The following is a 55108-nucleotide window of genomic DNA, read 5'->3' as shown; positions in this document are numbered from 1 at the left end:
TCGTGACCGGCGTCGTCAGCTGGATCGCCGGCGCCCTCATCGGCGGCGGCGAAGAGGCGCGGGGCTAACTTCTTCAAAAGCTCGACGAGGTGATGCGAGCCCAAGAAGATTCAACACCTTAGTTCGGCCGGTCTGCGCTCGCTTCCTGACGCCCGCGGAAAAGCATTTCTGTCGTCGCTCGGGCCCTTTGTTCGATAAGTCGCTGACGGTCGGGATCGGGGTGGGGCTCCTGCGTGGTCGCCCAGCGTGCTCCGGCCGGCGCCGCCAAATCACGGCATACGCTCAGCGCAAGGCCCCGCTGGTAGGCGTTTGCATTACGCTTTCGGCGATCGGCTTCCCCAGTGACACTGGCCGTTTCGACGGGCGTGAACGTATTTGACTTCCATTGCGCCGGCGGGACCGGCACGGGGCGACCGTTTTCGATGATCCGAATGGAGCTGGGCTCTTCCCAGATCGTGTAGGCCGCAAATGGCTCGATCGTGTCCGCGTGCCGCACAAGACCACAAATAACCCGTCCGCCGTTTCGAACGTCACGAGCAGTGTGCTCGAGGATGACTGCGGAAGGTCGCTTTTCGAAGACTGTCTGAAGGATGGCCTCGTCCGATGGTCGGGGCGGACGAGCGGTCTCCGTAGCCGAAGCCTGGCCAGCCATGATCACGATAGACATCGCCGCCAGAAACATAGGCTTATCCCACCTTCACCCGCGTCGCCGCCTCGGGCAGATCCTCGCCGAAGGCGCGCTGGTAGAACTCAGCGATGGTCGGGCGTTCCAGCTCGTCGCACTTGTTCAGGAAGGTCAGGCGGAAGCTGAGGCCCAGGTCATCGTTGAAGATCTGGGCGTTCTGGGCCCAAGTGATGACGGTGCGGGGCGACATGACGGTCGAGATGTCGCCGTTCATGAAGGCGTTGCGCGTCATGTCGGCGACACGGACCATGGCGGCGATGCGGCGGCGGCCCTCGGCGTCCTTCCACTCGGGCACCTTGGCGGCGACGATTTCGGCTTCCACGTCGTGATCCAGATAGTTCAGCGTGGTGACGATGTTCCAGCGGTCCAGCTGGGCTTGGTTGATCTGTTGCGCGCCGTGATACAGGCCCGTGGTGTCGCCCAGGCCGATGGTGTTGGTCGTGGCGAACAGGCGGAAATAGCGGTTCGGGCGGATGACGCGGTTCTGGTCCAGCAGGGTCAGGCGGCCTTGGGCCTCCAGCACGCGCTGGATCACGAACATCACGTCGGGCCGGCCGGCGTCGTATTCGTCGAAGACCAGGGCGATGGGGCGTTGCAGCGACCAGGGCAGGATGCCTTCGCGGAACTCGGTGATCTGCTTGCCGTCCTTCAGGACGATGGCGTCCTTGCCGATCAGGTCGATCCGGCTGACGTGGCTGTCCAGGTTCACGCGAACCAGCGGCCAGTTCAGGCGGGCGGCGACCTGTTCGATGTGGGTCGACTTGCCGGTGCCGTGATAGCCCTGGACCATGACGCGACGGTCGAAGGCGAAGCCGGCGCAGATGGTGATCGTCGTTTGGGGATCGAAGCGATAGGCCTCGTCGATCTCGGGCACATGGCTGTCGCGCTCGTCGAAGGCGGGCACGGTCATGTCGCTGTCCACGCCGAAGGCTTCGCGCAGGGTCACGCGACGATGCGGTTCGAGCGTCAGCAGGGGATCGGGGGAGGCGTAGAGCGGGGAGGTCATGGACCTCATCTAGAGGCGCCGCGCGCGCGGCTCAACACGCGCGCGGCCCTTGGCGTCGGTTATTTCGCGCTCAGCCGAACATCGACGTTGTTGCGGGTGGCGTTGGAGTAGGGGCAGACTTGGTGCGCCTTCTCGATCAGGTCGTCGATGACGGCCTGGTCCAGGCCGTAGTCGGTCACGGTCAGGTCGACATCCAGGTTGAAGCCATCACCCTTGGTGTTCTTGCCGAAGCCGACGCCGGCGGTGACCTTGGTGTCGGGGCTGACGGGCGTGCCGGCCTTGCCGCTGACCAGACGCAGGGCGCCGAGGTAGCAGGCGGCGTATCCGGTCGCGAAGAGCTGCTCCGGGTTGGTGCCGTCGCCGCCCTTGCCGCCCATCTCGGTCGGCGTCGACAGTTTGACGTCGATCTTGCCGTCGTCGGTGGCCGAACGGCCGTCTTCGCGGCCTCCGCCCGATGCCGTCGATTGAGCGCGATACAGAACTTCCATGGCAGGCTCCTTGGGTTGGGATGCTTGAGATGGGAGCTTAACGGCGGACGGGAAGGGGGCGTTGCATCGCGGCTCTAGCCATCGGCGGGCGACGCGGGCTAAAGCACCTGCTGGGGCGCGTCGTCGGAGTACGCAGTGAAGATTGCCGAACGCTGGTTCGTGTGGGCGGGCATGGTTCTGCTGGGCGGCATCGCCCTGGCGGGGTTGGTCGTCGCCGTCTATGCGGCGTGGCTGTTCCACGACCTGCCCGATGCGTCGGAGCTGGCGGACTATCGCCCGCCGACCGCGACGCGCGTCTATGCTGGCGACGGCACCCTGATCGGCGAGTTTTCGGATGAGCGCCGCATTTATGTCTCCTACGACCAGATTCCCCAGCCGGTGATCCACGCCTTCCTGGCAGCCGAAGATCGCAACTTCTTCCAGCATGGCGGCATCGACGTGGGCGGCATCGGCCGCGCGTCGCTGAAGAACGTCTTCAACCTGGCGTCGGGACGTCGATTGGAAGGCGGTTCGACCATCACCCAGCAGGTGGCCAAGAATGTCCTGCTGACCAACGAATCCAGCCTGAACCGCAAGCTGAAGGAAGCCATCCTGGCCAATCGCCTGGAGGCGACCCTGTCCAAGGAGCAGATCCTCGAGCTGTATCTGAACGAAATCTTCCTGGGCTATCGCTCGTTCGGCATCGCTTCGGCGGCCTACAACTATTTCGGCAAGTCGCTGGCGCAGCTGACGCCCGACGAAGCCGCCTTCCTGGCGTCCCTGCCCAAGGGGCCGAACAACTATCACCCGAAGCGTCACCCCGGCGCAGCCAAAGGCCGTCGTGACTGGGTGCTGGGCGAGATGGAGCAGAGCGGCTGGCTGACGCCTGAACAACTGGTCGAGGCCCGCGCCAAGCCTCTGGTCACGCGCGATGCGCCGCAACGGTCGGATTACAAGGACGCCGACTTCTTTGTCGAGGAGGCGCGCCGCCAGGCCGCCGCCAACCCCCAGTTCGGCGAGCAGTTGCGCGCCGGCGGCTTCTATATGCGCACGACCCTGGACCCGACGCTGCAGACGGCGGCGCGTCGGGCCCTGATGCAGGGGCTCGAAAACTACGACCGTCGTCACGGCTGGCGCGGCGGCTGGGGTACGACCGACTTCGCCGACGGCTGGCAGGCGGTCGCGCTGAAGGAACAGGCGCCGCCCGAGCGCCGCAGCTGGCAGGCCGCCGCCATCGAAAGCGTCAGCGGCAACACGGTGCGCATCCGCACCGCCCGCGACGACAAGTCCGGCACGCTGCTGGCGTCGGACGCCGCCTGGGCCAACGCCAATCGTCAGCTGAAACGCGGCGAACTGATCTTCGTGGAGCCGCAGGGCGGCCAGTTCGCCCTGAAGCAGGTGCCGCGCGTCAACGGCGCGCTCGTCGCCATTGAGCCGCAGTCCGGCCGCGTGCTGGCGATGGTCGGCGGCTACTCCTACGCGCTGTCCAGCTTCAACCGGGCGACCCAGGCGCGCCGCCAACCGGGTTCGGCCTTCAAACCGTTCGTCTATGCGACGGCGCTGGAGGGCGACTTCACCCCGGCCTCGATCGTGCTGGATGCGCCGATCAGCTTCGCCGGAGGGCCGAACGGCCAGCGCTGGACGCCCGAGAACTACAGCCGCCAATACTATGGCCCTCAGACGCTGCGGCGCGGGCTGGAGCTGTCGCGCAACGTGATGACGGTGCGGTTGGCCCAGTCGGTCGGGATGAAGAAGATCGTCGATCAGTCGGCCAAGATGGGTCTGCCGGGCATGACGCCGAACCTGTCGGTGTCGCTGGGCGCCGGCGAGGTCACGCCGCTGGAGATCACGGCCGCCTATTCCGCCTTCGCCAACGGCGGGCGGCGGGTGACGCCCTATCTGATCGACTATGTGCAGGACCGCGACGGCGAGACCATCTTCCGCGCCGACAACCGCAGCTGCCGCGAATGTGGACGGGGCTTCTCCGGCCAGGAGTCGCCGCGCCTGCAGCAGCGCGGAACCCAGGTCATCGACCCCATCACCGCCTACCAAATGAGCTCCATGCTGGAAGGCGTGGTTCAGCGCGGCACCGCCGCCAGCGCTCGCGGCCTGGGTCCGTGGGTCGCGGGCAAGACCGGCACAACCAACGAATATCGCTCGGCCTGGTTCGTGGGCTTCACCACCGACATCGTGGTCGGCGTCTTCATCGGCTTTGACGACAACCGCTCTTTGGGATCCGGAGAAGCCGGCGCCTCGGCCGCCGTGCCGGTCTTCACGGAGTTCATGCAGACGGCGTTGAAGGAAAGGCCGGCTCGCCCGTTCGTGCGGCCCAAGAACGCCATCTTCCGCACCGTCAACGGCATTGAGGAGGCCTTCCGTCCCGGCACCGAGCGCCAGGCCCCGCCGCCGCGCCCGACCGGCCCGGCCCAGCCCGTCGGACCGCAGAACTACTATGAGGTGATCCGCCGCGAGCAGGAGGCCGCCAGCGGCGCGCCCGCCTCGTCGCCGGCGCCCACCGCGCCGCCGCCCCCCAAGAAGGCGCCGGCCGAGGACTTGAGCGGATTGTACTGAGGCTCTAGGTAGGCCTTTCGAACGGCGCGTCCTCGTGGCGCGCCGTTTTCCATTAATCCTGCCCTATTGCGCGACCTGCGGGCCGCGCTGCTTGAGGGCGTTGTGTCGCGGAGATTGCGATGAGACCGGATGTCGAGGCCATGAAGGCCGACATCGAGCAGAGCGTCGCTCTGCTCAGGAGGCGTCTTTGACTGGGATGTCGCTCTAAGAAAGCTCGATGAGCTGAATGCGCGCGTCGAAGATCCGACGCTGTGGGACAAGCCCGACGAGGCTCAGGCCGTAAGCCGCGAACGCTCGCAGCTGGAAGGCAAGATCAACACCGTCAAGGCGATGGAGCAGGACCTCGAGGACGGGGTGATGCTGGCCGAGATGGCGGACGAGGAAGGCGACGAGGGCGCACTGGAAGACGCTCGCGCGTCGCTGCGCGGCATCAAGGAACGCGCCGCCCGCGCCGAGCTGGAAGCCCTGCTGTCCGGCGAGGCTGACGGTAACGACGCCTATCTGGAAGTGAACTCCGGCGCCGGCGGCACCGAGTCGAACGACTGGGCCGGAATGCTGCTGCGCATGTACTCCCGCTGGGCCAAGGCGCACGGCTACGAGGTCACGATCGAGGCGCACGAAGAGGGCGAGCAGGCGGGGGTCAAGTCGGCCACCATCCTGATCGAAGGGCCCAACGCCTATGGCTGGCTGAAGTCGGAATCGGGCGTGCACCGCCTGGTCCGCATTAGCCCCTATGATGCGGCGGCCAAGCGCCACACCAGCTTCGCCTCCATCGGGGTCTCGCCGGTCGTGGACGACGCGATCGAGATCGACATTAACCCCTCGGACGTGCGCACCGATACCTATCGCGCCTCAGGCGCTGGCGGTCAGCACATCAACAAGACCGACTCGGCCGTGCGCCTGACGCATACCCCGACCAACACCGTCGTGGCCTGCCAGGCCGGTCGGTCGCAGCACCAGAACCGCGAGATGGCGTGGAAGATGCTCCGCGCGCGCCTATACGAGCTGGAACTGCAGAAGCGGGAGGCGGCGGCTCAGGCGCTGGCCGACGCCAAGACCGATATCGGGTGGGGCCACCAGATCCGCTCCTATGTCCTGCAACCCTATCAGATGGTGAAGGACCTGCGGACCGAAGTTGAGACCTCGGACACGCAAGGGGTGCTGGATGGCGACCTGGACGCCTTCATGGGCGCGGCCCTGGCCCAGCGGGTCGGCGAGACCCGAGGATCGAGCGTGGATTGACGGAAAAGGGCGGCTCCGAAGAGCCGCCCTTTTGGTCTTGGGCTTCCGGCCTTGCGGCCGTTCGCTTCGAGGCGGTCAGGCGGCGGTCTTGTCCGCCTTGTCGGCCTTCGGCGAGGGAGCTTCCAGCATGGCGGCGCCGGGGGTGTCGCGCTTGGCCTGGTTGCAGCGGCCTTGGAACCAGGCGCCCTGGTCGATGGCGAGTTGCTCTTGCGTGATGTCGCCCTCGACGCGGGCGGTGGCGTGAAGCTTGACCTGTTTGGCGACGATGGCGCCCGAGACGCGGCCCCGCACGTCAAGGACGTCGGCATGGACCGTGCCCTCGACCGAGCCGCCTTCGCCGATCACGACGCGCGAGACGCGGACGTCGCCCTTCAGCGAACCGTCGACCTGAAGCTCGCCGGCGCCGGAGATGTTGCCTTCGTATTTCACGCCGGCCGACAGGGTCGACAGATTGCTGGACCGGGCTGCCGGACGGGCCGGTTCGGGCGCGCGCGGCGCAGGCGTCGTTGCCGGCAGGGACGGCGTGCTCGCGGCCGTCGGCGTGGGCGTGGTCGGTTCGGGCGCCGGGGGAATGCCCAGGCCGTTCGATCCGCTGTCGTAGGATTTGCTCTTGGTGAACATGGTGCGCTCCGCATCTGCCAGCCAAGGCCGGCCAAGCCCCTATTAGCCCCGACGCCCACTAGGCCGTGGAGGAGTGGCCAAGGTCAAGCATCGCTTCCGAACGATGCTCGCCGATCACAGGGCCCTGGCGGCCTCCAACACGGCGGCGGCGTGGTCGGCGACCTTCACATTGCGCCAGGCCTTGGCGACGCGGCCCTCGGCGTCGATCAGGAAGGTGGCCCGCTCGATGCCCATATATTCGCGGCCGTAGAGCTTCTTCTGCACCCAGACGCCCCAGGCCTCGCAGGCGGCGCCGTCCTCGTCGGAGGCCAGGGTGACGGCGAGATCGTATTTGGCCTTGAACCTGTCGTGCTTCTTCACCGTGTCCCTGGACACGCCGATGACCGGAACGCCCAGCGCGGCGAAGTCGGGCGCCAGGACGGTGAAGTCCTGCGCCTCGCGCGTGCAGCCGGTCGTGTCATCCTTGGGATAGAAATAGACGACTGCGGGCTTGCCCTTGAGGGCGGCGAGGGTGATGCGGCCGCCGCCGTCCGTGGGCAGGTCGAGGGTGGGCGCGGGTTGGCCTTCGGTTGCGGACATCAAACAGGCCTCACCAGAACGATCTTTTTCTTGCCGGCCGCCAGTTTGATGACGCCGTCCTTGAGGTCGGCTTCGGTCAGCAGTTGGGCGCCATCGGACACCGCGGCGTCGTTCAAACGCAGGCCGCCGCCTTGGGCCAGGCGGCGGGCCTCGCCATTGGAGGCCGTCAGGCCGGCCTTAGTCACGACAGCGGCGATCATGGCGCCGTAAACCTCGGCCGACGGCAGTTCGACGGTCGGCAGGTCGGCGGACAACTGGCCTTTTTCGAAGTTGCTTTCGGCGGCGGCGCGCGCCTTTGCAGCCTCGTCCGCGCCATGCAGCAGGGTGGTCGCCGCATCGGCGAGGGCCTTTTTGGCGTCGTTGATCGCCGCGCCTTCCAGCGCTTCGTATTGCGCGATCTGTTCCAGGCTCAGGTCGGTGAACAGGCGCATGAAGCGGCCGACGTCGGCGTCCTCGGCGTTACGCCAGAACTGCCAGTAGTCGTAGGGGCTGAGTTGTTCGGCGTTCAGCCAGACGGCGCCCTGAGCGGTCTTGCCCATCTTGCCGCCCGACGCCGTGGTCAGCAGCGGCGTGGTCAGGCCGAAGGCGGCCTTCTGATCCACGCGGCGCACCAGATCCACGCCCGAAGTGATGTTGCCCCACTGGTCCGAACCGCCCATTTGCAGGGTGACCTTATGGCTGCGGTTGAGCTCCAGGAAGTCCACCGACTGCATCAGCATGTAGTTGAACTCAAGGAAGGTCATGGGCTGCTCGCGCTCCAGGCGCAGCTTTACCGAGTCGAAGCTCAGCATCCGGTTGACGGTGAAGTGGGTGCCGAAATCCCTCAGGAACTGGATGTAGCCGTAGCCGGACAGCCAGTCGTCATTGTTGACCATGACCGCATCGGTCGGTCCGTCGCCAAACGTCAGGAACTTGGCGAAGACCGTCTTGATGGTGTCGATGTTCGACTGGATCGTCTCTTCGGTCAGTTGCGGACGCGACGCATCCTTGCCGGTGGGGTCGCCGACCTTGGTCGTGCCGCCGCCCATCAGGACGATGGGCTTGCCGCCCGCCTGCTGAAGCCGGCGCAGCATCATGATCTGGATCAGGCTGCCGACGTGCAGAGACGGCGCAGTGGCGTCGAAGCCGATATAGCCCGGCACCACGCCCGCGGCGGCCGCCTCGTCCAGTTCGACGGGGTGGGTGATCTGATGGATGTAGCCGCGCGCCTGAAGCGTGCGCAGGAAGTCGGATTTAAAGGCGTGTTCGGTCATGGTGAGGCTGGGTTAGCAGGGATGACAGGGGTCGTCTTCCCCTAGTCGAGGCGGCGTCGGTTGTTCAGACGGTGCGGATGAAAAACACCGTCTAAAGTGTCTAATTCGTCTAATCTCGGTCGGCGCGAAATTGCACGGCAAGGCGAAAACGCGTGCAAAATGCAAGACGGTGCAATTTCAGGCGAAGCGGCTTTGGGCATGGCGCGCCCATTTTAGCGCCGTTTCAGGCCGCGATGGGTACGACGACGCTGCTGCGCCTCATGCCGCTGTAAATGCAGCCGATGTTGCGTGCAGGTGCGATGGCTGACGATTTGCCGCCAAGCTGTCCGCCTTCAGGGAATCACCCGGTTGAGGACCAGCGCAAAGAGAGCGACGACTACGGTCCATGTCAGGAACACGGAAGACGGCTCGGACGATGTGCCGCTGACGACCAAGCACGGCGTGAGCAGACCCACAAAGAGGTGGAGGCGATCGTTTAAAAATTTGCGCTTCTCAGGGAAGATCATCTGCGGACCGTAGGGGGAGCGCTTAGGCATGCTGCAATGCTTTCACACCGGTCAGAAGCAAGCAAGGGTTGATGAGGCGTCGGGCAAGTCGGTCGGGCGATGGTTTTCGACGCTGTTTGCAAAGCGAAACGCATTTGCACAATCGGGCCCAGGTGGAGGAAGTCGGAGGCCAGCTTTTGATCTAATGCGTGGGCTTGCGAAGCAGCTTTCGCTCGACCAGCCACCAGGTAACGTTTGCCAGAGACGCCCCGATGGCGCCGCAAAGCGCCACCGTCAGTATGTGCGGCAAAGGCGGGGGCGCGGCCTCGCTCAAGAGCAACAGCGCAAAGGTGTAGGCCAATGTCAGCGCAAAAAGGGCGAGAAACCTCATCTCCAGATTGTAGATGCGTTGGCTCGGTCGATGCAATCGACGAGTTGGCCGGCCTGCGATACGAAGGCGCCATGCGCCTGCCCCTGATCCCGCACCCGACATCCAGCCCTGCGGGACTGACTCTGGAGGTCGAGGCGCGGCGCGCCGGGCCGGTGCTGAGCCTGGAGTATGTGCTGGCCGGACCGGTGGAGGGGGTGTGGCGGCCGGAGGCGGCGGCGCGGGTGCGGACGGACGGGCTGTGGCAGGAGACCTGTTTCGAGGCCTTCGTGCGGACGGCGGGCGGCTATGTCGAATACAATCTGTCGCCGTCGGGGGCGTGGGCGGCCTATCGGTTCGACGGCTATCGCGAGGGGATGCGGGAGCTGGAGATGCCCGCGCCCTTCATCGTGACGCGGTCGGCGCCCGGACAACTCGTGCTGACGGCGGACGTGACCTCGCCGGAGGATGCGGTTGGGGCGGCGGGGTTGGCGGCGGTGATCCGGGGCGTGGACGGGGCGATCGGCTATTGGGCGCTGGCGCATCCTTCGGATAAGCCGGACTTTCATCATCCCGACTCGTTCGCGCTGGACCTGACATGAACTTCGGCCTCGACCGCCTTTTGTCCGACGACGCCCTGAGGGCGCAGCTGAAGGGGCGACGCGTGGCCTTGCTGGCGCATCCGGCGTCGGTGACGAAGGATCTGACCCATGCGGTGGACGCCCTGGCCGCCTGTCCCGAGATCCGGCTGACCGCCGCCTTTGGCCCGCAACACGGGATGAAAGGCGATCTGCAGGACAATATGATGGAGAGCCCGGATTATCGCGATCCGGTGCACGGCTTTCCCGTCTTCAGCCTGTACGGCGAGGTGCGGCGCCCGCGCGATGAATGGATGGCCGAGTTCGACGTGCTGCTGGTCGATCTGCAGGACCTGGGCTGCCGCATCTACACCTATGTGACGACGCTTCTGTACGTGCTGGAGGCGGCGGCGAAACACGGCAAGTCGGTCTGGGTGCTGGACCGGCCCAATCCGGCGGGACGGCCGGTCGAGGGGATCACGCTGAAGCCCGGCTGGGAAAGCTTCGTCGGGGCCGGGCCGATGCCGATGCGGCACGGGATGACGATGGGCGAATTGGGCCTGTGGTTCATCGACCAGTTCAAGCTGGATGTGGATTATCGGGTGGTGGAGATGCAGGGCTGGGCGCCCGAGGCGGGGCCGGGCTTCGGCTGGCCGCTGCTGGAAAGGTCATGGGTCAATCCCAGCCCGAATGCGCCGAACCTGTCGATGGCGCGCGCCTATGCGGGCACGGTGATGCTGGAAGGGGCGACCCTGTCAGAGGGGCGGGGGACGACACGGCCGCTGGAGCTGTTCGGGGCGCCGGATATCGACGCGCGGGCGGTGATCGCGGAAATGCACACGCTGGCGCCGGACTGGCTGGGCGGCTGCATCTTGCGCGACATGTGGTTCGAGCCGACCTTCCACAAGCACTTCGGAAAGCTGTGCAGCGGGGTGCAGATCCACGTCGATCATCCCGGCTACGACCATGCGGCCTTCAAACCGTGGCGGGTTCAGGCCCTGGGCTTCAAGGCGATCCGTCGGCTGTATCCCGACTACGATCTGTGGCGGGATTTTCCGTATGAATATGCGTTCGGGAAACTGCCCATCGACGTGATCAACGGCGGGCCGGGCCTGCGGGAATGGGTGGACGACGCGGCGGCGACGCCAGGCGATCTGGATGCGGCGACGCAGCCGGACGAGGCGGCTTGGGAAGAGGCGCAACGGCCGTTCCTGCTTTACTGACAACCATAACCAAAATCTATTGCGCATCTGCAAATAAGTGATTGGGCTTATTTGGTGCGGTGCGGTAGGGAGAGCGCCTCCCAACCACCTTGCATTGGATTTTGCGCATGGCCCTCATCAACACGACCATCAAACCTTTTACGGCCGAAGCCTATAAGGGCGGCAAATTCCTGACGGTCACGGACGCCGACGTCGCGGGCAAGTGGGCGATCTTCTTCTTCTATCCGGCCGACTTTACCTTCGTGTGCCCGACCGAACTGGAAGACTTGGCTGACCACTACGCCGAGTTCCAGAAGCTGGGCGTCGAGATCTATTCGGTGTCGACCGACACCCACTTCTCGCACAAGGCCTGGCACGACTCGTCGCCGGCGATCGGCAAGATCGAATACACGATGCTGGGCGATCCGTCGGGCCTGGTGACCAACAACTTCGACGCCATGCGTCCGGGCGTGGGCCTGGCCGACCGCGCGACCTTCCTGGTCGATCCGGACGGCGTCATCCAGTTCACCGAGACGACCTCGGAAGGCATCGGCCGCAACGCCGCTGAACTGCTGCGCAAGGTCAAGGCCGCCCAGTATGTGCGCTCGCACCCGGGTGAAGTCTGCCCGGCCAAGTGGGAAGAAGGCGAAGCCACCCTGGCCCCGTCGCTCGACCTCGTCGGCAAGATCTAAGACTGACTACGCCTATCGGGTCCGGCCTTCGGGTCGGACCCACCCGGCCGCCTCCCAAATGCGGGACGCGGACCTTATCGCGCAGGCCTCGCCGGGATCGGCTCGAAGGCGGCGCGTTACCCTGAAATTCGAGGAGCATCCGATGCTAGACGCCAATCTGAAATCCCAGCTCGAAGCCTACCTCAAGAACATCGTCCATCCCGTCGAACTGGTCGCCTCGCTGGGCGCGGGGCCCAAGTCGATCGAGCTGAAGACCCTGCTTGAGGAGATCGTCTCGGTCTCGCACGGCAAGGTCGAGATGGGCCGCGACTATGACGACGAGCGCCAGCCCAGCTTCCTGATCCGTCGCAAGGGCACGGACATCGGCGTGCGGTTCGCGGGCATTCCGCTGGGCCACGAGTTCACCTCGCTGGTGCTGGCCCTGCTGCACGTCGGCGGCCATCCCTCCAAGGCGGCGCAGGAGGTGATCCAGCAGGTCAGGGACCTGGACGGCGACTATGTGTTCGAGACTTATTTCTCGCTGTCGTGCCAGAACTGCCCGGACGTGGTGCAGGCGCTGAACCTGATGAGCGTGATCAATCCGCGCATCAAACACGTCGCCATTGAGGGCGGCCTGTTCAAGGACGAGGTCGAGGAACGCAAGATCATGGCCGTGCCGACGGTCTTCCTGAACGGCGAGCTGTTCGGTCAGGGCCGGATGGAGCTGGAGCAGATCGTCGCCAAGCTGGATTCCGGCGCGGAAGCCCGCGCGGCCGAGCGTCTGAAGTCCAAGGATCCGTTCGAGGTTCTGGTGGTCGGCGGCGGGCCGGCCGGGGCGGCGGCCGCCATCTATACGGCGCGCAAGGGCATTCGTACGGGCGTCGTCGCCGAACGCTTCGGCGGACAGGTGCTGGACACGATGGCGATCGAGAACTTCGTCTCGGTCCCTTACACCGAAGGACCCAAGCTGGCGGCCCATCTCGAGCAACACGTCCGCGAGTATGAAGTGGACCTGATGAACCTGCAGAAGGCGGCCAAGCTGATCCCGGCCAAGGTTCCAGGCGGCCTGCACGAGGTGGTGCTGGAAAATGGCGCATCACTGAAATCGCGCACCATCATCCTGTCGACCGGCGCGCGCTGGCGCCAGATGAACGTCCCGGGCGAAGACCAGTACAAGAACAAGGGCGTGGCCTATTGCCCGCATTGCGACGGGCCGCTGTTCAAGGGCAAGCGGGTGGCGGTGATCGGCGGCGGCAACTCCGGCGTTGAGGCGGCGATCGACCTGGCGGGCATCGTGGCCCATGTGACCCTGATCGAACACGACAGCGAGCTGCGGGCCGATGCGGTGCTGCAGCGCAAGCTGGCGACCCTGCCGAACGTGCGGATCGTGACCTCGGCCCTGACGACTCAAGTGCATGGCGACGGCGAGAAGGTGACGGGCCTGTCCTACAAGGACCGCAACTCCGACGCCCATCACGACGTCGATCTGGAAGGCATCTTCGTGCAGATCGGTCTGGTCCCGAACACCGAGTGGCTGCACGACGCGGTGGGCCTGACCCCGCGCGGCGAGATCGAGGTGGATCACCGCGGCGAGACCTCGCAGCCGGGCGTCTTTGCGGCGGGCGACGCGACGACCGTGCCCTACAAGCAGATCGTCATCGCCATGGGCGAGGGGTCAAAGGCGGGTCTGTCGGCATTCGACTACATGATCCGTACCGAACCGGCGAAAGAGGCGGTGGCCGAACCGGCGTGATCGCTTAACGGTGAGGGCAACCGGGCCAGCAGCAGGGGCGGCGTTTGCCGTCGGTCAAGCTCGCCCGGCCCCAATCCAGCCGTTTGCGCCGGGTTTCCGACTTCTTGGCGGTCTCGATCCAGCAGATCCATTCGTTGCGGGCCAGGGGCGTGATGTCGCGCCAGGTCGCCAAGGCGTCCGGCGCGGCGACCAACGACGCGCGCAGGTCGTCCGGCAAGTCATGAACCACGCCGCCGGGGATGTCGGTCGCATCTGCCATGCCCATTTGTCGCAGCGACAGGTCTGATCCGCAACGGCGCGTTAGAACCGCCGTGCGAGACCGACACCGAACTCCACGTCCGGGCTGTCGTCGTTCAGGCCGAAGTTAAGACCGAAATCCAGCTGGGCGTCGGGCAGGGACGGCGGCGACCAGACGGCGGTCAGGTCGAAGGTGGACGGCGTGGTCGGCGCGACGGGATCATCGTCGCGGCTGATCCAGACCTCGGCGCCCAGGTCCCATTGGCCAAAGCCGCGCCCTACGCCTGCGACCATCGTATAGGCGCCGTGGCGGCCGTCGCCATCCGCATCCGAAACCCAGTCCACCTCGGGCGACAGGCTCAGGCTCCAGTCGTCGTTCAGCGGGATGGAGACCGGCAGGATGACGCCGCCCTCGAACCCGTCGGCGCGAATGCCGCGCGCACCCGTCGGCGCGGTGATGAAGCCGGAAATCGCGAGGGACAGGCCCGAGCCGTCAGGGTTCTTCAGCGAGTGCCGCAGGCCGATACTGAGATCGCCGACGCCTTCGTTCACATCACGATCGCCGGTCGCGCGGTCGAGAATGCGTTCGTGGTTCCACGTCGTGAGTCCGAGTTGAAGCTCAGTCAGGCCGGTCAGGCCATAGCGCACGAACAGGTCACCGGCGTCCCAGGTGTCAGTCCGTGTGGCGTCGTCCGTCTGACGCGCGCCGTCGAACAGGCCGAGTTCGACCTGCCAGCGGCCCTTGTCGAGGATGCAGGCAGGCGTGCCCTTGCCGGGGCGATCGGCGCAGAAATCGCGCTCTGATGCGGGAGTCGACTGAGCCGCAACGGCCGAGGGTAAGGCCAGAGAGGCGATCAGGGCGATCAGAAGGGGCGGACGCATGGCGGATCTCGCAGCGATGTCTCGCCCGATCATGCCGCCCGCGCCTTAATCAGCCGTGACGCCAAGCCGGATACTAGGCCGGCTTTTCTTCCAGACGCTTGTCCAGATAGGCGCCGACGCGGGTTTCGACCGCGCTCATGTGGTCCTGCCAGAAGTGGCTGGCGCCCTCTTCCAGTTCGTAGTCGATGATGATGCCCTTTTGGGTGCGCAGCTTGTTGACCACGCGCTCGACCTCGACCGGCGGGACGATGGTGTCGGCCGTGCCGTGCAGGAACAGGCCGGACGCAGGGCAGGGCGCCAGGAAGCTGAAGTCATACATGTTCGACGGCGGCGAGACGGAGATGAAGCCGTCCGTCTCGGGGCGACGCATCAGAAGCTGCATGCCGATGTAGGCGCCGAATTGATAGCCGGCGACCCAGGTCTGGCTGGCGCCGGGGTTGTTGGCCTGAAGCCAGTCGAGGGCCGTGGCGGCGTCCGCCAGTTCGCCGATGCCCGAATCGAACTCGCCCTGCGACTTGCCGACGCCGCGCGAGTTGTAGCGCAGGGTCGCAAAGCCGCGCTGCTGGAACAGTTGGTGCAGGGTGACCGCGACCGGGTTGTTCATATGTCCGCCAGCTTTCGGATGCGGATGCAGGATCAGCGCGATCGGGGCGTTCGGGCGCTTGCCCGGGGAATAGCGGCCTTCGATGCGACCGGAGGCGCCGGGCAGGATGACTTCAGGCATAGGGGCTCTGGAATCCGTTCAACTGTCATTTCGCGAGTGCGTAATACTTGACCGCGGAGGTGGGACTTTCTAAGTCCCTCCGCAAGCGCGCCGCCTTTGCGAAGGCGCGGGTTCTAGCACAGGAGCCCCGAAAAGCGCGCAATTTTTGAAGGTGCGAAATGCGTCTGTCGACTAAGGGACGATACGCCGTGATGGCGATGGCCGATCTGGCGAAGAACGGACGCGGCGAGAGCGGTGAAATCCGGGCGGTTTCGCTGGCCGAGATCGCCGCGCGCCAGGAGATTTCGCTGAGCTATCTGGAGCAGTTGTTCGCCCGTCTGAGGAAGAGCGAACTGGTCAAGAGCGTGCGCGGGCCGGGCGGCGGATACCGTCTGGCCAAGGCGGCGCACGAGACGGTGGTCGCCGAGATCGTGCTGGCGGTGGATGAGCCGATCCGGGCGACGCGGTGCGTGGCGCATGGCTCGCCCAAGGGCTGCATGCTGGCCGGCGAACGCTGCATCACTCACAATCTTTGGGAAGACCTGGGCGACGAAATTCACCGCTATCTGGCCGGCGTGTCGCTGGAGGATGTGGTGATGAACCGCACGGGCCAGCGTCGGCGCAATGTCGAGGCCTCGGCCGTGGGGGTGGCGGCATGAGTGGGATTTATCTGGACTATAACGCCTCGGGCCTGGTGCGGCCGGAGGTGTTGGAGATCATGGCCAGGGCCCTGGCCGACAACGGCAATCCGTCGGCGGTCCATGCGGCCGGCCGGCGGGCGCGGGCGCGGGTCGAGACCGCACGGGCGCAGGTCGCGGACCTGGTCGGGGCCGATCCGACGGCGGTGGTGTTCAACTCGGGCGGCACCGAAGCCAATGCCCAGGGCATCGCCAGCGCCCTTGCCGCCGGATGCGAGCGATTGATCGTGTCGGCGACCGAGCATCCTTGCGTGGCCGAGACGGCGGCGAATGCGGGGGCGCCGGTCGAGGTGCTGCCGGTCGATGCGAACGGCGTGGTCGATCTGGACTGGCTGGCGCAGGCGCTGAGCCGCCCGGGCCGGGCCGTGGTCGCCATCCATCATGCGAACAATGAAAGCGGCGTCATTCAGCCGATCGCCGAGGCGGCGGCTCTGGTGCGGGCGGCGGGCGGCTGGCTGCATGTCGACGCCATCCAGTCGGCGGGCAAGATCGCGGTCGATATGCGCGCGCTGGACGCGGACACCCTGACCCTGTCGGCGCACAAGCTGGGCGGGGCGCAGGGCGTCGGCGCCCTGATCTTCAAGGAAGGCCTCTCGGGCGTGCGGATTCTGCACGGCGCGGGGCAGGAGCGGGGCCTGCGCGCCGGGACCGAGAACGTGCCGGGCATCGCCGGGTTCGGCGTCGCAGCGGATTGCGCCGTGCGGGATCTGGAGACGATGGCCTCGCACGTCGCCTGGCGCGATGCGGCCGAGGCGAAGGTCAAGGCCGCAGGCGCGACCATCATCGGCGGCGGCGTGGCGCGTCTGCCCAACACCCTGTTCATGGCCGTCGAAGGCTGGGACAGTCCGCAGCAGCTGATCACCCTGGACCTGACGGGCGTCATGGTGTCGGCCGGCTCGGCCTGCTCGTCGGGCAAGGTGAAGCCGTCCAAGACCATCAGCGCTATGGGCCTGAATGCGCTGGCGATCGGGGGCGTGCGCGTCTCCGGCGGCTGGGGCACGGTCGAGGGCGACTGGGTGCGGTTCGCCGACGCCTGGGTCGCCGCCTACAACAAGCACAAGACGCGCGCCGCCGAGCGCGTGAGAGAGGTCGCCTGATGGCCGCCGTCAAGGAAACCATCGACGCCGTCGCCGCGCTGGAGAAGTATGAGCACGGCTTCACGTCCGATATCGAGACGGAATATGCGCCCAAGGGACTGAGCGCCGAGATCGTGCGCTTCATTTCCGAAAAGAAGGGCGAGCCGGAATGGATGCTGGAATGGCGTTTGGCCGCCTATGAGCGCTGGCTGGCGATGGAGGAGCCGACCTGGGCGGCGGTCCGTTACGAGCCCGTCGACTATCAGGACCTGTTCTACTATGCGGCGCCCAAGAAGAAGGACGGGCCCAAGTCGCTGGACGAGGTCGATCCCGAGATCCTGGAAATCTACAAGAAGCTGGGCATCCCGCTGAAGGAGCAGGAGGTGCTGGCCGGGGTGCAGGGCGCGCCCAAGGTCGCCGTGGACGCCGTGTTCGACAGCGTGTCGGTGGTCACGACCTTCAAGGAAGAACTTGCCAAGGTCGGCGTGATTTTCATGCCGATTTCCGAGGCCTTGCGCGAATATCCTGATCTGGTTCGGCAATATCTGGGGTCGGTGGTGCCGGTCTCGGACAACTATTTCGCAGCCCTGAACAGCGCGGTCTTTTCGGACGGCTCGTTCGTCTACATCCCGCCGGGAGTCAAATGCCCGATGGAGCTGTCGACCTATTTCCGCATCAACGCCAGCCAGACCGGCCAGTTCGAGCGGACCCTGATCATCGCCGACAAGGGGGCTTACGTCTCCTACCTCGAGGGCTGCACGGCGCCGATGCGCGACGAGAACCAGCTGCATGCGGCGGTGGTCGAGATCGTGGCGCTGGATGACGCCGAGGTGAAATATTCTACGGTCCAGAACTGGTATCCGGGCGACGCCGAGGGCAAGGGCGGCATCTACAATTTCGTTACCAAGCGCGCCGACTGCCGGGGCGATCGGTCCAAGGTGTCGTGGACCCAGGTTGAAACCGGCTCGGCCGTCACCTGGAAATATCCGTCCTGCATCCTGAAGGGCGAGGAATCGTCCGGCGAGTTCTATTCCATCGCCATCACCAACGGACATCAGCAGGCCGACACCGGCACCAAGATGATCCACCTGGGCAAGAACTCGAAGTCGCGGATCATCGCCAAGGCGGTGTCGGCGGGTCGGTCGGATTCGACCTATCGCGGCCTGGTCTCGGTGCATCCGAAGGCGACGGGCGTGCGCAACTTCACCCAGTGCGACAGCCTGCTGATCGGCAAGGAGTGCGGCTCGCACACCATCCCCTATATCGAGGCGCGCAACGGCTCGGCCCAGCTAGAGCATGAGGCGACGACGACGCGCCTGTCGGACGACCAGCTGTTCTACGCCCAGCAGCGCGGGCTGTCGCAGGAGGAGGCCGTGGCCCTGCTGGTCAACGGCTTCGTGCGCGACGTGATGCAGAAACTGCCGATGGAGTTCGCCGTCGAGGCGCAGAAGCTGGTGGCGATCAGTCTGGAAGGGAGCGTGGGGTGACCAGCTTCCACCAGCGCTTTTTCAATCGTCGGCTAACCGGCTTTTACTCCAAGGGACCGAAGGCGCGTCGTTTTGGTTTTATAGGCCTCGGCGTTTTCCTTACTCTTGGCGCAACCGGCCTCGCCTTGCTTTTCAATGGGCAAAAGACCCTCGGCCAGATCATCCTCGGCGCATTGGCCATTTTGATCATCGCTTACAACGGCTTTGTGTCCACTCGTTCGGACCTGTGAGAACCATGCTTTCCATCAACGACCTCCACGTCTCCGTTGGCGACAAGCCGATCCTCAAGGGGCTGACGCTCGACGTTCCGGCCGGCGAGGTGCACGCCATCATGGGGCCGAACGGCGCGGGCAAGTCGACGCTGGGCTACGCCCTGTCGGGACGGCCGGGCTATGAGGCGACGGAAGGGTCTGTCGAATGGGCGGGCGAAGACCTGCTGGCGCTGGACCCGGCCGAGCGGGCGGCGAAGGGCGTCTTCCTGTCGTTCCAGTATCCGATCGAGATTCCCGGCGTGCCGGCCTTGACCTTCGTGCGGACGGCGCTGAACGCGCAAAAGCGCGCGCGGGGCGAGGAGGAGGTGGCGGCACCCGCTTTCCTGAAGCTAGTTCGCGAGGCGTCAAAGGCGCTGAAGATGGACTTCGACATGCTGAAGCGGCCGCTGAACGTTGGCTTCTCCGGCGGCGAAAAGAAGCGGATGGAGATCCTGCAGATGGCGCTGCTGGAGCCGTCGCTGCTGATCCTGGATGAGACCGATTCCGGCCTGGACATCGACGCGCTGCGCATCGTGTCGGAGGGTGTGAACGCGCTGCGTCGTCCCGACCGCGCCATGCTGGTCATTACCCACTATCAGCGCCTGCTCGACCACATCAAACCAGACCGGGTGCACGTGCTGGCCGGCGGTCGGATCGTGGCCTCGGGCGGACCGGAGCTGGCGCTGGATCTGGAGGCGGAAGGGTACGACAAGTATCTGCCGCAAGCGGCATGAGCGCAGCCTTCGCCCTCGACCTGACCGACGCCGAGACCTATCCGTCAAGGCGCACTGAGGCGTGGAAATACAGCGACCTGAAGCGGTATCTTCGCGCCGCGCCGGAGCCGTCGGGTACGGCTGAGGTCGGTCCGCCGGGACCGTTCTATGATCTGGGCGGGGAGGCGATTGTCTTCGCCAACGGGCGCGCTGTCGGCGTGACCGACTTCATCGCCTCGGGCGATCGGACGCTGCGGCTGCGCTATGTGTCGGACGCCGTCGGCACGGGCCACACGGCCAGCGCGCGCGTGTCGGCGCGCGCCGGCGCCAAGCTGCTGCTGCTGGAAACGCACGAGGGCGCGGGCTCGGCCTATGTCGCGCACAATACGCTGGAACTGGACGTGGCGGCTGGGGCCGAGGTGACGCGCGTCGTCCTGGTCGAGGAGCCCGAAGACGCCATCTCCATCGCCGAGGCCCATGTGAAGGTCGAGGCGGGCGGCATCTATCGCCAGACCATCGTCACGACCGGCGCCAAGCTGCAGCGGATCGAGACGCGCATCACCCATTACGCGCAGGGCGCGCAAGTTCAGGCCGACGGCCTTTATCTGCTGAACGGATCGCGCCATGCGGACCTGACCAGCGTGGTGCGTCATGTGGAACACGACGGCGCGACCTCGCAACTGATCAAGGGCGTGGCTCGCGATACGGCGCGCGGCGTCTTCCAGGGCAAGATCGTGGTCGAGCGCGGGGCGGACGGCACCGATGCGCGCATGGGCCACCACGCTCTGATCGCCAGCGAGCGGGCCGAGATCGACGCCAAGCCGGAACTGATCATCTATGCCGACGACGTGCAGTGCGCGCATGGCAATACGGTGGGGACGCTGGACGAGAGCGCCCTGTTCTACATGCAGCAGCGCGGCATTCCGGCCGATGAAGCCCGCGCCCTGCTGACCCAGGCCTTCCTGATCGAGGTCATCGACCGGATCGAGCATGAGGGCGCGAGAGAGGTGGCGCGGGAATGGCTGACGGCGCGATTGTGAACACCTTCGATCCCTATGCCGTGCGGGTGCAGTTCCCGATCCTGTCGCGACAGGTGAACGGCAAGCCGCTGGTCTATCTGGACAACGCGGCCTCGGCGCAGAAGCCGCGCGCGGTGATCGACGCCCTGGTCGCGACGATGGAGGGCGGCTACGCCAACGTCCACCGCGGCCTGCACACCCTGTCGAACGAGGCGACCGAAGCCTTCGAAAAGGCGCGCGAGATCGTCGCCCGCTTCCTGAACGCCGAAAGCCCCGAGCAGCTGGTCTGGACCAAGGGCGGGACCGAGGCGATCAATCTGGTGGCCAATGGGCTGGGCCTGTCGATCCAGCCAGGCGACGAGATCATCGTCTCGGAGATGGAGCATCACTCCAACATCGTGCCCTGGCATCTGCTGCGTGAACGACGCGGGGCGGTGATCAAGTGGATTCCGGTCAAGGACGACGGGTCGCTGGACATGGCGGCCTATGCCGCCCTGCTGGGGCCCAGGACGCGGATGGTGGCGGTCACCCACATGTCGAACGTGCTGGGGACCATCAATCCGGTAGTCGAGATCAGCCGCCTTGCCCATGCGGCGGGGGCGCAGGTGCTGATCGACGGGTGCCAGGGGGCGGTTCATGCGACGCCGGACGTGCAGTCTATAGGCTGCGACTTCTATGTGCTGACTGGGCACAAGCTGTTTGCGCCCACCGGCATCGGCGCCCTGTACGGCAAGGCCGAGGCGCTGGAGGCGCTGCCGCCCTATCAGGGCGGGGGCGAAATGATCGAGACGGTCGAGCAGGACCGCGTGACCTATGCCCGGCCGCCGCACCGGTTCGAGGCGGGGACGCCCCCGATCCTGGAGGCCATCGGCCTGGGCGTGGCGTTGGAATGGCTGGCGCAATACGACCGGGCGGCCGTGCAGGCGCATGAGCACGCCCTTTATCAGCACGCTGTTGACCGACTTCAGGGTGAGACCTGGCTGCGGATCCTGGGCGAGGCCGAAGGCAAGGGCGCGATCCTGACCTTCGCCGTCGAGGGCGCGCACGCCCATGACGTGGCCCAGATCATGGACCGTTACGGGGTCGCGGTGCGCGCGGGTCTGCATTGCGCCGAACCGCTGGCGAAAAGAATGGGGGTGACGTCAAGCACCCGCGCCTCCTTCGCCCTATATAACACCGTGGAGGATGCCGACGCCTTCGTGGATGCGCTGATCAAGGCGCGGAACTTCTTCGTGTAAGCCGATGACAGATCAACCGATTCAAGACAGCGACGCCTTCAAGGACGCTTGGGACGAGCCCCAGAAGAGCGCCCTGTCGCAGGCCGAGCTGGACACCCTGACCGATCAGCTGATCGAGGCGCTGAAGTCGGTCTATGACCCGGAAATCCCGGTCGACATCTATGAGCTGGGCCTGATCTACCGCGTGGACGTCAACGATGACCGCGATGTGGTGGTGGACATGACCCTGACGGCGCCGGGCTGTCCGGTCGCCGGCGAAATGCCGGGCTGGGTGGAGACGGCGGTGGAGAAGGTCGAAGGCGTGCGCAGCGCCAAGGCCAATCTGGTGTTTGATCCGCCGTGGGACGCCTCCAAGATGAGCGACGAGGCCAAGCTGGCCCTGAACATGTTCTGATGGATATGTTCTGATGGATATGTTCTGATGAGCGAGCTTCAAGCCACATCCCGTCCGCGCCGCCCGCGCCCCAAGGCCGTCACCCTGACGGACGCGGCCGCCGAGCGAGTGCGTGAGATCCTGGACAATGCCGAGAACGATCACATCGGCCTGAGGATCGGCGTCAAGAACGGTGGGTGCGCCGGGCAGGAGTACACCTTCGCCTATGCCGACGAGATCGGGCCGATGGACGAGGTGGTCGAGGACAAGGGCGTCACCATTCTGATCGAGCCTCGGGCCGTGCTGTTCCTGATCGGCACCGAGATCGACTATGAAACGACGCGGTTGGCGTCCAAGTTCGTGTTCAACAATCCGAACCAGACCGACGCCTGCGGCTGCGGCGAGAGCGTGACCATCGTGCCGGTCGCGGCCGACTGAGATGGCCCGGGTCTGATGGCCTACGACCCCGACTTCGGCGAATGGGTGCGCGAGCATTTCCATGCGCTCGGCCGCCTGGAGATCAAGCGGATGTTCGGCGGGGCAGGGGTCTATGCCGCCGGCGCCATGTTCGCCCTGCTGGACGACGGCATGGTCTGGTTGAAGGGCGACGAGGCTTTGGGCGAAGCCTTCGTCGAGGCCGGCTCGCGTCAGTTCACCTATCCGACCAAGGACGGCCGCATGATGAGCATGGGTTACTGGACCTTGCCCGAAGCAGCCTTGGACGATCCCGACGAAGCCGTCGCCTGGGCGCGGCGGTCGCTGGATGTGGCGGTCAAGAAGGCGTCGGGGAAGAAGCGCTAGGCCGTATCAGGTCGAACCACCTGAACCGAGTGCCCTGGATGCGCCTCGGCCTCCGCTCTGGCGCATCGGACGGCGCTTTTGGCGTCGGTGAAGACGCCTTCGAACAGGCCGTCGCTTGAGGTGATGCGCCAGCGATCGCCGACAGGCTGGATCGTCAGGATTTCAACGGCGGGTGGCGAGGCAAGGGGCGTAATCATTATGTGACGCGATGTTGGTCGCGGTTCAGGCGGTCGGCCTCCGCCTGAAGTCGGGCGGCGAGGCGTTCGGCCGAGATGCGATCGGGCAGGGGGCGGGTGCAGGCGTTGTTGACCGCCACGGCCCAACCGCTGGCGCGAGGCACGACTCTGTATCGTCTGGGAGGGGCGGCGCGTGTCACGCCGCCCTCGATATGGCCCTGCATCATCGCGCGCGGCCCTTGTGGATCGGGGCGCCGAACAGGGCGCCGATGAAGGTCATCGCCATCTGAAGGGTTGTCGGCGGCGGGGCTGAACGTTTCAGGGTCTCGGCCAACAGGTGCGAACGGCTCATGGTCGTCTCCTTGGAGCCGCAGAAGACGCCAGATCCCCGTAAAGCGGCCATGTCGAAAGCGTCGCCGGGCGTAATGCGGACCTAAAGCGGAGTGATCAGGGGCCTTATCGCCACGCAGATGTGGGCCGTTCCGCGGTCACGCTTGAACCGCGGGTCTTTCAAACCACATACTCATCCGAACGCCGTCGGAATCGACGGGCCGTCATGCGCCGGTCGGGCCTCTTGCCCGGCGGACCCTGGCGGCGGGCCGGAGATGATCAATGGCCCAGGAGTACGCATCATGACTGAACCAAAAATCCTGCCCGTCCTGCCGCTGAGAGACATCGTCGTCTTCCCGCACATGGTCGTGCCGCTCTTCGTCGGACGCGAGAAGTCGGTGAAGGCGCTGGACGAGATCATGAAGGGCGAAAAGCAGATCCTGCTGGCGACCCAGAAGAACAGCGTCGACGACGATCCGTCGCCGGACGCCATCTATCCCATCGGCGTGCTGGCCTCGGTGCTGCAGCTGCTGAAACTGCCCGACGGCACGGTCAAGGTGCTGGTCGAGGGCAAGGGCCGCGCGCGCCTGACCCGCTTCACCGATCGTGAGGAGTATTTCGAGGCCGAGGCCGTCGAGATCGAGGACGAAGCCGGCGACGCTTCGCAGGCCGAGGCCATGCTGCGCGCCGTGGTCGAGCAGTTCGAAAACTATGTGAAGCTGAACAAGAAGGTCCCGCCCGAGGCCCTCAGCTCCATCCCCCAGATCACCGACGCCTCCAAGCTGGCCGACTCGGTCGCGGCCCATCTGTCGGTCAAGATCGCCGACAAGCAGGGCCTGCTGGAAACCTTCGACGTGCCCAAGCGGCTGGAGAAGGTTTACGGGCTGATGGAGGGCGAGATTTCGGTCCTTCAGGTCGAGAAGAAGATCCGCTCGCGCGTGAAGCGCCAGATGGAGAAGACCCAGCGCGAATATTATCTGAACGAGCAGATGAAGGCGATCCAGCGCGAGCTGGGCGAGACCGACGACGCGCGCGACGAGATCATGGATCTGGAGAAGCGCATCCGTAAGACGCGCCTGTCCAAGGAGGCGCGCACCAAGGCCGAGGCCGAGGTCAAGAAACTGCGCAACATGAGTCCGATGTCGGCGGAATCGACCGTCGTGCGCAACTATCTCGACTGGCTGCTGTCCGTGCCGTGGGGCAAGGCCAAGCAGAAGCCGATCGATCTGGCCAAGGCCGAGGACATCCTGGAAGAGGATCACTTCGGCCTGGAGAAGGTCAAGGAACGGATCATCGAGTATCTGGCGGTCCAGGCCCGCACCGGCAGCCTGAAGGGTCCGATCCTGTGCCTGGTCGGCCCTCCCGGCGTCGGCAAGACCTCGCTGGCCAAGTCCATCGCCAAGGCGACAGGGCGTGAATACGTCCGCATGTCGCTGGGCGGCGTGCGCGACGAAAGCGAGATCCGGGGTCACCGCCGGACCTATATCGGCTCCATGCCCGGCAAGATCATCCAGTCGATGAAGAAGGCCAAGACCACCAACGCCTTCGTCCTGCTGGACGAGATCGACAAGCTGGGATCGGACTGGCGCGGCGATCCGTCGTCGGCCCTGCTGGAGGTGCTGGATCCGGCGCAGAACTCGACCTTCGGCGACCACTATCTGGAGGTGGACTACGACCTGTCCCAGGTGATGTTCGTGACGACCGCGAACAGCCTGAACATGCCGCAGCCGCTGATGGACCGCATGGAGATCATTCGGGTCTCGGGCTACACTGAGGATGAGAAGGTCGAGATCGCCAAGCGCCACGTCCTGCCTAAGCAGTTGGCGGACCACGGTCTGAAGGACGGCGAGCTGATCGTGCCGGAAGACACGATCCGCGAGCTGATCCGCTATTACACTCGCGAGGCCGGCGTCCGTTCTCTGGAGCGCGCTCTGGGCGGTCTGGCGCGCAAGGCCGTGCGCGAGATGGCCAAGACGGGCGCCAAGTCGATCACGGTCGATGCGGCCAAGCTGGCCGACTATGCGGGCGTCAAGAAGTTCCGCTACGGCGAGACGGACGAGGAGGATCAGGTCGGCATCGTCACCGGTCTCGCCTGGACCGAGTTCGGCGGCGACATCCTGACCATCGAAGCCATCAAGATGCCGGGCCGCGGGCGCATGACCGTGACCGGCAATCTGAAGGACGTGATGAAGGAGTCGATCTCGGCGGCGGCCTCCTACGTCCGCTCGCGGGCCCTGGCCTTCGGCGTCAAGCCGCCGGTGTTCGAGAAGACCGACATCCACGTCCACGTGCCCGACGGCGCTACGCCCAAGGACGGCCCGTCCGCCGGCGTGGCCATGACGGTGGCGATGGTTTCGGTTCTGACCGGCATCCCGATCCGCAAGGATATCGCCATGACCGGCGAGATCACCCTGCGCGGCCGGGTCACCGCCATCGGCGGCCTGAAGGAGAAGCTGCTCGCGGCCCTGCGCTCCGGCGTCAAGACGGTGTTGATCCCGCAGGAGAACGAGAAGGATCTCGCTGACGTGCCGGACAATGTGAAGTCGGCGCTGGAGATCGTGCCGATCTCCACGGCGGACGAGGCGCTGAAGTGGGCGCTTGTCGGCACCCTGACGCCGGTGGAGTGGGACGAGGCGGCCGAACCCTTGCCAGCTCCGGTCGCTGCTCCGGAAGGACCGGCGGCGGCGGTCAGCCACTAACGCCGAGTTGAACAGCGAGCGCCGCCGGTGACCCCACCGGCGGCGTTTTCGTTTTTGACGCAACCGCCGATCTGTCCTTTAGTGATTCGTTCTGGAGGGGGACGGATGACCAAAGCGGAACTGATCGGCCGGATGGCCAGCGCGGCGAACATCAGCCGCGACCAGGCGAAGACGGCGCTGGAAGCGTTTACCGACGGCGTCACCGAGTCGCTGACGCGGGGCGCGGACGTGAAGCTGATCGGTTTCGGGAGTTTCGTCGCCGTAGACCGCAAGGCCGGTGTTGCGCGCAATCCGCAGACCGGCGCGGCCGTCGCGCGCCCGGCCTCGCGCACCGCGCGCTTTCGCCCGGGCGAAGGTTTGAAAAGCGCCTTGAACGGTTGAGGCGCGACGGGCATAAGCCCGTCTCTGCCCTTGGGGGCGGCTAGCTCAGCTGGTCAGAGCATCTCGTTTACACCGAGAGGGTCGGCGGTTCGAACCCGTCGCCGCCTACCAAACAAAAAGGCCGCCGGATCGCTCCGGCGGCCTTTCGTTTGTCTGGATCGGGCTGCGATCAGAAGCGGAAGCTGGCCCGTAGCAGCAGCGAGTAGCGGACGTAGTCTTCCAGCAGCTCGGCGTCGCCGGTCAGCGACAGCATGCCCAGTTCGTTGCCGAAGTTCAGGCGGAAGCCCAGGATCGGCCCGCCGCCTTCGATGGCGTCCGGCGACAGGATGAAGTCTGGGCCGCCGCTGGCGAAGCGGGCGATGGTTTCGCCGGCGTCCACCGAGATGTTCTGACGATAGCCGACGCGCAGTTCCGGACGGATCCAGCCGTTGCGGCCAAAGCCATAGCCGACGTTCATCGCCGCCACTGCCGAGAAGATGTGGCTGTCGCGCGAATCGATGTCGAGATCGAAGCCGTCGCCGCCGCCCTTCTCGCTGCGTGAGCCTTCCGACAGGCTGAAATACTCGCCGTAGATTTCGGGGCGGATGTTCAGACGGCCGAAGTTGCGCTCATACGAGGCGCCGCCGGCGACCGCCGCCGTCCAGCCGTGCCAGTCGGACTTGTTGTTCAGATAAACGCCCGTGGCGACCAGCGAGCGATCGGCGCTGAAGGAGGCATAGCCGCCGGCCGCACGGGCCCAAGTCGTCCAATACTGGCCCTGAGCGCGCCAGTAGAGGCCCAGCTCCAGCAGGTTGGCCGACAGGACCTCTTCAGCCTCGGCCTCAGGGTCCTTGATGTCGGACGAGGTGAACGCGGCCGAGATGCCGACGGCGCCCAGGCTGGTGCCCTTTTCGACGCCGCCGGCGACGCCGAAGCCTTCGGACCGGAAGCCGTAGGAGTCGGTCTTGTCCTTGTCGGCGTAAAAGTTGATCTCCTGCACCCAGGCGCTGGTTTCACCCGGCGCAGCGGCGGCGTTTCGTCCGGTCAGCGCGCGGGTGACCGCATCCACGCCGGCCGACAGCGACATCAGCGGTCCGCCGGAGTGGTCAGGCAGCATTTGCTCGTAGGCGTCGATGAAGCCGTCGCGCGACGTCTGCGACAGGAACAGGTTGCGCAGCGCTTCATTGGAGCCCAGCGCGCCATAGACGGCGTCATAGGCCGAGGCCTCGACGGGGATCAGGCCGGCTTCAGACGCCGTGCGGCGACGCGCATCGACATAGACGGTGTTGCCGGCAACGCCGCCCTGCACGACGTAGAGATAGGGCGAGTTGTCCGACAGCAGGGTCTGGTTGATCTGACCCACATTCAGCGTGCCGGCCGTGATGACGTTGAACCGCTCGGGCTGATCGATCAACGACGAGAAGCGGACGCCCAGGGTAGAGCCTGTCGCCAGGGTCGCATTGCCGCTGACGTTGAAGCCGCCGGCACGGTCGTTGGCCGGATCGAGATTGACCAGGAGCGTCCCTTCCGAGCCGATGTTGAGGTTCGAAATTGCCGTCGCACCGGTTTGGGTCGCATTCAGGGTGCCTTTCGACACGTTGATATCAAGCAGACCGTCGTCGTTCTTGATTGCGCCGGAAACGACGGCGCCACCGCTGATGCTCAGTCGGTCCGCACCTGAGCCAAAATCGATATCACCGGACACAACGCCGTTTTCGATGTTGAACGTGTCGGCGCCTGAGCCAAACTTGATCGCGCCTACGATGGCCGGTTCGTTGCTGTCCGGCACACCGTCCTTGTCAGTGTCGGTCGCCGTGCTGCCAGCTGACGCCAGAACGCCGTACTGACGCAGAGTGGCGCCGGTTGTATTCGCGGACAGGTCAATCGCGATTGCTGTTCCGTCAACTGTAGTCGTGTCGTTGCTATTCGGGACAAATGAGCCAACGATCGAGCCCGCATTGCTCAACTGGGTCAGCGAACCGGACTGATCCCGGATAGCTACCGCCGAGCCATGGTTTCCGGTGTAAGAGGCGACGATGTTGCCCGTGTTCGTTAGATACCCAACGTTCGCACCGGCCCCAATGAGAATACCAGTCGAGACTTCCGCGCCCTTGCCGGAGGAAATCGCCTGGATGTTGCTGGCGTTACTGATCATCGGCGTGGTGACGCCGGAGCCGACCCAGAGGCTCGTAGCGTTGGCGTCCACCGCAGTGGAAGTAATCCCGCCTTCGTTGCGAACGCCGCCAACTATATTGACTGCCTGGCCGCCGGGTACGCCCAGCTGAATCGCACGGGCTTCCACGCCGGAATACAGACCCGACCCTGTGATTGTGCCTCGGTTAATCAATCCATAGGCCGCGTCGCCAGTCCCAATTGCGCCTAACGTGACGGAGTTGGAGGTGGAACCAATCAACAGTGCAGGCGCGCCGCCCAACGATGTGATGGAGGCCGTCGTCTGGCTGGCGTCGGGAATGCCGTTGCCGTCGCGATCGGTGTCGTCGCGGTTCTTGACGCCGTCGCCGTCATCGTCCTCATCGCCGTTTTTGACGCCGTCCTTGTCATCATCGCCCTCAATGCCGGCCTCGGAATAAGCAAGGGCCTTATCAAATAAGACCCCGCCAGCGACGTTGGCGCCAACGCGTACGGCGGGACCGCCCTGCAGCAGATCGTCCGCGTCGAGTTCGTCGAGGAACAGGGTCGCGGCATTATCGAACGTACCGGTTGTCGGACGTGCTGGCGGAGGCGTGGTGTATCGATACCCTGTCGCCACGACCGTAGAGTGAATCCTGAGCGCACCGCCGACATCGCCTTCGATCGACACGCCCGTTGCGTTGGCGCCCAGCGCCGAGATGGAGCCTGCAAGATCGACATTGCCGGAGATCGGCCCCGTGGTGCGGATGGCGGCGCTGTCGTTACCGGTCACACGGACCGTTCCCAGGCTCTGAAGCTTACCGTTCAGCGCCGACTCGACCGCAAGTCCGTAGGAGTTGTTGCCCTCGACCGCGATCGCGCCCGTGCCCTCGACCAGGATGTTGCCAGTGAAGGGCGAGGCGCCGGTGACCCGCACGCCGTAACGACCGGTCCCGGTGGCGAAGGGACCGTCCAGGTCGCCGTCGCCGTCGGTGTCCTTGATGTCCGCTGTTTCCAGCGTGTCGTTGACGGTGATCGAGCCGCCGACGATCACCGAGCCGGTGTTGCCGCCGTTGACCAACAGGCCGGTCGAGGCGTCGGCCGACTTGTCCATCGTGATCGAGCCGCCGCTGTCCAGATCGACCGTGTTGTTGCTGTTCAGGGTAACGGCCGCGCCCGAGGCGACGGCGACGCTGCCGCCGCTGGCGATGCGGATGTTGTCGGCGGCCGTGCCTGTCGCATTGGACGTCTGGATCGGCGTGGTCCGGGCGTTCGAGATGACGATCTCGGCCTGGGATCCTGTGGCGACCATCAAGGGGGCGATCGCCACGGCGGTCGCGAGCAAAATACGCATTCGGTAGAAACCCCTGGTGGTCACGCGTCACGTTACGGGAGACCCCTTAGCAGGGTCCGCGCCAGCGTTCCAAGTTTATCGAATTTGAGGCGAATGCAAGGCCGTGATGGTCCTGAGGCGATCCTGTAAGGCGACCCGCGTTCGCTCGTCGATGCCCGATAGGCCGAATGCGGAGGAAATCGCGACAGCGCGCACTTGAGCTTTGCCGCGCCCGGGTTTACGGGCGTCGAACGGTCTAAAGGCCGCGTCCCGTGGACGCATCCATCGAACCCGTCCGGCGTTCGACAGCCCAGACCAGGCGAGAACACTCCATGAGCATGACAGACCTCGACGTCCAGGAAAGCGAACTCCGACTGATTCCGGGGCTGGACGTGGAAGTCGCCGATACGCTGCGGGCCCTGAAGGCGGCGGCGATGGATGAGCGGCCCCGCCTGGTGGACACCACAATGCTCTATGCGCCGCGCTCAGGCGGGGTGAAGCGCTATATCCTGTCCAAGAAGGCGTGGATCGAGGCCAATCGGCCGGGGGTCAGTCACTCGCTGATCGTGCCCGGCGCGCGTCACAAGGCGAGGGCCGACGGCATCGTGCAACTGCGGGCGACAAAGCTGCCGTTCGGCGACGGCTATCGTTGGCCCAGCTCGGTGAAGCGCTGGAGCGTTTGGGTGGCGGCGATGAAGCCGTCGATCATCGAGGCCGGCGACCCTTACACGCCGGGGCAGGGGGCTTTGGAGGCCGGCCAGCGGGTCGGATGCCCGGTCGTCGGCTTCTGCCACTCTGATCCGGCGGGGCTGGCGGCGTTGCATTTCGGCGAATGGGCCAAGAAGCCGGTCGAGAAACGCTGGGCGAAGCTGTTTTCACAGTTCGATCGGGTCGTGTCGCCCAGCCGCTTTATCGCGCGGCGCCTGGAAGAGGCCGGTGTGAACAACATCGTCATTCGGCCTCTGGGCGTGGAGATCGACACCTTCCGTCCGGAACGTCGTGACCGGCAGTGGCTGCTGAAGCAACTGGGTCTAGGCAACGACGCGCGCCTGCTGTGCTTCGCGGGTCGTCCGGCCAAGGAAAAGAATGTCGATGTGCTGATCGAGGCGGTCCAGAAGCTGGGCGCCCCCTATCACCTGGTGCTGGTCGGCGCAGGCGCGGGAATGCCGGAGGAAGATCGCGTCATCTCCATGCCCTATGAAAGCGATCCCAAGGCGGTCGCCAAGATCATCGCCAGCTGCGATGCGTTCGTTCACGCCAATGATAAAGAACCGTTCGGGTTGATCGTGCTGGAGGCCATGGCTTGCGGTCGCCCCGTGGTAGGGGTCAACGCGGGCGGCGTCGCCGAGACGGTCGACGAGAGCGTGGGGCAACTGGCCGCCAGCGCGGACGCCGACGATTATGCCCAGGCGGTCGAGGCCCTGTTCGCGCGCGACATCGAAGCGATCGGCCGGGCGGCGCGGGAGAAGGCGGTCAGCCAGTTCGCCTGGAATCGAGTCTTCGAAGACCTCTGCATGGTCTATGGCGAGCTGACGGGCGAAACGGCGTTCGTGAACCCGGATAGTGCACTGCCGCTGCACTGAGCGGCCAAGGCCACGACGCGTTCGAATGGCGCGTTTCTGAAAACGGGAGCGCGCCACTTCTTTTATATCGATGTCTTGAAAAGAAGTGGCGCGAGTGACGGGGCTCGAACCCGCGACCTCCGGCGTGACAGGCCGGCACTCTAACCAACTGAGCTACACCCGCGTATCAGGTCGAAACTTTTGAGCTGTTTCGAAAGCTTTTTGGGAAGGCGGTGTGCGCCACTCTTCTATTTCTAGAAAGAGTGGCGCGAGTGACGGGGCTCGAACCCGCGACCTCCGGCGTGACAGGCCGGCACTCTAACCAACTGAGCTACACCCGCGTTTCCCGGCCGAAGCGGCTGTGCGCCCCGGCGAGGGGCGTCGTTTAGGCGGGCTGACACATCGCGTCAAGCGACCTTTTCGGAGAAACGCGCCCCTCAACGCGACGGGGCTGTGGACGGTGTGACGATCGCCGCCTGGGGCGGGCTGTGCGGGCCCGCTACGCCGCCGTCGGCAGGCTCATGGGCCGCCACGGCGGGAGGCGGCGGCTCATAGTGGACGCCGACGCCCGGCCCCAGCGGCAGGTCGAAAGCAACCCAGGCCGCCACCATGGCCAGACCGGCGACCAGGAAGGCCCCGGCATAGGGCAGCATGGTCGCCATCAGGGAGCCCAAACCGAATCGCGGATCCCAGCGCTGGGCGAAGGTTAGGATCAGCGGGAAATAGCTCATCAGCGGCGTCGCGATGTTGGTGACGGAATCACCCATGCGATAGGCGGCGGTCGTCATCTCGGGCGAAATGCCCAGCAGCATGAACATCGGCACAACGATGGGCGCCAGGGCCGACCACTTGGCTGAGGCCGAGCCGATGAACAGGTCGAAGAAGCACGAGACGAAGACCACGCAGATCAGAAGCAGAGGGGCGGGCAGAGCCAGGGTCTTCAATCCGGCCGCCGCATTGACCGCCAGGATCGGCCCCAGGCCCGACCAGTTGAACATGGCCACGAAGTGGGCGGCGAAGAAGGCCAGCACGATATAGGGCGCCAACTGGGCGATGCCGTCGCGCATCATCGTGACCATGTCGCGGTGCGACTGGATCGTGCCAGCTCCCGCACCATAGGCGCCGCCGGTGACGAAGAAGGTGATGGCGAAGAAGGCGACCAGGGACTTGTAAAGCGGATTGAACTTCTGCTCCGGGTCTACCGCGGGGTCGACGAACGGCGAGCCCGGTACGAAGGTCAGCAGGGCCCAAAGCGCGATCATGCCGAGAAGCGCCAGGCCGGCGAACTTCAGGCCGCGCTTTTCGGCGGCGGTCAGGGGCTGTTTTTCCGAAGCGTTCGGTGCGGCGACGCCCTCTGACGGCTTCCAGACGCCGAGGCGCGGCTCGATCACCCGGTCGGTCAGGAACCAGACGATGGGGGTGAAGACGAAGACGACGCCGACGATGAAGAACCAGTTGCCGGCGATGTTCACGGAATAGGACGGATCGATCAGGCGGGCGGCCGGCTCGGTGATGCCCAGGATCAGGGCGTCGCTGGCGCCGGGGAACAGGTTGCCGGCGTATCCGCCCGACACGGCCGCGAAGCCTGCGGCCAGACCCGCCAGCGGATGGCGGCCCGCAGCGGCGAAGATGACGGCCGCCAGTGGGATGACCACCACATAGGAGGCGTCCGATGCGTGATGGGACACCATGCCGGTGATTACGACGACGGGCGTCAGTATGGAACGCGGGGCATTCAGCAGGGCGCCGCGAATGGCAGTCGCGAACATTCCTGTGCGTTCGGCGACCGAAGCGCCATAGATGATGGTGATGACGATGCCGAGGGGCGGGAAGTCCGCCAGCGTGCGCGGCATGCCGATGATCAACTGTTCCAGATTCTCGGCGGACAACAGGCTCTTGGCGACCAGTTGATCGCCGGTGACCGGATTGACGGCCGACCAGCCCAGGCCGGCCCCGACCATGCTGAGGACGATCAGGCCGCCGATCAGCCACAGGAACAGGAAGACGGGATCGGGCAGTCGATTACCGATCCGCTCGACAGCGTTCAAGGCGCGGCTGGCTAGGCTCATTCGGATGACTTTCGGTTACGCGATCGGCTCGCCAATAGGCCTTTGCAGCCCGGCGACACGCAAGCGTCGGCCCTGCGACATATGGCGCGCAAAGTTGCGAGCCGTTCTCAATGAAAATCCAATGTCCGCAGGGGTTTGAACGGCGGCGGTCTTGGGTCTAAGAAGCGCCGAATCCCGCCTCTCCCCGGCGGACGAGGTTCTTCGAATGAACGCATTCCTTCTCGAATATCTTCCGGTCCTGGTCTTCGCCGGCGTAGCCGCCTTCATCGGCATTCTTTTCATCGTGCTGCCGCTGCTGCTGGCGCCGAAGAGCCCCGATAGCGAGAAGCTGTCGGCCTATGAGTGCGGCTTCAACGCCTTCGACGATGCCCGGATGAAGTTCGACATCCGCTTCTATCTCGTGTCGATCCTGTTCATCATCTTCGACCTGGAAGTCGCCTTCCTGTTCCCGTGGGCGGTGTCGATGTTCGATCTGTCGCACGCCGGCATGGTCTTCGCCTTCTGGTCGATGATGGTCTTCCTGGGCGTATTGACCATCGGCTTCATCTACGAATGGAAGAAGGGAGCCCTGGAATGGGAGTAGTCGCCGCTTCCAAGCCCGCAGGCCTGGTGTCCGCATCGGGCGCGCCGCTGGTTCCGGCCGGCGCCGGCGCGCGTTCGACCGTCGAGGGTTATGACCCCAAGGTCCACGACAAGTTCTTCGAGGCCGTGAACATGGAGCTCGGCGAGCGCGGCTATCTGGTCGCCGCCGCCGACGACGTCATCAACTGGGCCCGCACGGGCTCGCTGATGTGGATGACGTTCGGCCTCGCCTGCTGCGCCGTCGAGATGATCCAAATGTCGATGCCGCGCTTCGATGTCGAGCGCTTCGGCATGGCGCCGCGGGCCAGCCCGCGTCAGTCGGACCTTATGATCGTCGCCGGCACCCTGACCAACAAGATGGCCCCGGCCATCCGCAAGGTCTACGACCAGATGCCTGATCCACGTTATGTCGTGTCGATGGGCAGCTGCGCCAACGGCGGCGGCTACTACCACTATAGTTACAGCGTCGTGCGCGGTTGCGACCGCGTTGTGCCGGTCGACGTCTATGTGCCCGGCTGCCCGCCGACGGCTGAGGCGCTATTGTACGGCCTGCTGCAACTGCAGAAGAAGATCCGTCGCACGGGGACCATCGACCGATGACCTCTCTGGCTGTTCAAGCGCAACTCGAAGCCGCCCTGACGCCGCTGGGCGCCGAGATGGTCGGGGCGCTGGGCGTCGAGGCCCAGGTGGCGTTCGGCGAACTGACGCTGGTCGCGCCGCGCGAGCGGATCGTCGAGGTGCTGACGGCGCTGCGCGATCAGTTCGGCTTCCAGCAGCTGCTGGACCTCTGCGGCGTGGACTATCCGGATCGCAAAGAGCGGTTCGAGGTCGTCTATCACCTGCTGTCGATGACGCGGAACGCGCGCCTGCGGGTCAAGGTCTCGACCGACGAGACCCAGCCGGTGCCCTCGGTCATCTCGGCCTATCCGGCCGCCAACTGGTTCGAGCGTGAAGCCTACGACATGTACGGCATGCTGTTCTCGGGCCACCCGGACATGCGTCGCCTGCTGACGGACTATGGCTTTGAAGGCCATCCGCTGCGCAAGGACTTCCCGATGACGGGCTATGTCGAGGTCCGCTACGACGAGGAACAGCGCCGCGTGGTCTATGAGCCGGTCAAGCTGACCCAAGAGTTCCGCACCTTCGATTTCTTGTCGCCCTGGGAGGGCGCCGAATACCCCGCGCCGGTCCTGCCCGGCGACGAGAAGGCGGGAGGCCAGGCGTAATGGCTGACGGAAACCCCACCCTGCCGCCGCTGGGCGTCGATGTGTTCGAGGACGACCTCGACACCCGCACCGCCCACGCGCGCGAGATGGAAGATCGCAAGTTCACCATCAACTTCGGTCCGCAACACCCGGCCGCGCACGGCGTGCTGCGCCTGGTGCTGGAACTGGACGGCGAGATCGTCGAGCGCGTCGATCCGCACATCGGCCTGCTGCACCGCGGCACCGAAAAGCTGATGGAGGCGCGCACCTACCTTCAGAACGTGCCGTATCTGGACCGGTTGGACTATGTCTCGCCGATGAACCAGGAGCACGCCTTCTGCCTGGCGATCGAGAAGCTGCTGGGCATCGAGGTTCCGTATCGGGCGCAGCTGATCCGCGTCCTGTATTCGGAAATCGGCCGCATCCTGTCGCACATGCTGAACGTGACGACCCAGGCCATGGACGTCGGCGCCCTGACGCCGCCGCTCTGGGGCTTTGAGGAACGCGAAAAGCTGATGGTGTTCTACGAGCGCGCCTGCGGCGCCCGTCTGCACGCCAACTATTTCCGTCCCGGCGGCGTCCACCAGGACCTGCCGATGGACCTGATCGACGACATCGGCCGCTGGTGCCACGAGTTCCCACCGGCGCTGAAGGACATCGAAAGCCTGGTCACCGAGAACCGCATCTTCAAGCAGCGCAACGTCGACATCGGCGTGGTGTCCAAGCAGCAGGCCTTGGAATGGGGCTTCACCGGCGTGATGCTGCGGGGCTCGAACATCGCCTGGGACCTGCGCAAGTCGCAGCCCTATGAGTGCTATGCCGAGCTCGACTTCGATGTGGTCGTCGGCAAGAACGGCGACTGCTGGGACCGCTATCTGGTGCGCATCGAGGAGATGAAGCAGTCGGTGCGGATCATGGAGCAGTGCATCCACAAGCTGCGCAACTGCCCCGGCGAGCCGGTGATGGTCGAGGACAACAAGATCGTCCCGCCGCGCCGTGGCGAGATGAAGCGCTCGATGGAGTCGCTGATTCACCACTTCAAGCTCTACACGGAAGGCTTCAAGACGCCCGAGGGCGAAGTCTACGCCTCGGTCGAGGCGCCCAAGGGCGAGTTCGGCATCTATCTGGTGTCGGACGGCACCAACAAACCCTATCGCGTGAAAATCTCGGCGCCGGGCTTCCGCTCGCTGCAGGCGATGGACTGGATGAACCGTGGCCACCAGCTGGCCGACGTGTCCGCCATCCTGGGCTCGCTCGACATCGTTTTCGGAGAAGTGGACCGATGAGCGTTCGTCGTCTCGCCAAGGAACAGCCCGCCTCGTTCGCCTTTAGCGCCGACACGACGGCCAAGGCCGAATGGTGGATCAAGAAATACCCGGAAAGCCGTCGCCAGTCGGCGGTGATCCCTGTCCTGTGGCTGGTGCAGAAGCAGGAGGGCTGGGTCTCCGAGCCCGCCATCCGCGCCATCGCCGAACTGCTGGGCATGCCCTTCATCCGGGTGCTGGAGGTCGCGACCTTCTACACCATGTTCATGCTGGAGCCGGTCGGCAAGACGGCGCTGATCCAGGTGTGCGGCACCACGCCGTGCATGCTGCGCGGCGCCAATGAGCTGATGCGCGTCTGCAAGGAGAAGATCGGTCCCAAGGATCATCTGTCCGCCGACGGCCGCTTCACTTGGCAGGAAGTCGAGTGCCTGGGCGCCTGCTCCAACGCGCCGATGGCCCAGATCAACGACTACTATTTCGAGGATCTGACGCCCCAGACGATCGGCCGGATCATCGACGACTTCGCCGCCGGCAAGACGCCCGAGCCGGGCTCCTACATCGGCCGCACCAATGCGGCGCCGGAGGGCGGGGCCAAGACCCTGCTCGATGCGACGCTGTATGACGGCTCGGCCGCCAAGCCGATCAAGAAGCTGCCGAACAGCGACCCCGCGCCGGTCGAGAAGGCCCCGGCCTGATGTCGCCGCCGGATCTGAACACCGAGGAGGGCCGCGCAGCCTACCGCAAGGAGCTGCGCAACGTCGGGCGTCCGCTGCGCGCGGGTGGTCTGGCGATGGTCGTCGGCGCGGCCGTGCTGATCCTGATGTCGCGTCAGGGCGCGGTCGGACCGTGGGCGGTCAATCTCTCCTACTTCATGCTGGCGGCGGGCTGGGTGATGGTCATCGCGGCCATCTGGATGCGCACGCGCCACCACAAGCGCCGTCTGGCGGAGGGGCTGTGATGGCGAAGCAAGCCAAGCCTGTTGATTTCAAAACCTTTTATCTCCTCGGCCTCGCCGATGTGGTCATGGGGTTGGGGCTAATCGTATTGACGCTGATGGGTGTCATCCCGGTCGATCTGGACGTCATGATACCCGTGGGCGCGCTGATAGCCGTCATGGGCGTCGGGATCGCGCTTTGGGGACGTAGCATGATTAAACGTGCGGGCACGCGCGGAGATCGGAACTGAAGATGGTCGGCATTCTCGAAGACAAGGATCGCATCTTCACCAACCTGTACGGCTTCCACGACTGGACGCTGGACGGGGCGAAGAACCGCGGCGCCTGGAACGCCACCAAGGACATGCTGGACCTTGGCCGCGACTGGATCATCAACAACGTCAAGGCCTCGGGTCTGCGCGGCCGTGGCGGCGCGGGCTTCTCGACCGGCCTGAAATGGTCGTTCATGCCCAAGGAGGTGAAGGATCGTCCTCACTACCTGGTCATCAACGCCGACGAATCCGAGCCCGCGACCTGCAAGGACCGCGAGATCATGCGCCATGATCCGCATCTGCTGATCGAAGGCGCGCTGATCGCCAGCTTCGCGATGCAGGCCCATGCCTGCTACATCTATCTGCGCGGCGAATACGTGCTGGAACGCGAGCGCATGGAAGCCGCCGTCAAGCAGGCCTATGACGCCAAGCTGATCGGCGACGGCAACGTCCACGGCTGGGACTTCCACGTCTATATCCATCACGGCGCCGGCGCCTACATCTGCGGCGAAGAAACGGCGCTGCTGGAATCGCTGGAAGGCAAGAAGGGCCAACCGCGTCTGAAGCCGCCGTTCCCGGCCGGCGCGGGCCTGTACGGCTGCCCGACCACGGTGAACAACGTCGAGTCGATCGCCGTCGTCGGCACCATCCTGCGTCGCGGCGCGGACTGGTTCGCCAGCTTCGGCCGTCCGAACAACACCGGCACCAAACTGATGTCCCTGTCCGGCCACGTGAACACGCCCTGCGTGGTCGAAGAGGCCATGTCGATCCCGCTGCGTCAGCTGATCGAGGATCACGGCGGCGGCGTGCGCGGCGGCTGGAGCAATCTGAAGGCCATCATCCCCGGCGGCGCGTCCTGCCCGGTGATCACGCGCGAACAGGCCGAGACGGTCCTGATGGACTTCGATTCCATGCGCGAGGTTCGCTCTTCGCTGGGCACCGCCGGCGTGACGGTCATGGACGAGTCGACCGATATCGTGAAGGCGATCGCCCGCATCAGTTACTTCTTCAAGCACGAGAGCTGCGGCCAGTGCACGCCGTGCCGCGAAGGCACCGGCTGGATGTGGCGCGTGCTGGAGCGGATGGCCGTGGGCGAGGCCGATCCGTCGGAAATCGACCTGCTGCTGGACGTGGCCGGACAAGTCGAGGGGCACACCATCTGCGCCCTGGGCGACGCCGCCGCCTGGCCGGTTCAGGGCCTGATCCGTCACTTCCGTCACGAGATCGAAGAGCGGATCGCCAACTATCGCAGCCGCCGCGCGAACTTCGCCGGCCACGCGATCGCGGCGGAGTAGAGATGCGCCTCGCCGTCGCCCTGTTGCTGACGCTTCCGACCCTCGCCGCTTGCGGCGAGGGGGAAAAGGCTGCGCCTGAAGCGTCGACCGCGCCCGCGACGGCGGCTCCTGCTGAAGTGGCTCCTGTCGCGACGGCGGCGGCTCCGGCGAACCTCGAAGCGGCCTGCCGCGACATGGTGAACCGCATGTATGGCCAGGAAGGCGACGCCGTCGTCTTCACCGCCACCGGCGAACGCACGGCCCAGGTGTCGTGGCGCGCGCCGGTCGATGGCGGCAGGCTGGAATTCGAATGCCGGGCGGAAGCCGACGGTGCGGACCTGTTCCGCGACGGTCAGCGGATGTCCGTGGATGTACAAATGGCGGCTCCCGCCGCCAAGCAAGAGGCCCGCTGATGCCTATCGCCAAGGTCAACGGCGTCGAAACCGAGTTCGAGCCCGGCATGACCGTGCTCCAGGTCGCCGAACGCGCCGGACAAGAGATTCCGCGCTTCTGCTATCACGAGCGCCTGTCCATCGCCGGCAACTGCCGCATGTGCCTGGTTGAAGTGAAGCCTGGACCGCCGAAGCCGCAGGCTTCGTGCGCGCTTCCGGCCGCCGACGGTCAGGAAATCTTCACCGACACGCCGATGGTCAAGAAGGCTCGCGAAGGGGTGATGGAGTTCCTGCTGATCAACCACCCGCTGGATTGCCCGATCTGCGATCAGGGCGGCGAGTGTGACCTGCAGGACCAGTCGGTCGGCTACGGCCGCGACGGCTCGCGCTATTCGGAGAACAAGCGCGCGGTCGAAGAAAAGGCGATGGGTCCGACCATCAAGACCTTCATGACGCGCTGCATTCAGTGCACGCGCTGCGTCCGCTTCATCACCGAAGTCGCCGGCGTGCCGGACATCGGCATGATCTCGCGCGGCGAGGACGCCGAGATCACGACCTATCTGGAGAAGTCGGTCGCCTCGGAACTGTCGGGCAACGTCAACGACCTGTGCCCGGTCGGCGCCCTGACGCACCGTCCGTGGCAGTACCACTATCGTCCGTGGGAACTGAAGAAGACCGAGACCATCGACGTCATGGACGCCCTGGGCTCGAACATCCGCGCCGACTACCGCGGGTCCGAGGTCATGCGCGTGCTGCCGCGCGTCAATGAGGGCATCAACGAGGAGTGGCTGTCGGACAAGAGCCGCTACGTCGTCGACGGCCTGACCGCGCGTCGTCTGGACCGTCCGTGGATCCGTGAGAATGGCAAGCTGCGCGCCGCCTCGTGGAACGAGGCGCTGGACGCCGTCGCTGCCAAGCTGAAGGCCGCACCGGCCGACCGCATCGGCGTGATCGCCGGCGATCTGCAGGACGCCGAGTCGATGAAGGCGACGCTGGACCTGTTCCGCGCGCTCGGCTCCAACAACACCGACTGCCGCCAGGACGGCGCCGCCGTGGGCTACGGCCCGCGTGAGGGATGGCTGTTCAACTCCGGCCTGGAAGGCATTGAACAGGCTGACGCCGTTCTGATCGTCGGCGCCAATCCGCGCACCGAGGCGCCGCTGCTGAACGCCCGCCTGCGCAAGGCCTGGCTAAAGGGCGACGTGGAGATCGGTCTGATCGGCGAACAGGCTGACCTGACGTTCGACTACGCCTATCTGGGCGCAGGCACGCAGACCTTGGCCAAGCTTCCGAAATCGGCGCTGGACTTCCTGACCAAGGCCGAGCGTCCGGCGATCATCGTCGGCTCCGGCGCGTTGGGCGGGGAGGGCGGTCCGGCCGTCCTGAACGCGCTCGGCGCCCTGGCCAAGAAGGTCGGCGTCGTCGCCGACAGTTGGAACGGCTTCAACGTCCTGCACAACGCCGCTTCGCGCGTCGCCGGTCTGGACATGGGCTTCGTGCCGGCTGACGGCGGCCTGACCGTCGCCGAAATGCTGAAGCCGGATGCGGTTGACGTTCTGTTCCTGCTGGGCGCCGACGAGGTCGATCCGACCGGTTCGAACGCCTTCCGTGTCTATCTGGGTAGTCACGGCGACCGCGGCGCGCACGGCGCGGACGTGATCCTGCCGGGCGCGGCCTATACCGAGAAGGCCGGCCTGTACGTCAACACCGAGGGCCGGGTGCAGATGGCCGAACGCGTCGTCTTCCCCAAGGGCGAGGCCAAGGAAGACTGGGCCATCATCCGCGCCCTGTCGGCGCGCGTCGACAAGACCCTGCCTTACGACACGCTGGAGCAACTGCGCGCCAAGCTGATGGGCGATCATCCGACCTTCGGCCGGATCGACTATCTGCCCGCGCCGGCGACGTTCGACGTGGCGGCCCTGGGCGCCAAGGGCGATCTGGGCGACCGCGCCTTCGTCTCGGCCGTGACCGACCCGTATCTTTCCAATCCGATAGCGCGCGCCAGCGCGACGATGGCCGAGCTGTCCGCCCTGCGGATCCAGTCGGTCGCAATGGCGGCGGAGTAAGCCATGGACCCCGTTTCCTTCTGGGCCACGCCTCTGGGCTGGACGCTGATCACCGTCGGTCAGGTCCTGCTGATCACGGTCGGCGTGCTGATCGCCGTCGCCTTCCTGCTGCTGGCCGACCGCAAGGTCTGGGCCGGCGTGCAGATGCGCAAGGGTCCGAACGTCGTCGGCCCCTTCGGCCTGCTTCAATCCTTCGCCGACATGATCAAGTTCGTGCTGAAGGAGGTCGTGATCCCGGCCGGCGCGGACAAGGCGGTCTTCATCATCGCGCCGATCATCACCGTCATCCTGGCCTTCATGGCCTGGGCGGTCATTCCGTTCGCGCCCGGTTGGGTCGTGTCGGACCTGAACGTCGGCATCCTGTACATCTTCGCCGTGTCGTCGCTGGGCGTTTACGGCATCATCATGGGCGGCTGGGCTTCGAACTCGAAGTATCCGTTCCTGGGCTCGCTGCGTTCGGCGGCGCAGATGGTGTCCTATGAAGTCTCGCTGGGCCTGATCATCATCAATGTGATCCTGCTGGCCGGCACCATGAACCTGTCGGCCATCGTCGACAGCCAAAAGGGCATGTTCTGGAACTGGTACGGCTTCGGCGGCGGCGCCGATACCTGGCCGCTGGTCGTGATCCTGTTCCCGATGTCGATCATCTTCTTCATCTCGGCCCTGGCCGAGACCAACCGCCCGCCGTTCGACCTGCCCGAGGCCGAGTCCGAACTGGTCGCCGGTTATCAGGTCGAATACAGCTCGACACCGTATCTGCTGTTCATGATGGGCGAGTACGTCAACATCGTCTTCATGTCGGCGATGATCAGCCTGCTGTTCTTCGGCGGCTGGAACCCTGGCGTGCCGCAGGCCTGGATGGATGGGCTGCCGGCCTGGATTGCCTATACGATCTATCTGCTGACCTTCATGGCCAAGACGGTCTTCTGGTTCATCATGATCTCGATGGTGAAGGCCTTCGTGCCGCGCTATCGCTATGACCAGCTGATGCGCCTGGGCTGGAAAATCTTCCTGCCGACGTCGCTGGTCGCGGTCGTGATCGTGTCGGCCTGGCGCGTCTTCGTGGTGGGGTCGTGATGCGCGGCCTCATCATCGGCCTCGGTCTTGTAACGATGACCGCCGCCTGCGCGCCCGACGCGTCGCGCATGCCCGAGTCGAGCTATCAATGGCAGCAACGCCAGGACCGCATCGAACAGGACTGGCGCGCCAGCCAGACCGCACCCCAGACGACGCCCGCCCCCAAGGATAAGCCCTGATGTTCACCCGTATCGTCCAGGCGACCAAGGGCGCGATGATGCTGGACGTCATCGGCGCCATCGGTCTGTCGCTGAAATATATGGCCCGTCCCAAGATGACGGTGAACTATCCGTTCGAGCGCAATCCGCAGTCGCCGCGCTTCCGCGGCGAGCATGCGCTGCGTCGCTATGCGAACGGCGAGGAACGCTGCATCGCCTGCAAGCTCTGCGAGGCCATCTGCCCCGCCCAGGCAATCACCATCGAGGCCGAGCCGCGCGCCGACGGCAGCCGCCGCACGACGCGCTATGACATCGACATGGTCAAATGCATTTACTGCGGCCTGTGCCAGGAGGCCTGCCCGGTGGACGCCATCGTGGAAGGACCGAACTCGGAGTTCGCCGTCGAGACGCGCGAAGAGCTGCTCTACGACAAGCAACGCCTGCTCGATAACGGCGACCGCTGGGAACGGCAGATCGCCAAGAATCTGGAACTCGACGCGCCTTACCGCTAAGGCGCATCTCGCTAAACGGGTCGGCGATTCCTGAACGGGGTCGCGGCCGATACGAAAGGGGCTTCGTCCCGACATGCTGCAAGGCATAGCCTTCTATCTGCTGGCGGCGGTCGCCACGGTTTCCGGCCTTCTGGTCGTGACCGCGCGCAACCCGGTGCACAGCGTGCTGTGGTTGATCCTGGCCTTCTTCTCGTCAGCCGGTCTGTTCGTCCTGCTGGGCGCCGAGTTCCTGGCGATGCTGCTGGTCGTCGTCTATGTGGGCGCGGTCGCGGTGCTGTTCCTGTTCGTCGTCATGATGCTGGACGTGGACTTCCTGAAGCTGCGCGAAGGCTACGCGCGCTATCTGCCGCTGGGGGCCATCATCGCCGCCGTGCTGCTGGTCGAGATGATCATCGTCTCGGTCGCCGTGGTTCAGGGCGGCGCCGCTGCAGGCCTGCCGGCGCCGGGCGCGCCGGACGCCAGCGTGACGAACGTCGAGGCCATCGGCCGCGTCCTCTACACAGACTATGTCTACTTCTTCCAGGCGGCCGGGATCGTGCTGCTGATCGCGATGATCGGCGCCATCACACTGACCCTGCGCCACAAGCCGCACATCAAACGCCAGAACCCCGGCGACCAGGTGAACCGTGACCGTCGCAAGTCGGTCGAGATCAAGTCCGCCGCCACGGGCGAAGGCGTCAGCGCCGAGGAGCTTCTCTGATGATCGGTCTGACCCACTATCTGACGGTCGCTGCCATCCTGTTCACCATCGGGGTGTTCGGCATCTTCGTGAACCGCAAGAACGTCATCATCATCCTGATGTCGATCGAGCTGATCCTGCTGGCGGTGAACATCAACTTCGTCGCCTTCTCGGCCTATCTGAACGAGATCAGCGGGCAGATCATGGCGATGTTCGTCCTGACCGTCGCCGCGGCCGAGGCCGCCGTCGGCCTGGCGATCCTGGTGACCTTCTTCCGTAACCGCGGCGACATCGCCGTGGACGACGCCTCCGTGATGAAGGGCTGAGCGTGACCTTCCATACCCTCGTCATTCTCGGGATCTTCGCCCCGCTGCTGGGCGCGGCGATCGCCGGCTTCTTCGGACGCCGGATCGGCAACATCCCGTCGCAGGCCGTCACGACCGGCCTGCTGTTCTTCTCTTGCGCCGTCGCCTGGACGGTGTTCGGCCAATGGACCTGGGGCCATCTGGAGCCCTTCACCATCCGCCTGGCGCCCTTCATCAATGTCGGCGACTTCCAGTCGGCCTGGTCGATCCGCATCGACGCCCTGTCGGCGACCATGCTGATCGTGGTCACCAGCGTATCCTCGCTCGTTCACCTGTATTCCTGGGGCTACATGGCCGAGGATGACAGCCGGCCGCGCTTCTTCGCCTATCTGTCGCTGTTCACCTTCATGATGCTGGCGCTGGTGACGGCGGCCGACTTCATGCAGATCTTCTTCGGCTGGGAAGGCGTGGGCCTGGCGTCCTATCTGCTGATCGGCTTCTGGTTCAAGAAGCCGACGGCCAGCGCCGCCGCGATCAAGGCCTTCGTCGTCAACCGCGTCGGCGACTTCGGTTTCGTGCTGGGGATCATGACGATCTTCTGGATGTACGGCACCATCAACTTCGCCGAACTGTTCCCGCTGATCGCCACCAAGGCCGGCACGACTTGGGAGTTCCTGGGCGTTCAGTGGTCCGCGCTGGATCTGGCCGGCTTCCTGCTGTTCATCGGCGCCATGGGCAAGTCGGCCCAGTTCTTCCTGCACACCTGGTTGCCGGACGCGATGGAAGGCCCGACCCCGGTGTCGGCGCTCATCCACGCCGCGACCATGGTCACCGCCGGCGTCTATATGGTCTGCCTGCTGAGCCCGATTTATGAATATGCGCCGGGCGCGTCGCAGATCATCGCCATTATCGGCGCCATCACGGCCCTGTTCGCCGCCACGGTCGGCCTGACCCAGAACGACATCAAGCGCGTCATCGCCTATTCGACCTGTTCGCAGCTGGGCTATATGTTCTTCGCGGCCGGTGTCGGCGCCTATCAGGCGGCCATGTTCCATCTGTTCACGCACGCCTTCTTCAAGGCCCTGCTGTTCCTGGGCGCCGGCTCGGTGATCCACGGCATGCACCACGAGCAGGACATGCGGAAGATGGGCGGGCTGTGGAAGCTGCTGCCGGTCACCTATGCGGTGATGACCATCGGCACCATCGCCATCACCGGCCTGGGGATCCCCGGCGTCGGCGGCTTCGCCGGCTTCTACTCCAAGGATTCGATCATCGAGAGCGCCTATGCCTCGGCGGCCTCGGGTCACTCGGCCATCGGTCTGTTCGCCTTCTTCGTCGGCATCATCGCCGCCGGTCTGACGGCCTACTATTCGTGGCGCCTAGTCTTCATGACCTTCCACAACAAGCCGGTGTGGAAGGAAGAGGGCGACGCGCATCATGCTGACGACCACGCCTCGCACGCCCAGCTGGAAACCCATTCCGAGCCGGTCGGCGATCATCACGACGATCATGCGCATGACGACCATGGTCATCATGGCCCGCTGAAGCCGCATGAGAGCCCGCTGGTCATGCTGATCCCGCTGATCCTGCTGTCGGTCGGTGCCGTCGCCGCCGGCTTCGTCTTCGCGCCGCACTTCATCGGCCACCACGAGGGCGAGTTCTGGCGCGGCGCGATCTTCACTGGCGCGAACAACCACGTTCTGCACGAAAGCCACGACGTCCCGACCTGGGTGAAATGGTCGCCGCTGATCCTGACGCTGATCGGCACCGCCTTCGCCTACTGGATCTACGTCGCTCGCGAGGGCATGGGCCGTCGCATGGCCGAGCGGAACGGCGTCATCTACCGCTTCCTCTACAACAAGTGGTATTTCGACGAGCTGTACGACTTCGTCTTCGTGCGCGGCTTCCGCGCCATCGGGAACTTCTTCTGGAAGATCTGCGACGTGAAGATCATCGACGGTCTGGGCCCGAACGGCGCCGCCTGGGTGTCGCTGAAATCCGCCGCTCGACTGGGCAAGATCCAGTCCGGCTATGTCTATCACTACGCCTTCGTGATGCTGCTCGGGGTGGCTGGTCTGCTCACCTTCGCCATCCTCGCGTGGGGAGCCTGATCTCGTGCCCTACATCCTGAGCCTCGTTACATTCCTGCCCCTGGTCGGGGCCCTGGCGATCTTCGCCGCCCGGCTGACGTCCAAGTCGGCCGATGCGGCCGCGCCGGCCGCGCGCTGGATCGCGCTGATCACCACCCTGGTGACCCTGGCGGTGTCGGTCGTGCTGGTCGCCGGCTTCGATCCGGCCAACACCAGCTATCAGTTCGTGGAGTTGGTCCCCTGGTTCGCGGGCGCCAGCTATCACCTGGGCGTCGACGGGATCTCGATCCTGTTCGTGCTCCTGACGGCCTTCCTGATGCCGATCTGCATCCTGGCCAGCTGGAAGTCGGTCGAAACGCGCGTCGTCGAATATATGATCGCCTTCCTGGTGCTAGAGACGCTGGTCATCGGGGTGTTCACCTCGCTGGACTTGTTCCTCTTCTACATCTTCTTCGAAGGCACCCTGGTGCCTATGTTCCTGATCATCGGCATCTGGGGCGGTCAGAACCGCATCTACGCCGCCTACAAATTCTTCCTCTACACCCTGCTGGGGTCCGTTCTGATGCTGCTGGCCATGCTGTGGATGGCGCATGAAGCAGGCACCACCAGCATTCCTGAGCTGAAGCGTTTCGCCTTCGATCCCGCCGTCCAGCCGATCCTGTGGCTGGCCTTCTTCGCCTCGTTCGCGGTCAAGATGCCGATGTGGCCGGTCCACACCTGGCTGCCCGACGCCCACGTTCAGGCGCCGACGGCGGGTTCGGTCATCCTGGCGGGCATTCTGCTGAAGCTGGGCGGCTACGGCTTCATCCTGTTCAACGTGCCGATGTTCCCGATGGCGTCGGAGATGTTCCGGCCGCTGGTATTCACCTTGTCGGTGATCGCCATCGTCTATACGTCGCTGGTCGCCTGGCGTCAGACGGACATCAAGAAGCTGATCGCCTATTCGTCCGTGGCCCACATGGGCTTTGTGACCCTGGGCATTTTCGCCGGCAACGACATCGGCATGCAGGGCGCCATCTTCCAGATGATCAGCCACGGCCTGATCTCGGGCGCCTTGTTCCTGTGCGTCGGCGTCGTTTACGACCGGATGCACACTCGCGAGATCGCCTTCTACGGCGGCCTGACCTCCAAGATGCCTTGGTACGCCGCCATCTTCCTGATGTTCACCATGGCCAACGTCGGTCTGCCGGGCACCTCGGGCTTCATCGGCGAAGTTCTGACCATGACGGGCGCCTACAACGCCTCGACCTGGGCGGCGCTGGTTGCAGCCTCGGGCGTCATCTTCTCGGCGGTCTATGCCCTGACCCTGTACCGCGCGGTCATGTTCGGCGAGATCACCAATCCGAAGCTTGAGACCATTACCGACATCGACAAGCGCGAACTGCTGCTGTTCGTGCCCCTGATCGTCGGCACCATCTGGCTGGGGGTCCATCCGGCCTCTGTCCTCGATTACACCGGGCCTGCCGTCGAGGCCCTGACCAGCGCGTATCGCGCCGCGATCGGCGGGTGAGACTTACAGATGCCTGATCTATCCTCCGCCCTGCATCTCGCCGCCTCGGAAGTCACCCTCGCGGTCGGCGCCCTGGTCCTGCTGATGGTCGGCGCCTTCATCGGCGACAAGAGCGCCCGTCTGGTCTCGATCCTGTCGGTCCTGCTGCTGATCGCCGCATCGGTCATCTCGATCGTCGGACCGTGGGGCGTCGCCTTCAACGGCGCCTATGTCGCCGATCCTCTGGCCATCTATGCCAAGAGCCTGATCTATCTGTCGGCCGCCGTGGCGGTCGTGCTGGGCGACGGCTGGATGAAGCGCACGCGCATCGCCAAGTTCGAATATCCGGTCCTCATCGTGCTGGCCTCGGCCGGCATGGGGATGATGGCGTCCTCGGGCGACCTGATCTCCATGTACGTCGGGATCGAGCTGCACTCGCTGGCCCTGTATGTTCTGGCCGCCTTCCACCGCAACGACGTCAAGGCGTCGGAAGCGGGCCTGAAGTATTTCGTCCTGGGCGCGCTGTCGTCGGGCCTGCTGCTGTATGGCGCCAGCCTGATCTACGGCTTCGCCGGCTCGATGCGGTTCGAGGACATCGCCGCCGTCGCCGCCGACAATCCCGGCCCGGGCCTGGTCTTCGGCCTGGTCTTCCTGATCTGCGGCCTGGCGTTCAAGGTTTCGGCTGCGCCGTTCCACATGTGGACTCCGGACGTCTATGAAGGCGCGCCGACGCCGGTCGTGGCCCTGTTCGCCACGGCGCCCAAGGTCGCGGCCATGGTGCTGATCGCCCGCACGCTGGAAAACGGTTTCGGCGACGCCCACGCTCAGTGGTCGCAGGTCCTGATCGCCATCTCCCTGATCAGCTTCGTCGTCGGCACCTTCGGCGGCCTGGCGCAAAAGGACATCCAGCGCCTGCTGGCCTATTCCTCGATCGCCAACATCGGTTACGCCCTGCTGGGCATTGCGGCGGGCACGGACGAGGGCCTGCAGGCCATGCTGATGTTCATGACGCTTTATGTCATCGATCAGTTGGGCTTCTTCGCTATCCTGCTCAGCCTGTCCAAGTCGGGCCGTCCGATCCGCCGCATCGCCGATCTGGCCGGCCTGAAGAAGGATCGGCCTCTGACCGCCGTGGCCCTGACCATCCTGTCGCTATCGGTCCTGGGCATGCCGCCGTTCTCGGGCTTCTGGGGCAAATATTATGTGTTCGGCGCCGCCGCCGATGCAGGACTGTGGCCCGTCGCGGCCGCCGGTCTGGTCGCCTCGGTCGTCGCCGCCTTCTATTATCTGCGCATCATCAAACTGATGTGGTTCGATGCGCCGGTGGATGACATCGCCACCGACGCCGCGCCGGTCGAGGCGAAGTGGATCGGGTGGGCCTGCGCCGCCTTCGCTTTCCCGCTGGTGATCGTCGGTCTGACTTGGCTGGAGCCGCTGACCAAGGCTGCGAGCGCCGGCTTCGGGAACGGGTAGGGCGTTGGCGCCCATCCCTCTGGTCATCCTCGACGAGATCGACTCGACCAACGCCGAGGCGCGCCGCCTCGCCGAGGCCGGAGAGGCGGGACCGCGCTGGATCGTGGCACGGCGCCAGACTGCCGGTCGCGGTCGGCGGGGTCGCAAGTGGGACACCGATCAGGGCAATCTGGCCGCCACCCTTCTGATCACCACGCCCAAGTCGGCGGCGGAGGCGGCCCAAGCCACCTTCATCGCCGCCCTGGCCGTCGCGGACCTGCTGGACGTCTTCGTCTCGCCCGCGCTCGTTTCGATAAAATGGCCCAACGACGTCCTGCTGGACGGGGTCAAGGTGTCGGGCATCCTAGTCGAATCCGGCCGGCATGCGAACGGCGACCTCTGGCTGGCGGTCGGCATCGGCGTGAACCTGGCCCATGCGCCCGAGGGCACCGAGCGGGGGGCGACCTCGGTTGCCGAACGTCTGCGCGCCGACCTGGCCTATGTCCCGCCGATCGAGGCCGCCGCCGAAATCCTGGCCGAGACTTTCGCCGTCTGGTGGGGGCGCTGGCAGACGATGGGCTTCGAGCCCGTGCTCGACGCCTGGACCAGCCGCCTGACGGGCCTCAACGGACCGTGCGTCGCGCGACTAGATAACGAGACGATCGAGGGACAGGCCGAGGGCGTGGAGCCGGATGGCGCCCTGCGCCTGCGTCTGGCCGACGGTTCGGTACGTTTGATTTCCGCGGGCGATGTCTTCTTCGGGAAAGCCGCCTGATGCTTCTGGCCATCGAGCAGGGCAACACCAATACGCTGTTCGCGGTCCACGACGGCACGGATTGGATCGCCCAGTGGCGCGCTGCGACCGAGGCCAGCCGCACGGCCGACGAATACGCCGTCTGGCTGAACCAGCTGATGGTGATGAAGGGGCTTAAGTTCGATGCGCTCGGCGGCTGCATCATCTCCAGCGTCGTGCCCCAATCGATCTTCAACCTGCGCAATCTGGCGCGGCGCTATCTGAACATCGAACCGCTGGTCATCGGCGAGAACGCCGAACTGGGCATCGAGGTGCGGATCGCCAAGCCCAGCGAGGCGGGCGCCGACCGTCTGGTGAATGCTGTGGGCGCCTCGCTGATGTATCCCGGCGACCTTCTGCTGATCGACAGCGGCACGGCGACGACCTTTGACATCGTCTCGGGCGACGGCGCCTTCGAGGGCGGTCTGATCGCGCCCGGCATCAATCTGTCGCTTCAGGCGCTGCATGAAGCAGCCGCCAAGTTGCCGCGCATCGCCATCCAGAAACCCGAGAACGTCATCGGCAAGGGCACGGTCGAGGCCATGCAGTCCGGCGTTTTCTGGGGCTATATCTCGTTGATCGAAGGCCTGGTCGGGCGCATCAAGGCGGAGTGGGGCAAGCCCATGACCGTCGTCGGCACCGGCGGGGTCGCCAGCCTGTTCGAAGGCGCGACCCACAGCATCGATCACTTCGATCCCGACCTGACTATTCGCGGCCTCCTCGAAATCTGGCGTCGTAACGCCCATTTGACTGATTGAATGAAAAAGCAAACCCAAGACGAACTCGTTTTCCTGCCGCTGGGCGGCTCGGACGAGGTCGGTATGAACCTGAACGCCTATGGCTTCGGCCCTGAGGCGAACCGTGAATGGCTGATCGTCGACGTCGGCGTCACCTTCGGCGACCTGTCCACGCCCGGCGTGGATGTGATCGTGCCGGATCCCACCTTCCTGGAGGGTGAGAACATCAAGGGCATCGTGCTGACCCACGCGCACGAGGATCACATCGGCGCCCTGGGCTGGCTGTGGCCGCGCATCAAGGCGCCGATCTACGCCACGCCCTTCACCGCCTATCTGATCCGCGACAAGCTGCGCGAGCGTGGCATTCTGGATGAGGTCGAACTGATCGAGGTGCCGCTGGGCGGGACCGTCGACATCGGCACGTTCGGCGTGACCTTCGTCAACATGACCCACTCGATCGCCGAGCCCAGCGGCCTGGCCATCGATACGCCGCTGGGCATGGTGTTCCACACCGGCGACTGGAAGATCGACGACCAGCCGGTGATCGGGACCAAGACCGACGCCCCCGTCATCCGCGCCCTGGGCGACGAAGGCGTGCTGGCCATGGTCTGCGATTCGACCAATGTCTTCGTGCCGGGCGTCGCCGGGTCCGAGGGCGATGTCGCCGTCGCCATCTCCAAACTGATCGCCAGCCTGAAGGGGCGCGTCGCGGTCGGCTGTTTCGCCTCCAACGTCGCCCGTATGGACAGCGTGATCCGTGCGGCCGAGGCCTGCGGGCGTCGCGTGGCTTTGGCCGGTCGTTCGATGCACCGGATCACGGCGGCGGCCAAACACGTCGGCATGCTGAAGGACGTGAAGCCCTTCCTGTCGGACGAGGAGGCCCGCGTCTGGCCCGCCGATCAGATCCTGTATCTGTGCACCGGCAGCCAGGGTGAGGCGAGGGCGGCCCTGTCGCGCGTCGCTGACGGCACCCATCCGGTCGTGAAATTGGGTCTGGGCGACCACTGCATCTTCTCGTCGCGCCAGATCCCCGGCAACGAACTGGCGATCGGCAATCTGCAGGACCGGCTCGCGGACCGCGGCGTGCGACTCTACACCGAGAAGGATCACCCAGGCATCCACGTCTCCGGCCACCCCTGCCGTGACGAGCTGAAGCAGATGTACGAATGGGCCCGGCCGCAGATTGCGGTGCCGACCCACGGCGTGCGTCGCTTCCTCTTGGAACACGCCAACCTGGCCAAGGACATGGGTGTTCCGGAAACGGTGACGCCGCGCAACGGCGACATGGTCCGCCTGGCCCCTGGCCCAGCCAAGATCATCGACGAGGTGCCGAACGGCCGCCTCTATGTCGACGGCGGCATGCTGGTGACCGAGCAAGGCGAGGCCCTGAAGGAGCGTCGTCACGCCTCGACCAACGGCGTGCTGATCGTCAGCTTTGCTTTGGACAAGCGCGGTCGCATCGCCAGCGACATCGACATCCGCAGCGTCGGCCTGCCCGGCGATACCGCCACGCCGCTCGGCGATGCGCTGGACAAGCTGGCCGAGCGCGTCGAACAGGTGGTCAAGGGCCTGAAAGGCGATGCGCTGGACGATGAAATGGTCATCGAACAGGCTGTCGCCCGCGTGCTGAAAAAGGCCAGCCAGCAGATCTGGGATCGTCGTCCCATCGTCGAGACGGTCGTCCTGCGCGTCTGATGCAACCTTGACCGTTCGGGCGCATTGGTCGTGTGCCTGAACGGTCGGGGAAACGCATGTCGAAAAAGCCTGCCCGTGCGCGCCGCCTGCTGGAGCGGATTCGGCACGCCCGTCATCCGCTGCGTGGGTGGCGGCGATGGGTGGTGATTTCGGGGCAGGGGCTGGTCGGCTTCGTCGTCCTGTTCGCCGTCATCAATCTGGTGCTCAGCCTGTCGACGTTCCGGGGCGAAGATCCCCTGGTGCGGACGGTTCACGAGCTGCGAGTGCTGTGGTTCAGCCCGCCCGACGGCCAGCCGATGTCGCCGACTGCCTTTCCGACCGTCTATGGCCGCGATCTGGGACCAGCGCCCGACACCGCCGCCATCCATGCCTATCTGGAGCGCGAGGCGGAGGACGGCGTCTTTCTGCTCGACCACGTCATGGTCGATCGCATCCTGAAGCTGAATGGCCGGATCGATGCGCGCAGCGTGCCGTCGGGCGTCTATGTCGGCGCCCATGCCCTAGGACCGGACGGGATGCCGCTGGTGCCGGTGACCAAGTTCATGGCGCAATATCTGCTGTTTCCCCGTCATGCTTATATTCTGGTTGTGCCTGAGAGTGGGCCGGCCATCGCCTTCTCCGCCAGCCAGAACGCCAAGTTCGGCATCGACATTCATCCCGAACGACTGTCGGCCGAGATCGCGTCGTTCGATCCGAACGCCTATGACTTTCCCAGTTCGGGCGAGGCGCTGCACGAGATGACCCGCATCACCAATGACCCGGCGCGCGTCGCGACGGCTGTCGAGACGTTGAAGGGCGCCCAGGCTCGCCTGGCGCAGGAAGGCCTGACCTACGGCCTTCTGGCGCCTAACTCGAACACGGCGGTCGGTTGCGTGCTGCAAGGCGCCGGGGCGATCACGCAGCAGGCGCGCTCTTCGATCCTTCTTGCGCTACGGGCGCCGGGGTTTGGCGCATCGTGCGAATAGCGGTCGCGCCGACGACCTCAACTCGGATATATCCATGCCGATGACCGAGCGACTCTTCCTGCTGAACCCCGACTGGCACGACGACCAGGGCGGTCCGTGGTTCTGCCCGCCCGGGGCCTATATCGAGGGTGTCCTGGCCTTCTATCCTCAGCTTCGCGATGCGCTCGACGTCGTCTATCTGGACCATCCGCGCCCGCGCCAGCCGGTCATCGACCAGGTCGGCGAGGCCCATCAGAGCTGCCCCATTCTGATCCTGGACGGCGAACTGGATTGGCCCGAGGCTGAGGTCAGCGAAACGACCGGCCGGCGCTTCCTTCAGGATCACGCCATCGCTCCCTATCTGGCGGCCCGCTACGGCGTCGGCCGGCCCCATCCCTAGAGGTCCGTCATGCCTATCGGCGTCTTCACCATGGTCGGCATCTACATCATCGCCTGGTGGACGGTCCTGTTCGCCGTGCTGCCGCTGGGCACGGCCAGCGAGACGCACGAGCCGCCGACCGACGGCTCACAATGGGGCGCGCCCAAGACGCCCAATCTGAAAAAGAAGTTTCTGACGACCACTTGGGTCTCGGCCTTGGTCTGGGCGTTCGTGATGGTCCTGATCTTCACGGGCTGGCTGCCCCTGCCGAACTTCGCCAGCGGCCCGGCCGTCTAAACGACGCATCGGCCTAGCTTTCGCCCCGTCCGAGCGGCTAAAGCCTTGTTCCGTCTCTACGCCTAGGATTCCCGACCATGCGCCTGTCGCGCTTTTTCCTGCCCACGCTGAAGGAAGCTCCTTCGGACGCCCAGATCGTCTCGCACCAGCTGATGCTGCGCGCCGGCATGATCAAGCAGGAGGCCGCCGGCATCTACGCCTGGCTGCCGCTGGGTCTGAAGGTGCTGCGCAAGATCGAGCAGATCGTGCGCGAAGAGCAGATACGGGCCGGTGCCGTCGAACTGCTGATGCCGACGCTGCAACTGGCCGACCTGTGGCGCGAGAGCGGCCGCTATGACGCGTACGGCCCTGAGATGCTGCGGATCACCGACCGGCATGAGCGCGAGCTGCTGTACGGACCGACCAACGAGGAGATGATCACCGACATCTTCCGGGCCTATGTGAAGTCCTACAAGTCGCTGCCGCTGAACCTGTTTCACATCCAGTGGAAGTTCCGTGACGAGCGCCGTCCGCGCTTTGGCGTGATGCGCGGCCGCGAGTTCCTGATGAAGGACGCCTATTCCTTCGACGTGGACGAGGCTGCGGCCCGCGTCGCCTACAACCGCATGTTCGTCGCCTATCTGAACACCTTCGCCCGCATGGGCTTGAAGGCCGTGCCGATGCGCGCCGACACCGGCCCCATCGGCGGCGATCTGAGCCACGAGTTCATCGTCCTGGCCGAAACCGGCGAGAGCGAGGTCTTCTGCGACCGCAAGCTGGTCGAGATGCCCGCGCCCGGCGACGACTTCAGCGCGGAGGCCGTCCAGGCCGTCTTCGACGAACGCACCGCCCTCTACGCCGCCACCGAAGAGATGCACGATCCTTCGCAGTTCGAGGCCAAGACCGCCGAGGGCG

60 protein-coding genes and 3 tRNA genes (2 of these 63 cut by a window edge) are annotated in these 55108 nt (G+C 65.3%); 46 read left to right on the top strand and 17 right to left on the bottom strand.

From position 1 onward, the window contains the following. Positions 1-68, top strand: partial view of a phage holin family protein gene (locus tag GGC30_RS03710; RefSeq protein ID WP_153922762.1) — the 3' portion only. The gene continues 292 nt to the left of window position 1, outside the view; 68 of the gene's 360 nt are visible here — the last part of the coding sequence; the start codon falls outside the window, past its left edge; the stop codon is at positions 66-68. Positions 69-118: 50 nt separating this feature from the next. On the opposite strand, the gene GGC30_RS03705 is transcribed toward GGC30_RS03710, so the two are convergent. From GGC30_RS03705 to GGC30_RS03695, 3 genes are read right to left on the bottom strand one after another with little or no spacing between them, the layout of a single operon-like run. Beyond that, the gene (locus tag GGC30_RS03705; protein WP_153922761.1) at positions 119-682 is read right to left on the bottom strand and encodes a hypothetical protein; all 564 of its coding nucleotides are present in this window, start codon (positions 680-682) and stop codon (positions 119-121) included. A gap of 4 nt (positions 683-686) precedes the next feature. Next, the gene (gene cobS, locus GGC30_RS03700) at positions 687-1691 is read right to left on the bottom strand and encodes a cobaltochelatase subunit CobS (RefSeq protein WP_153922760.1); all 1005 of its coding nucleotides are present in this window, start codon (positions 1689-1691) and stop codon (positions 687-689) included. A 59-nt stretch (positions 1692-1750) separates the two neighbouring features. Continuing rightward, positions 1751-2179 carry an organic hydroperoxide resistance protein gene (locus tag GGC30_RS03695; protein WP_153922759.1) on the bottom strand — a complete coding sequence of 143 codons (429 nt, stop codon included), beginning with the start codon at positions 2177-2179 and terminating at the stop codon, positions 1751-1753. Positions 2180-2314: 135 nt separating this feature from the next. Here GGC30_RS03695 and GGC30_RS03690 point away from each other — a divergent pair, with 135 nt between their 5' ends. Together GGC30_RS03690 and prfB are read left to right on the top strand one after the other, a co-directional pair. Beyond that, complete coding sequence (locus GGC30_RS03690; RefSeq protein WP_055753461.1) at positions 2315-4729, top strand: penicillin-binding protein 1A; 2415 nt, start codon at positions 2315-2317, stop codon at positions 4727-4729. A gap of 119 nt (positions 4730-4848) precedes the next feature. Then, positions 4849-5971, top strand: a protein-coding gene (gene prfB, locus GGC30_RS03685) for a peptide chain release factor 2 (protein WP_099052186.1) whose coding sequence is annotated in 2 segments (ribosomal slippage) — positions 4849-4917 and positions 4919-5971 — 1122 coding nt in all. Because the reading frame shifts where the segments join, the coding sequence is not laid out codon by codon here. A gap of 75 nt (positions 5972-6046) precedes the next feature. Here prfB and GGC30_RS03680 read toward each other — a convergent pair. The 4 genes from GGC30_RS03680 to GGC30_RS03665 all read right to left on the bottom strand — a co-directional run bounded on the left by GGC30_RS03680 (position 6047) and on the right by GGC30_RS03665 (position 9300). Then, positions 6047-6592, bottom strand: coding sequence for a polymer-forming cytoskeletal protein (locus GGC30_RS03680; protein ID WP_082503411.1), 546 nt, complete (start codon positions 6590-6592; stop codon positions 6047-6049). Between the two features lie 114 nt (positions 6593-6706). Further along, complete coding sequence (locus GGC30_RS03675; RefSeq protein WP_153922758.1) at positions 6707-7171, bottom strand: peroxiredoxin; 465 nt, start codon at positions 7169-7171, stop codon at positions 6707-6709. Then, on the bottom strand, positions 7171-8424 hold the full coding sequence (tyrS, locus tag GGC30_RS03670; RefSeq protein ID WP_153922757.1) for a tyrosine--tRNA ligase: 1254 nt from the start codon (positions 8422-8424) through the stop codon (positions 7171-7173). The genes GGC30_RS03675 and tyrS overlap by 1 nt, the downstream gene beginning before the upstream one ends. Before the next feature lie 687 nt (positions 8425-9111). Next, the gene (locus tag GGC30_RS03665; RefSeq protein WP_153922756.1) at positions 9112-9300 is read right to left on the bottom strand and encodes a hypothetical protein; all 189 of its coding nucleotides are present in this window, start codon (positions 9298-9300) and stop codon (positions 9112-9114) included. Positions 9301-9371: 71 nt separating this feature from the next. On the opposite strand from GGC30_RS03665, the gene GGC30_RS03660 reads away from it, so the two are divergent. The 4 genes from GGC30_RS03660 to ahpF all read left to right on the top strand — a co-directional run bounded on the left by GGC30_RS03660 (position 9372) and on the right by ahpF (position 13480). Next, complete coding sequence (locus GGC30_RS03660) at positions 9372-9878, top strand: DOMON-like domain-containing protein (protein ID WP_153922755.1); 507 nt, start codon at positions 9372-9374, stop codon at positions 9876-9878. After that, entirely contained in the window at positions 9875-11077 is a 1203-nt protein-coding gene (locus GGC30_RS03655; RefSeq protein WP_153922754.1) for an exo-beta-N-acetylmuramidase NamZ domain-containing protein, read from the top strand. The genes GGC30_RS03660 and GGC30_RS03655 overlap by 4 nt, the downstream gene beginning before the upstream one ends. 107 nt (positions 11078-11184) lie before the next feature. Further along, the gene (gene ahpC / locus GGC30_RS03650) at positions 11185-11748 is read left to right on the top strand and encodes an alkyl hydroperoxide reductase subunit C (RefSeq protein ID WP_017504020.1); all 564 of its coding nucleotides are present in this window, start codon (positions 11185-11187) and stop codon (positions 11746-11748) included. Positions 11749-11890: 142 nt separating this feature from the next. Then, a complete protein-coding gene (gene ahpF / locus GGC30_RS03645) occupies positions 11891-13480 on the top strand; it encodes an alkyl hydroperoxide reductase subunit F (RefSeq protein WP_153922753.1) in 1590 nt (529 codons plus the stop codon). Between the two features lie 4 nt (positions 13481-13484). Here ahpF and GGC30_RS03640 read toward each other — a convergent pair whose 3' ends face one another. The 3 genes from GGC30_RS03640 to GGC30_RS03630 form a co-directional block, all read right to left on the bottom strand. Beyond that, entirely contained in the window at positions 13485-13739 is a 255-nt protein-coding gene (locus tag GGC30_RS03640) for a YdeI/OmpD-associated family protein (RefSeq protein WP_055805428.1), read from the bottom strand. A 41-nt stretch (positions 13740-13780) separates the two neighbouring features. Then, the gene (locus GGC30_RS03635; RefSeq protein ID WP_194943514.1) at positions 13781-14599 is read right to left on the bottom strand and encodes a transporter; all 819 of its coding nucleotides are present in this window, start codon (positions 14597-14599) and stop codon (positions 13781-13783) included. 73 nt (positions 14600-14672) lie between these two features. Further along, complete coding sequence (locus GGC30_RS03630) at positions 14673-15323, bottom strand: alpha/beta hydrolase (protein WP_017504016.1); 651 nt, start codon at positions 15321-15323, stop codon at positions 14673-14675. Positions 15324-15481: 158 nt separating this feature from the next. Here GGC30_RS03630 and GGC30_RS03625 point away from each other — a divergent pair, with 158 nt between their 5' ends. The 10 genes from GGC30_RS03625 to GGC30_RS03580 are packed head-to-tail and all read left to right on the top strand — an operon-like array spanning position 15482 to position 22958. Then, positions 15482-15961 (top strand): Rrf2 family transcriptional regulator, encoded by a 480-nt coding sequence (locus GGC30_RS03625; RefSeq protein ID WP_017504015.1) that lies wholly within the window; start codon positions 15482-15484, stop codon positions 15959-15961. Beyond that, positions 15958-17097, top strand: coding sequence for a cysteine desulfurase family protein (locus GGC30_RS03620; protein WP_153922751.1), 1140 nt, complete (start codon positions 15958-15960; stop codon positions 17095-17097). Before GGC30_RS03625 ends, GGC30_RS03620 begins: the two co-directional genes overlap by 4 nt. Beyond that, positions 17097-18563: a Fe-S cluster assembly protein SufB gene (gene sufB, locus GGC30_RS03615; protein ID WP_153922750.1), complete on the top strand. Its 1467-nt coding sequence runs from the start codon at positions 17097-17099 to the stop codon at positions 18561-18563. The genes GGC30_RS03620 and sufB overlap by 1 nt, the downstream gene beginning before the upstream one ends. After that, the gene (locus tag GGC30_RS03610) at positions 18560-18793 is read left to right on the top strand and encodes a hypothetical protein (RefSeq protein ID WP_153922749.1); all 234 of its coding nucleotides are present in this window, start codon (positions 18560-18562) and stop codon (positions 18791-18793) included. Before sufB ends, GGC30_RS03610 begins: the two co-directional genes overlap by 4 nt. Before the next feature lie 5 nt (positions 18794-18798). Next, on the top strand, positions 18799-19548 hold the full coding sequence (gene sufC / locus GGC30_RS03605; RefSeq protein WP_153922748.1) for a Fe-S cluster assembly ATPase SufC: 750 nt from the start codon (positions 18799-18801) through the stop codon (positions 19546-19548). After that, positions 19545-20567, top strand: coding sequence for a Fe-S cluster assembly protein SufD (gene sufD / locus GGC30_RS03600; RefSeq protein WP_153922747.1), 1023 nt, complete (start codon positions 19545-19547; stop codon positions 20565-20567). The genes sufC and sufD overlap by 4 nt, the downstream gene beginning before the upstream one ends. Continuing rightward, on the top strand, positions 20546-21784 hold the full coding sequence (locus GGC30_RS03595) for an aminotransferase class V-fold PLP-dependent enzyme (RefSeq protein WP_153922746.1): 1239 nt from the start codon (positions 20546-20548) through the stop codon (positions 21782-21784). The genes sufD and GGC30_RS03595 overlap by 22 nt, the downstream gene beginning before the upstream one ends. 4 nt (positions 21785-21788) lie before the next feature. Then, positions 21789-22178: an SUF system Fe-S cluster assembly protein gene (locus tag GGC30_RS03590; protein WP_017504008.1), complete on the top strand. Its 390-nt coding sequence runs from the start codon at positions 21789-21791 to the stop codon at positions 22176-22178. A 27-nt stretch (positions 22179-22205) separates the two neighbouring features. Then, on the top strand, positions 22206-22595 hold the full coding sequence (locus tag GGC30_RS03585) for an iron-sulfur cluster assembly accessory protein (protein ID WP_066551375.1): 390 nt from the start codon (positions 22206-22208) through the stop codon (positions 22593-22595). A 15-nt stretch (positions 22596-22610) separates the two neighbouring features. After that, entirely contained in the window at positions 22611-22958 is a 348-nt protein-coding gene (locus GGC30_RS03580; protein WP_153922745.1) for a TfoX/Sxy family protein, read from the top strand. Here GGC30_RS03580 and GGC30_RS03575 read toward each other — a convergent pair. The 3 genes from GGC30_RS03575 to GGC30_RS16610 are packed head-to-tail and all read right to left on the bottom strand — an operon-like array spanning position 22955 to position 23486. Next, a complete protein-coding gene (locus GGC30_RS03575; protein ID WP_153922744.1) occupies positions 22955-23155 on the bottom strand; it encodes a hypothetical protein in 201 nt (66 codons plus the stop codon). The genes GGC30_RS03580 and GGC30_RS03575 overlap by 4 nt on opposite strands. Next, positions 23155-23298: a hypothetical protein gene (locus GGC30_RS03570; protein ID WP_153922743.1), complete on the bottom strand. Its 144-nt coding sequence runs from the start codon at positions 23296-23298 to the stop codon at positions 23155-23157. The genes GGC30_RS03575 and GGC30_RS03570 overlap by 1 nt, the downstream gene beginning before the upstream one ends. A gap of 59 nt (positions 23299-23357) precedes the next feature. Beyond that, on the bottom strand, positions 23358-23486 hold the full coding sequence (locus GGC30_RS16610; RefSeq protein ID WP_255488829.1) for a hypothetical protein: 129 nt from the start codon (positions 23484-23486) through the stop codon (positions 23358-23360). A 280-nt stretch (positions 23487-23766) separates the two neighbouring features. Here GGC30_RS16610 and lon point away from each other — a divergent pair, with 280 nt between their 5' ends. The 3 genes from lon to GGC30_RS03555 all read left to right on the top strand — a co-directional run bounded on the left by lon (position 23767) and on the right by GGC30_RS03555 (position 26655). Next, positions 23767-26163, top strand: coding sequence for an endopeptidase La (gene lon / locus GGC30_RS03565; protein ID WP_153922742.1), 2397 nt, complete (start codon positions 23767-23769; stop codon positions 26161-26163). A 105-nt stretch (positions 26164-26268) separates the two neighbouring features. Further along, the gene (locus GGC30_RS03560; RefSeq protein WP_017504003.1) at positions 26269-26544 is read left to right on the top strand and encodes an HU family DNA-binding protein; all 276 of its coding nucleotides are present in this window, start codon (positions 26269-26271) and stop codon (positions 26542-26544) included. Between the two features lie 34 nt (positions 26545-26578). After that, positions 26579-26655: transfer RNA gene (locus GGC30_RS03555), tRNA-Val, on the top strand. A 58-nt stretch (positions 26656-26713) separates the two neighbouring features. Here the strand turns inward: GGC30_RS03555 and GGC30_RS03550 are convergent. Continuing rightward, positions 26714-30007 (bottom strand): autotransporter outer membrane beta-barrel domain-containing protein, encoded by a 3294-nt coding sequence (locus tag GGC30_RS03550; protein WP_153922741.1) that lies wholly within the window; start codon positions 30005-30007, stop codon positions 26714-26716. 311 nt (positions 30008-30318) lie between these two features. Between GGC30_RS03550 and GGC30_RS03545 the strand changes: the two genes are divergently transcribed. Next, positions 30319-31569, top strand: a complete 1251-nt coding sequence (locus GGC30_RS03545) for a glycosyltransferase (RefSeq protein ID WP_153922740.1) — start codon at positions 30319-30321, stop codon at positions 31567-31569. An 86-nt stretch (positions 31570-31655) separates the two neighbouring features. On the opposite strand, the gene GGC30_RS03540 is transcribed toward GGC30_RS03545, so the two are convergent. The 3 genes from GGC30_RS03540 to GGC30_RS03530 form a co-directional block, all read right to left on the bottom strand. Continuing rightward, positions 31656-31732, bottom strand: a tRNA-Asp gene (locus GGC30_RS03540). A gap of 80 nt (positions 31733-31812) precedes the next feature. Beyond that, positions 31813-31889 (bottom strand) — tRNA-Asp (locus tag GGC30_RS03535). A gap of 96 nt (positions 31890-31985) precedes the next feature. Continuing rightward, positions 31986-33617 (bottom strand): AbgT family transporter, encoded by a 1632-nt coding sequence (locus GGC30_RS03530; protein WP_153922739.1) that lies wholly within the window; start codon positions 33615-33617, stop codon positions 31986-31988. A 205-nt stretch (positions 33618-33822) separates the two neighbouring features. On the opposite strand from GGC30_RS03530, the gene GGC30_RS03525 reads away from it, so the two are divergent. The 25 genes from GGC30_RS03525 to proS form a co-directional block, all read left to right on the top strand. Continuing rightward, positions 33823-34200, top strand: a complete 378-nt coding sequence (locus GGC30_RS03525; protein ID WP_017503999.1) for an NADH-quinone oxidoreductase subunit A — start codon at positions 33823-33825, stop codon at positions 34198-34200. Beyond that, complete coding sequence (locus GGC30_RS03520) at positions 34170-34799, top strand: NADH-quinone oxidoreductase subunit B family protein (protein ID WP_087119131.1); 630 nt, start codon at positions 34170-34172, stop codon at positions 34797-34799. The genes GGC30_RS03525 and GGC30_RS03520 overlap by 31 nt, the downstream gene beginning before the upstream one ends. Further along, the gene (locus GGC30_RS03515; protein ID WP_055753486.1) at positions 34796-35425 is read left to right on the top strand and encodes an NADH-quinone oxidoreductase subunit C; all 630 of its coding nucleotides are present in this window, start codon (positions 34796-34798) and stop codon (positions 35423-35425) included. The genes GGC30_RS03520 and GGC30_RS03515 overlap by 4 nt, the downstream gene beginning before the upstream one ends. A gap of 86 nt (positions 35426-35511) precedes the next feature. Next, positions 35512-36690, top strand: a complete 1179-nt coding sequence (locus GGC30_RS03510) for an NADH-quinone oxidoreductase subunit D (RefSeq protein WP_088582886.1) — start codon at positions 35512-35514, stop codon at positions 36688-36690. Next, positions 36687-37364 carry an NADH-quinone oxidoreductase subunit NuoE gene (gene nuoE / locus GGC30_RS03505; protein WP_153922738.1) on the top strand — a complete coding sequence of 226 codons (678 nt, stop codon included), beginning with the start codon at positions 36687-36689 and terminating at the stop codon, positions 37362-37364. The genes GGC30_RS03510 and nuoE overlap by 4 nt, the downstream gene beginning before the upstream one ends. Next, positions 37364-37627 (top strand): hypothetical protein, encoded by a 264-nt coding sequence (locus GGC30_RS03500; protein ID WP_153922737.1) that lies wholly within the window; start codon positions 37364-37366, stop codon positions 37625-37627. Before nuoE ends, GGC30_RS03500 begins: the two co-directional genes overlap by 1 nt. Continuing rightward, positions 37627-37854 (top strand): hypothetical protein, encoded by a 228-nt coding sequence (locus tag GGC30_RS03495; protein ID WP_153922736.1) that lies wholly within the window; start codon positions 37627-37629, stop codon positions 37852-37854. The genes GGC30_RS03500 and GGC30_RS03495 overlap by 1 nt, the downstream gene beginning before the upstream one ends. A gap of 2 nt (positions 37855-37856) precedes the next feature. Continuing rightward, complete coding sequence (gene nuoF, locus GGC30_RS03490; RefSeq protein WP_091747082.1) at positions 37857-39170, top strand: NADH-quinone oxidoreductase subunit NuoF; 1314 nt, start codon at positions 37857-37859, stop codon at positions 39168-39170. Between the two features lie 2 nt (positions 39171-39172). Further along, positions 39173-39562 (top strand): hypothetical protein, encoded by a 390-nt coding sequence (locus GGC30_RS03485; RefSeq protein ID WP_153922735.1) that lies wholly within the window; start codon positions 39173-39175, stop codon positions 39560-39562. Continuing rightward, positions 39562-41607 carry an NADH-quinone oxidoreductase subunit NuoG gene (nuoG, locus tag GGC30_RS03480; RefSeq protein ID WP_153922734.1) on the top strand — a complete coding sequence of 682 codons (2046 nt, stop codon included), beginning with the start codon at positions 39562-39564 and terminating at the stop codon, positions 41605-41607. Before GGC30_RS03485 ends, nuoG begins: the two co-directional genes overlap by 1 nt. Before the next feature lie 3 nt (positions 41608-41610). Continuing rightward, entirely contained in the window at positions 41611-42684 is a 1074-nt protein-coding gene (gene nuoH / locus GGC30_RS03475; RefSeq protein ID WP_039247406.1) for an NADH-quinone oxidoreductase subunit NuoH, read from the top strand. After that, positions 42684-42863 (top strand): hypothetical protein, encoded by a 180-nt coding sequence (locus GGC30_RS03470; RefSeq protein WP_153922733.1) that lies wholly within the window; start codon positions 42684-42686, stop codon positions 42861-42863. Before nuoH ends, GGC30_RS03470 begins: the two co-directional genes overlap by 1 nt. Continuing rightward, a complete protein-coding gene (gene nuoI / locus GGC30_RS03465; protein ID WP_017503987.1) occupies positions 42863-43354 on the top strand; it encodes an NADH-quinone oxidoreductase subunit NuoI in 492 nt (163 codons plus the stop codon). The genes GGC30_RS03470 and nuoI overlap by 1 nt, the downstream gene beginning before the upstream one ends. Positions 43355-43427: 73 nt before the next feature. Then, positions 43428-44054 (top strand): NADH-quinone oxidoreductase subunit J, encoded by a 627-nt coding sequence (locus tag GGC30_RS03460; RefSeq protein ID WP_017503986.1) that lies wholly within the window; start codon positions 43428-43430, stop codon positions 44052-44054. Further along, positions 44054-44359, top strand: coding sequence for an NADH-quinone oxidoreductase subunit NuoK (gene nuoK, locus GGC30_RS03455; protein WP_039247409.1), 306 nt, complete (start codon positions 44054-44056; stop codon positions 44357-44359). Before GGC30_RS03460 ends, nuoK begins: the two co-directional genes overlap by 1 nt. A 2-nt stretch (positions 44360-44361) precedes the next feature. Next, positions 44362-46449, top strand: a complete 2088-nt coding sequence (gene nuoL / locus GGC30_RS03450; RefSeq protein ID WP_370451858.1) for an NADH-quinone oxidoreductase subunit L — start codon at positions 44362-44364, stop codon at positions 46447-46449. A gap of 4 nt (positions 46450-46453) precedes the next feature. After that, a complete protein-coding gene (locus GGC30_RS03445; protein ID WP_370451857.1) occupies positions 46454-47938 on the top strand; it encodes an NADH-quinone oxidoreductase subunit M in 1485 nt (494 codons plus the stop codon). Between the two features lie 9 nt (positions 47939-47947). Beyond that, complete coding sequence (nuoN, locus tag GGC30_RS03440) at positions 47948-49390, top strand: NADH-quinone oxidoreductase subunit NuoN (protein ID WP_153922730.1); 1443 nt, start codon at positions 47948-47950, stop codon at positions 49388-49390. A gap of 4 nt (positions 49391-49394) precedes the next feature. Next, entirely contained in the window at positions 49395-50144 is a 750-nt protein-coding gene (locus tag GGC30_RS03435; protein WP_153922729.1) for a biotin--[acetyl-CoA-carboxylase] ligase, read from the top strand. Continuing rightward, the gene (locus tag GGC30_RS03430; protein WP_153922728.1) at positions 50141-50920 is read left to right on the top strand and encodes a type III pantothenate kinase; all 780 of its coding nucleotides are present in this window, start codon (positions 50141-50143) and stop codon (positions 50918-50920) included. Before GGC30_RS03435 ends, GGC30_RS03430 begins: the two co-directional genes overlap by 4 nt. Further along, a complete protein-coding gene (locus GGC30_RS03425; RefSeq protein ID WP_055753498.1) occupies positions 50921-52594 on the top strand; it encodes a ribonuclease J in 1674 nt (557 codons plus the stop codon). 56 nt (positions 52595-52650) lie between these two features. Continuing rightward, positions 52651-53559: a hypothetical protein gene (locus GGC30_RS03420; protein WP_153922727.1), complete on the top strand. Its 909-nt coding sequence runs from the start codon at positions 52651-52653 to the stop codon at positions 53557-53559. 34 nt (positions 53560-53593) lie between these two features. After that, positions 53594-53938: a DUF3088 family protein gene (locus GGC30_RS03415; protein WP_228763565.1), complete on the top strand. Its 345-nt coding sequence runs from the start codon at positions 53594-53596 to the stop codon at positions 53936-53938. A gap of 9 nt (positions 53939-53947) precedes the next feature. Beyond that, positions 53948-54214, top strand: a complete 267-nt coding sequence (locus GGC30_RS03410) for a DUF1467 family protein (protein WP_017503976.1) — start codon at positions 53948-53950, stop codon at positions 54212-54214. Positions 54215-54291: 77 nt separating this feature from the next. Next, a protein-coding gene (gene proS / locus GGC30_RS03405; protein ID WP_153922726.1) for a proline--tRNA ligase crosses the window boundary here: on the top strand, positions 54292-55108 show its 5' portion. 500 nt of this gene lie beyond the right edge of the window; the window shows 817 of its 1317 coding nt (coding positions 1-817); the start codon lies at positions 54292-54294; its stop codon lies beyond the right edge, outside the window.

Origin of the sequence: Brevundimonas sp. SPF441 (genome assembly GCF_009661015.1) — a bacterium.
Classification (GTDB): Bacteria; Pseudomonadota; Alphaproteobacteria; order Caulobacterales; family Caulobacteraceae; genus Brevundimonas; species Brevundimonas vesicularis.
The sequence above is the reverse complement of the archived record's forward strand: the minus strand, read 5'-3'. Positions and strand labels throughout refer to the sequence as shown.

Bases quoted from the DNA above. Each gene is read 5' to 3' on its own strand.
- GGC30_RS03705 (WP_153922761.1), bottom strand. From the start codon at position 682: ATGTTTCTGGCGGCGATGTCTATCGTGATCATGGCTGGCCAGGCTTCG.
- cobS (WP_153922760.1), bottom strand. From the start codon at position 1,691: ATGACCTCCCCGCTCTACGCCTCCCCCGATCCCCTGCTGACGCTCGAA.
- GGC30_RS03695 (WP_153922759.1), bottom strand. From the start codon at position 2,179: ATGGAAGTTCTGTATCGCGCTCAATCGACGGCATCGGGCGGAGGCCGC.
- GGC30_RS03680 (WP_082503411.1), bottom strand. From the start codon at position 6,592: ATGTTCACCAAGAGCAAATCCTACGACAGCGGATCGAACGGCCTGGGC.
- GGC30_RS03675 (WP_153922758.1), bottom strand. From the start codon at position 7,171: ATGTCCGCAACCGAAGGCCAACCCGCGCCCACCCTCGACCTGCCCACG.
- tyrS (WP_153922757.1), bottom strand. From the start codon at position 8,424: ATGACCGAACACGCCTTTAAATCCGACTTCCTGCGCACGCTTCAGGCG.
- GGC30_RS03665 (WP_153922756.1), bottom strand. From the start codon at position 9,300: ATGAGGTTTCTCGCCCTTTTTGCGCTGACATTGGCCTACACCTTTGCG.
- GGC30_RS03660 (WP_153922755.1), top strand. From the start codon at position 9,372: ATGCGCCTGCCCCTGATCCCGCACCCGACATCCAGCCCTGCGGGACTG.
- GGC30_RS03655 (WP_153922754.1), top strand. From the start codon at position 9,875: ATGAACTTCGGCCTCGACCGCCTTTTGTCCGACGACGCCCTGAGGGCG.
- ahpC (WP_017504020.1), top strand. From the start codon at position 11,185: ATGGCCCTCATCAACACGACCATCAAACCTTTTACGGCCGAAGCCTAT.
- ahpF (WP_153922753.1), top strand. From the start codon at position 11,891: ATGCTAGACGCCAATCTGAAATCCCAGCTCGAAGCCTACCTCAAGAAC.
- GGC30_RS03640 (WP_055805428.1), bottom strand. From the start codon at position 13,739: ATGGCAGATGCGACCGACATCCCCGGCGGCGTGGTTCATGACTTGCCG.
- GGC30_RS03635 (WP_194943514.1), bottom strand. From the start codon at position 14,599: ATGCGTCCGCCCCTTCTGATCGCCCTGATCGCCTCTCTGGCCTTACCC.
- GGC30_RS03630 (WP_017504016.1), bottom strand. From the start codon at position 15,323: ATGCCTGAAGTCATCCTGCCCGGCGCCTCCGGTCGCATCGAAGGCCGC.
- GGC30_RS03625 (WP_017504015.1), top strand. From the start codon at position 15,482: ATGCGTCTGTCGACTAAGGGACGATACGCCGTGATGGCGATGGCCGAT.
- GGC30_RS03620 (WP_153922751.1), top strand. From the start codon at position 15,958: ATGAGTGGGATTTATCTGGACTATAACGCCTCGGGCCTGGTGCGGCCG.
- sufB (WP_153922750.1), top strand. From the start codon at position 17,097: ATGGCCGCCGTCAAGGAAACCATCGACGCCGTCGCCGCGCTGGAGAAG.
- sufC (WP_153922748.1), top strand. From the start codon at position 18,799: ATGCTTTCCATCAACGACCTCCACGTCTCCGTTGGCGACAAGCCGATC.
- sufD (WP_153922747.1), top strand. From the start codon at position 19,545: ATGAGCGCAGCCTTCGCCCTCGACCTGACCGACGCCGAGACCTATCCG.
- GGC30_RS03595 (WP_153922746.1), top strand. From the start codon at position 20,546: ATGGCTGACGGCGCGATTGTGAACACCTTCGATCCCTATGCCGTGCGG.
- GGC30_RS03590 (WP_017504008.1), top strand. From the start codon at position 21,789: ATGACAGATCAACCGATTCAAGACAGCGACGCCTTCAAGGACGCTTGG.
- GGC30_RS03585 (WP_066551375.1), top strand. From the start codon at position 22,206: ATGAGCGAGCTTCAAGCCACATCCCGTCCGCGCCGCCCGCGCCCCAAG.
- GGC30_RS03580 (WP_153922745.1), top strand. From the start codon at position 22,611: ATGGCCTACGACCCCGACTTCGGCGAATGGGTGCGCGAGCATTTCCAT.
- GGC30_RS03575 (WP_153922744.1), bottom strand. From the start codon at position 23,155: ATGATTACGCCCCTTGCCTCGCCACCCGCCGTTGAAATCCTGACGATC.
- GGC30_RS16610 (WP_255488829.1), bottom strand. From the start codon at position 23,486: ATGAGCCGTTCGCACCTGTTGGCCGAGACCCTGAAACGTTCAGCCCCG.
- lon (WP_153922742.1), top strand. From the start codon at position 23,767: ATGACTGAACCAAAAATCCTGCCCGTCCTGCCGCTGAGAGACATCGTC.
- GGC30_RS03560 (WP_017504003.1), top strand. From the start codon at position 26,269: ATGACCAAAGCGGAACTGATCGGCCGGATGGCCAGCGCGGCGAACATC.
- GGC30_RS03550 (WP_153922741.1), bottom strand. From the start codon at position 30,007: ATGCGTATTTTGCTCGCGACCGCCGTGGCGATCGCCCCCTTGATGGTC.
- GGC30_RS03545 (WP_153922740.1), top strand. From the start codon at position 30,319: ATGAGCATGACAGACCTCGACGTCCAGGAAAGCGAACTCCGACTGATT.
- GGC30_RS03530 (WP_153922739.1), bottom strand. From the start codon at position 33,617: ATGAGCCTAGCCAGCCGCGCCTTGAACGCTGTCGAGCGGATCGGTAAT.
- GGC30_RS03525 (WP_017503999.1), top strand. From the start codon at position 33,823: ATGAACGCATTCCTTCTCGAATATCTTCCGGTCCTGGTCTTCGCCGGC.
- GGC30_RS03520 (WP_087119131.1), top strand. From the start codon at position 34,170: ATGGAAGAAGGGAGCCCTGGAATGGGAGTAGTCGCCGCTTCCAAGCCC.
- GGC30_RS03515 (WP_055753486.1), top strand. From the start codon at position 34,796: ATGACCTCTCTGGCTGTTCAAGCGCAACTCGAAGCCGCCCTGACGCCG.
- GGC30_RS03510 (WP_088582886.1), top strand. From the start codon at position 35,512: ATGGAAGATCGCAAGTTCACCATCAACTTCGGTCCGCAACACCCGGCC.
- nuoE (WP_153922738.1), top strand. From the start codon at position 36,687: ATGAGCGTTCGTCGTCTCGCCAAGGAACAGCCCGCCTCGTTCGCCTTT.
- GGC30_RS03500 (WP_153922737.1), top strand. From the start codon at position 37,364: ATGTCGCCGCCGGATCTGAACACCGAGGAGGGCCGCGCAGCCTACCGC.
- GGC30_RS03495 (WP_153922736.1), top strand. From the start codon at position 37,627: ATGGCGAAGCAAGCCAAGCCTGTTGATTTCAAAACCTTTTATCTCCTC.
- nuoF (WP_091747082.1), top strand. From the start codon at position 37,857: ATGGTCGGCATTCTCGAAGACAAGGATCGCATCTTCACCAACCTGTAC.
- GGC30_RS03485 (WP_153922735.1), top strand. From the start codon at position 39,173: ATGCGCCTCGCCGTCGCCCTGTTGCTGACGCTTCCGACCCTCGCCGCT.
- nuoG (WP_153922734.1), top strand. From the start codon at position 39,562: ATGCCTATCGCCAAGGTCAACGGCGTCGAAACCGAGTTCGAGCCCGGC.
- nuoH (WP_039247406.1), top strand. From the start codon at position 41,611: ATGGACCCCGTTTCCTTCTGGGCCACGCCTCTGGGCTGGACGCTGATC.
- GGC30_RS03470 (WP_153922733.1), top strand. From the start codon at position 42,684: ATGCGCGGCCTCATCATCGGCCTCGGTCTTGTAACGATGACCGCCGCC.
- nuoI (WP_017503987.1), top strand. From the start codon at position 42,863: ATGTTCACCCGTATCGTCCAGGCGACCAAGGGCGCGATGATGCTGGAC.
- GGC30_RS03460 (WP_017503986.1), top strand. From the start codon at position 43,428: ATGCTGCAAGGCATAGCCTTCTATCTGCTGGCGGCGGTCGCCACGGTT.
- nuoK (WP_039247409.1), top strand. From the start codon at position 44,054: ATGATCGGTCTGACCCACTATCTGACGGTCGCTGCCATCCTGTTCACC.
- nuoN (WP_153922730.1), top strand. From the start codon at position 47,948: ATGCCTGATCTATCCTCCGCCCTGCATCTCGCCGCCTCGGAAGTCACC.
- GGC30_RS03425 (WP_055753498.1), top strand. From the start codon at position 50,921: ATGAAAAAGCAAACCCAAGACGAACTCGTTTTCCTGCCGCTGGGCGGC.
- GGC30_RS03420 (WP_153922727.1), top strand. From the start codon at position 52,651: ATGTCGAAAAAGCCTGCCCGTGCGCGCCGCCTGCTGGAGCGGATTCGG.
- GGC30_RS03415 (WP_228763565.1), top strand. From the start codon at position 53,594: ATGCCGATGACCGAGCGACTCTTCCTGCTGAACCCCGACTGGCACGAC.
- GGC30_RS03410 (WP_017503976.1), top strand. From the start codon at position 53,948: ATGCCTATCGGCGTCTTCACCATGGTCGGCATCTACATCATCGCCTGG.